The organism is Hyphomonas sp., assembly GCF_046313975.1.
In the GTDB taxonomy this organism is placed as follows: domain Bacteria; phylum Pseudomonadota; class Alphaproteobacteria; order Caulobacterales; family Hyphomonadaceae; genus Hyphomonas.
This window is the reverse complement of the sequence record NZ_JBKBXB010000005.1, coordinates 56,144-107,095: the sequence shown is the minus strand read 5'-3', so window position 1 is coordinate 107,095 and position 50,952 is coordinate 56,144. Positions and strand designations below refer to the sequence as shown.

Genomic DNA, 50,952 nt, shown 5'->3' with positions numbered 1-50,952 from the left:
GGCGCGAGGTGCGCGGCTGGTTCGAAGCGGAGTTTCCGAAGGATATCATTGCGAAATACAAGGCCGGCGAGGCGCTGACGACGGCGGAGGTGCGCCGGTCGGAGATGGCGCTGGGGGCGAAGGGATGGCTGGCGACGGCCTGGCCGGTGGAGCATGGCGGGCCGGGCTGGGGGCTGGAGGAGCAGTATGTCTTCGACGAGGAGCTGGAGCGCGCGGGCGTGCCAACTGTGACGCCGATGGGCGTGATCTATGTCGGGCCGGTGATCTATACGTTCGGAAGCGAGGCGCAGAAGCAGCAATGGCTGCCAGGCATCCGCGACGGGTCGGTCGGCTGGGCGCAGGGCTATTCAGAGCCGGGGGCAGGGTCTGACCTCGCGAGCCTCACCTTTTCGGCGGAGCTGAAGGATGGGCGCTATGTGCTCAACGGGCACAAGATCTGGACCTCGGCGGCGCAGCATGCGGACTGGATTTTCCTGCTCGCCCGCACCAGCCAGCGCGAGAAGAAGCAGGAGGGCATTTCCTTTATCTGCTGTCCGCTCGATGCGCCGGGCGTGACGGTGAAGCCGATCATTTCCATCGACGGGGCGCATGCGCTCAACGAGGTGCTGTTCGAGAATGTCGAAGTGCCGGAAACAAACCGGATCGGCGAGGAGGGCAAGGGCTGGACCTATTCGCAATACCTGCTCGGCTTCGAGCGCACGTCCTATGCCCGCATCGGCGGCAAGCGGGCGATGCTGCGGCATGTGCGGGCGCTCGCGTCGGCGGGATCACCCGCGAGCAATGAGCGGCTGATCGATGATGCCGGGTTTGCGGCGCGGCTGGCGGCGGCGGAGATGGCGGTGGACGGGCTGGAGATGACGGTGTTCCGCATCCTCTCGGCGCAGGTCTCCGGCGGATCGGTGGGGGATGCGGCCTCGACCGTGAAGATCCTCGCGACCGAGACGCATCAGGAGATCACCGAACTGTTCCTCGATGCCGCCGGGCCGTTCGTGGGGCATAAGGCCCCATCCGCAGGGACTGGACCGCGCGATACGGCCAGCTATTTTGCGGGACGTGCGCAGTCGATCTATGGCGGCACGAATGAAATCCAGAAGAACATCATCGCACGCAAGGTGCTGGGGCTGTAAGTCATGAGACTGTTTGGGGTGCCGGCGGTGGCGCTGGGGTTGACGCTGGCCGGCCTGGTGCCGCTGGCGGCGGGGGCGGGCGTGATGTGGGCAGCGCGGGCGGACGCGGTGCTGCAGATGCAGGCGGCGCAGGCGCTGATCGTCTATGGCGCGCTGATCCTGTCTTTCCTCGGCGGGGTGCGCTGGGGCGCGGAAGTGAACGGGCAGGGCGCGGGCATTCCGCGCACGCCGCTGATCAGCCTGTCCGTACTCGGATCACTGGCGGGCTTTGGCATTGTCCTGTGGGCGCTGTGGTCGGTGGAGCTGTGGCCGGTGCTGGCGGCGCTGGCCGGCGCGCACCTTTTGCATGGTGTGTGGGATGCGGGCGGGGCGGGCCTGCCGATCTGGATGCGGCGGCTGCGCGGGTTTGCGGCGGTGGTGGCGGTAATTGCGCTCGGCGCGGCGGCGGCGAGCTATTTCGTCCGGTAGTGACGGAAGGTGATCGCGGCCGCGGCGAAGCTGATGCCGGCGAGAAGGGCGGAGATGACGCCGTTCCAGCCGGCCATAGACAGGCCGGCGATGTAGAACGGCGCATCCGTGCAGAGCGCGATGTTCATCGGCTGGTCGATGTCGCCGAAATTCATCGGGTCGGTGCCGGGTCCGCCGGAGCAGCCGTTCGGCGGCGGGAAAATCTTCCACTCGACGCCGGCATGGTAGAAGGCGACGACCACGCCGGTGAGGAAGGCAAGGCCGATCAGCACGTTGAGCGCGACGAGGAAGCGGCGCTTGGGCACGAGGCGCCAGAGGGCGAGGCCGGTGAGGGTCATCGCGATCAGCGCCCAGTAGACATCGCGCTGGCGCAGGCAGAGGGGGCAGGGATAGAGGCCGCCGATCTGCTCGAAGGCATGCGCGGCCGCCAGCATCGCGGCTGAGGCGAGGAGGGCGAGGACGGGCCAGCGCCAGCCGGTGAGGAGCGTCGTGAGCGCGTTCATGGCGGCGAGTTGAAGGCCATCGCCGGGCTCGCCGCAATGCGGCGGAGCGTCACGAACCGGTGAGGACGCCGGCGAGGAAGCCGAGGCCGGTGAAGGCGCCGAAGATCAGCATGCCGATCCAGGCGACGCCGAGGATGATGCCGGTGATGACCGCGAGCCCGTCTTTCTGCATCAGGCCGAAGGAGGCAATGGCGACGGCAAAGCCCGGCACGGTGTTGGTGCCCGGCAGGGGCACGAGGATGGAACAGCAGAAAAACACGAGAAAGGCGCCGACGACCTGTTCGGAGCGCGGGCCGGTGATGAAACTGAGGCGCGGGCGGATCAGCGCCTCGATCCAGCCGAACCATTTGCGCCCGCCGGTGGCCATCGCGGTGAGGCCGGCCTTGTCGATGCGGCGGCTGGCGAGCCCTGAGGGCAGCCAGGGCTCCTCGCGGCCGAGGAACATCTGCACGGCCAGCGCCATCATCGGCACGGCGACGATCTGCGGCACGATGTAGAGGAAGGGGATGCAGCAGGGCAGGGCGAGCAGGAACAGCGTGGCGCCGAAGGCGCTTTCGTCCAGCTGGTCGAAGATTTCGCTCAAGGTGAAGCCTTCGTCCGGAGCGGCGGCGGCCATCTGCTCGATGATCTGCAGGAGGGTGCGGGTTTCGGCGGTTGGGGTCATGGGGGAGGTCATAGCAGGCAGGCTATATCAGCGGGAGATTGACATATCACTTACCCCTCGGGCAGGAGAGGCCCTCACCCTCCCCAAGCGGCCCCTGTGGTGAAATGGTAGACGCGGCGGATTCAAAATCCGCTTCCGAAAGGAGTGCTGGTTCAAGTCCGGCCAGGGGCACCACCTTTGTTTTGATCCCGTATCGGCGCTTTGCGCCTCACATGGATCGGGCTCAGGGCTGCAAGCGCGAACCCAACGTCTGTTTCATCTCCGGCACCGCCCGTGCCAACAGCAGTCCAGCCGTTGATGGGTTTCCGGGGCTCGCCTAGAAGTTGGGGCAGCGCAAGGGGAGGGCATCTGCATGACGACGGCGCCGTCTCCGGTGATCGGGCGGATCGGGCATGAGCGCGAGCCGATTGTCATCATCGATGAATTCAGTTCGGACCCGGCGGGGCTGGTCGAGGCGGCAGCGGGCAAGCGCTATACGCAGCTTGGCCCGCACTATCCCGGCGTGCGTGCGCCGGCGGATGCCAATTATCTCGGCGAACGCATGCCGATCCTGCAGGATGTGCTGACGAACGTGTTCGGGCTGGCGAAGGGGGCGAGCCTCGTCGAGTGCAACTATTCGCTGGTGACGACGCGGCCCGAGGCGCTGCGGCCGATCCAGCGCCTGCCGCATTTCGACTCGACCGATCCGGGGCGGATCGCGGTGCTGCATTACCTGTGCGCGGGATCGCAGGGCGGCACGGCCTTCTACCGGCACCGGGCGAGCGGGTTCGAGACGGTGAGCCCGTCACGGATGGAGGACTATGCCGGGATGATCGAGGCCGAGGCGGCGCAGCAGGGTCTTCCGGGTGCGGACTATCTGCGCGGCGACACGGCGCAGTTCGAGCAGACCTACCGGGTGGAGGCGGTGTTCAACCGGCTGGTGATCTATCGCGGCTGGACGCTGCATTCCGGCACGATCCCGGAAGGTTTCGGCTTTTCCGATGATCCACGCACCGGGCGGTTGACGATCAATACATTCCTTCAGGCGCGGTGAAGCCGGATAAAGGATAGTCGGCTTCCGCGATGTAGCGCGAGGGACCGGTGCTGCGCGACTGGCTGGAATAGAGATGGAAGTGGCTGGCCTGCCAGGGCGGGCTGCGATGGGCCTGATGGCGCTCTGTCCAGGCGCGGGCCGCGTCCAGCGGCGTGCCATGGCAATAGGCGAGGGTGATGTGCGGCGTGTAGGGGCGCTTCTCCCGCGCGATGCCGAGACGGCGGGCGGCGCGCTCGCACTGGCTTGCGAGGGCGCGCAGCTCGTCGCTCTCGCGCACCCGGGCCCAGACGGCGGTGGGCTCGCGCCGGCCGAACCAGCCCGCGCCTTCCAGGGCGATGTCGAAGGCCGGCCGGTCGATGGCGCCGAGCAGGTCGTCGAGATCGCGGGCCTGTGTGTGGCTGAGCTCGCCATAGAAGCAGAGGGTGATGTGGAAGTTTTCCTCCGGCCGCCAGCTGGCACCGGTGAGGTCCTTCTGGAGCTTCAGGAGCGGCCGGGAGACATCCGGCGGCACCGGCAGGGCAGCGAAGAGGCGGAGCATGGCAGCGGTTTGACCATGAGGGCGGGCAAAAAGAAACCCGGCGCAGGGCCGGGTGAAAGTCGCTCTCTCTTTTATGATCTGGCTGAGGGGGTTCAGCCCGCGAGGGCTTCGAGTTTGCCGAAATGTTCGGCGAGCAGGTAATAGAAGGTCACGCGCGATTTCTGGCCCCCTTCGGCCTTCATCACCTCGCAGATGGCCTGGATGCCTGCGTCGAGTTCTTTCTGATTGTGCGCCAGACCCAGTTTGGTGCGGCACCATTTTTCGCGGATCCGGTCGAGTTCTCCATCATCGCTGCACGCCACGATCGAGGAGTCCTTGTTGCGCAGGGCAATGCCAAGGTGTCCGACGATCTTTTCAGCGGCGGCTTTATTGTAATTTTTTGCATACTTCTTGATATTCTCGGCATACGCCGATGCATCAGCCATGTTTTTCCCCTTTATAGCTGTGGCTTTTACTCAACTACCAAACTGCGAACTACACAGCCTGAATCCGCCTTTATGTTCGCCTAAGGTGCGAGTCAACAGTGATTAGCCGTTCACTGGCGAAGGGCGCGCGCGTATTACAAGTCAGGGTATGGGGACTTCAGCGTTACTTGTATTCGAGGTGCTTTTGCTTGGTGTTTCAAATACTTCCAAATGAATGTTTGCGCGATTTTGAGGTGCCTTTGCGGAAGGGCTGAAACCCCTGACTGAAATGTGAGGGACTGGCAGGTCCGGATTCTGTTGCAGAGCGAGGCGAAGGCCTCCATATATTGCACAAACAGCGCCCGGAGGGCGTCTGCGTTCAAAGAAAGGGTTCAACAACCGATGAATGACTTCAACCGGACTTTTGGGGCTATGGACGCCAGCACGATGGATACGTCCGTCAATGCGGGCCTGCGCACCTTCATGCTCGGGGTCTATCAGAAGCTGGCTCTGGGCATTGCGCTTTCGGGCGCGATTGCTTTCGTGGTCGGCTCCGGCATCGTGCCGGGTCTGACGCAGCTGCTGCTGGGCACTCCGCTCTTCTATGTCTTCCAGTTTGGCCCGCTGGCGCTGATCTTCGGGTCAGCCTTCCTGATGAAGAACCCGTCGCCGCTGGCGACCGGCATTCTCTACTGGACCATCGTCTCCATGCTCGGCGTCTGTCTTTCGATCTGGGTGCTGATGGCGATGTCCGGCTCCAGCGTGACGACGCGCGGCGGCGCCAGCATGACCGTCAACTTCCTGATCATGACCAAGGCTTTCCTGCTGACGGCTTCGGCCTTCGGCGCGCTGAGCCTGTTCGGCTACATGACCAAGATGAACCTGCGCCCGATCGGCATCATTGCCGTGTTCGCACTGTGGGGCGTGATCGGCATCTCGCTGCTGAGCTTCCTGTTCCCGCCTTCGGGCATGATGGAAGTGATCATCCAGGTGGCCGTGCTGGGGATTTCGGGCGTGCTGGTTGCTTTCCAGACGCAGGAGCTTAAGCAGGGCTATTTCGTCAATGAAGGCGACCAGCGCTCGCTGGCCGTGATGACGAACTGGGGCGCCCTCAACTTCTTCATCATGTTCTACAACATGTTCACGATCCTGATGTCGCTGCTCAGCCGCGACTGACCTGATCTGACCCCCCTGAACAGGCACCCCGCGAGACCCCTCGCGGGGTGTTTGCTTTTGGGCCGCATTGCGCGGCGCGGCAGGCTCGGCTAGGGGACCGGCGACACGGTTTCCGCGCCCATATTCCGAGGAGATACACATGGCCCGCAACAAGATTGCCCTGATCGGCTCCGGCATGATCGGCGGTACGCTCGCCCATATCAGCGCCCGCGAAGAGCTGGGCGACGTGATCCTGTTCGACATCGCGGAAGGCCTGCCGCAGGGCAAGGGTCTGGATATCGCCGAGTCGACGCCGGTTTACGGCGCTTCGGTCGACCTGAAGGGCGTCAATGACTATGCCGGCATCGCCGGAGCGGATGTCTGCATCGTAACTGCCGGCGTGCCGCGCAAGCCGGGCATGAGCCGGGATGACCTGCTCGGCATCAACCTCAAGGTCATGAAGGCCGTGGGCGAAGGCATCAAGGCGCATGCGCCGAACGCGTTCGTGATCTGCATCACCAACCCGCTGGACGCGATGGTCTGGGCGCTGCAGCAATTCTCCGGCCTGCCGACCTCGAAGGTGGTGGGCATGGCGGGCGTGCTGGATAGCTCGCGCTTTGCCTATTTCCTGTCCGAGAAGACCGGCGTGTCGGTGGCCGACATTCATGCCTGGACGCTGGGCGGGCACGGCGATGACATGGTGCCGATGGTGCGCCACTCGACCGTGGGCGGCCTGCCGCTGACCGAACTCGTCAAGCAGGGCTGGATGAGCCAGGCGGAACTGGACGCTATCGTCGAGCGCACGCGCAAGGGCGGCGGCGAGATCGTGAACCTGTTGAAGACCGGCTCTGCCTATTACGCGCCGGCCGAGTCCGCGATTGCGATGGCGAAATCCTATCTCGGCGACCAGAAGCGCGTTCTGCCGGTCGCGGCCTGGTGCACCGGCCAGTTCGGCGTGAAGGACATGTATGTCGGCGTGCCGACGCTGATCGGCGCCGGCGGCGCGGAGAAGATCGTCGAGTTCGACCTGAATGCGGACGAGAAGGCGATGTTCGAGAAGTCCGTCGCCTCGGTGAAGGGCCTGGTTGAGGCGTGCAAGGGCATCGACCCCAGCCTCGCCTGATCCCGCATGGCTTCCGGCCCTGTGATCGAAACGCCGCGCCTGATCCTTCGTCCTCCGCGGGCGGAGGATTATGAAGGCTTCTGCGCGCTGATGGCGGATGAGGAGACGGCGCGCTTCATCGGCGGCGTACAGCCGCGCGAGACGGTGTGGCGAACGTTGTGCGTGCTGGCGGGGGCGTGGACAATCCGCGGCTTTTCGATGTTTTCAGTGGTCGAGAAGGAAAGCGGGCAATGGATCGGCCGGCTGGGGCCGTGGCAGCCGGACGGCTGGCCGGGTACGGAAGTGGGTTGGGGGTTCCTCGCCTCCGCGCAGGGCAGGGGCTATGCCCTCGAAGGCGCGGGCGCGGCGATGGACTATGCGGTCGACATTCTCGGCTGGGACGAGATCATCCACTGTATCGATCCGAAGAATGCGCCCTCGATCAAGGTGGCCGAGCGGCTCGGATCACGCAAGCTGCGCGAAGCGGTCGCTCCGCCGCCCATCCCGCACACGGTATGGGACGCGTACGGACAGACGGCGGAGGACTGGCGCGCGCGCCGGGGCGGCTGAGGGATCAGCAGCCGTCATCGTCGTGATCGTCGATCTCGAGCTTGACGATTTCGCCGGTGCTGCGGCGGATGTCGATTTCGATTTCGCGGCCATTGGCCATGCAGCCTTCGATTTCCCACTTGCCGTCATCGCGCTCGATTTCCTTGAGGCGCGTCATGCCTTCGGCGCGGGCGATGTCGAGGGCTTCCTCACGGCTGACGGAGCCGGTGGCAGGAGCGGCGAGGAAATCGTCAGCGCCCTGTGCGAGGACGAGCGGTGCGGGTGCAGAGATGAGCAGTGCGGCGAGCGGGGCAGCAAACATGAGCTTCATGGGAGTTTCCTTTCTTGCGGGACGTATCCGGGACTGCCCCGGCGTTGAGGCGGGTTTACGCGCCGGGCTCTGAGCGCGCCCTGACATGCGCTGTCAGGGAGCTGTCAGTTTGCGGAAGGGGCTTGATCGGCGCGCGGCGGCCTGCAAGGCAATGCGGTCATGGACTATCATCCGAGTGTCAGTTCCGATCCCGCGACGCGCATCCGGCTGGCGCTGGACGGCGCGGTCGAGGCGCTGAAGATGGCGCGGCGGGAAGCGGCGGGCGCGCGTGAGGACCGGGAGCGCCTGCGCTGGGTGGCGGTAGGCCTGGTAAGCGCGCTGCAATGTTCGCTGGTGGCGGCGCTGTCGGGATATGACACGGCGACGCTGGAGGCTGTGCTGGACTCGCCGCAGGATGACCGGGTCGCGCCGGTGTCGCTGCTGCTGCGTCGGGCGCGGTCGCAGGAATATCTTTCGCCGCCAGAGAAGCTGGAGATGACGACGGGGCGGCTGCATGCGATCGAGCGGGTGGTGAGCCTGCGCAATGCAGGCGTGCACGGATTGGACGCCGAGCCGCCGGAGAGTTTCTTTCGGGATGCGGAAGTCCTGCTGGATGTGATCCGGCACCTTGCCGTCAATGCGCCGACATATGATCGCAGTAAATTCCGTGTACAGAATATATTTCTCGCAGAGCTCTGCGCCGGACTTTACCAGGACCTTAACGCGCTGCGCCGCTAGAAGACGGCGTTCGCCGCGCCCGCGATTAACGTCAAAGTGACTCATCTCGGGCAAGGGTGGCCGGATGCGCCGTCCTGCTGCCGTTCTTGCGAGCCTGTTTCTCGTGCCCCTGCTGATGGCGGTGGCGCCCGATACGTTCACGCGCGCCGAGCTGGACGCGCTGGAAGCCGAGCGCACCTCTGCGGTCCGGCAGCTGGCTGCGCTGGAGAAGGAAGGGCAGGCAACGGTTACGGACCTGCGCACGCTGGATAACGATCTCCTCTCGGCCGCGATGGAAGCGCGCCGCCGCGAGGAGCAGGCGACAAAAGCGGAGCGGTCGCTGGTGGACCTGCGGGTGCGGCGCGAGGTGGCGCATGCGGAACTGATCGAGAGCGAGGCGGCGCTGGGCGATCTGCTGGCCGCACTTGCCGCCGCCAATCGCCGGCGGCCGCCGGCGCTGGTGGTGAGCCCTGACAATTCCGGTCTCGCGATCCGCCGCGCCATCCTGATGCAGGCAACGTATCCGAAACTGGAAGACCGGGCGGCGGCGATCTCGGCGGAGATTGCCGGCCTCAATGCGCTGGAGACGAACATCCTTGCCGAGCAGGCGCGGCTGGCGGCGGCGGAGGCGACGCTGGCGCTGAAGAAGGAGGAGATCGAGCGGCTGACGGCGCAGAAACGGTCTGCCTTCGAGGGCATTTCCGGCAATGCCGAAACGCTGCGCCGCCGCGCGGACCAGCTGGGCAAGGATGCCGGCACGCTGCGCGACTTGCTGACGGCTCTGGAGCGCAATGCACCGGATGCGCCGGGGCTGAAGCCGAAGGATCGCCCGCAGCTCGCGGCGGTGCGAACGACCAAGCCGAAGACGACCACGACGCCGAAAGCGGGGGAGGTGGCCTCGCCTGTGACCAAGCCGCTGGGCAAGTCGTCGCTAGGCGGGCTGAGGCAGCCGGTGGCGGGCACCCTGCGCTATGGGTTTGGCGACAAGATGCCGGGCGGGGCGAAGGCCGAATGGCTGGTGTTCACGACACGGGCGGAGGCCCAGGTGGTGGCTCCGGTCAACGGGACGGTGGAGTATGCCCGGGCGTTCAGAAGCTACGGCCAGATGCTGATTTTGCGTACAAGCGACGGATATAATGTTATTCTTTCCGGGATGAGCCGGATTTATGTATCCGAAGGTCAGTCCGTGAATGCCGGGGAGCCGGTGGGCCGCATGCCCAACCGGGATGATCCTGCACCCGAACTGAGTGTGGAATTGAGGCTTGGCGACCGGGTGATGAATCCGGCAGAGTGGATGTCCGGCGGCAAGTGAGGGTCGCTTCGATGATGATGGAGTGGAATATGCGTTCATTGCTGACCGGTACGGCGCTGGGTGGGATTCTCGGTGCGGCGGCCGTTGGCTTTGCAGCGATGGCCTGGCCCCAGCAGGACACATCCAAACCAGAAGACCCGCGGGCGCTGACCTACCAGCAGATCGAACTCTTCGCCGAAGTGTTCGCCCATGCCCAGAAAGACTATGTCGTGCCGATCGACGAGACCGAGGCGATGTCGGCCGCGATCAATGGCATGCTGACCTCGCTGGACCCGCATTCGAGCTATCTCGACCCGGAGGATTACCAGTCGCTGCAGGTGCAGACCTCGGGCGAGTATGGCGGCCTCGGCATCGAAGTGACGATGGAAGACGGCGCGGTGAAGGTGATCTCGCCTATGGACGGCACGCCGGCAGCGCGCGCCGGCATCCAGCCGGGCGACTTCATCACCGCCATCAACGGCAAGCCGATCCTCGGCCAGACGCTGAATGATGCGGTCAAGGAAATGCGCGGGCCGAAAGGCACCGAGATCGAGATCACCGTGCTGCGCGAAGGCACCGAGCCGTTCCCGGTGAAGCTGGTGCGCGAGGTGATCCAGCAGAAATCCGTGACTTGGCGCGTCGAAGGCGGCGATATCGGATATATCCGCGTCTCCACGTTCAATGAGCGCACCGACCTGCTGCTCGAAGAGGCACTCGACGCGCTCGGCCGCGGGCCGAAGGTGAAGGGCATTGTGCTCGACCTGCGCAACAATGGCGGCGGCCTGCTCGACCAGGCGGTGAAGGTTGCTGACCATTTCCTGTCCGGCGGCGAGGTTGTCTCGACGCAGGGGCGCCGGCCGGTGGATGTGGCGCGGTTCAACGCGACGCGCGGCGAAGTTTTCAAGGGTGTGCCGATCGCGGTGCTGATCAATGGCGGCTCGGCCTCGGCTTCGGAAATTGTGGCCGGCGCGCTGCAGGACCGGGAGCGGGCGCTGGTCGTCGGCACGACGAGCTTCGGCAAGGGTTCGGTCCAGTCGGTGATCCTGCTGAAGACGCTGCCGGGTGCGATCCGCCTGACGACGGCGCGCTACTACACGCCTTCGGGCCGCTCGATCCAGGCGCTCGGCATCGAGCCGGACGTGATGGTGACGCAAGTGCGCCTGACCGAGGAAGAACTCGCCAAGATCCAGCGCTGGTCGGAAGCGGACCTGCCGCATGCCCTCGAGAACGAGACCGGGGAAGGGCGCAAGGCGCTACGCATGCCGGACGAGCAACCGCCGGAAGATTATGCGGGCGAGGATTACCAGCTGGAAACCGCGATCCGCCTGCTCCGGGAAGGCCGGGCCCAGCCCTCGCGCCTCGCTATGGCAAATGACTGATTGTTAACCTTCCGGAAGGCCAAAAGTCCCGGATTTGTTAGCAGCTGGTTACAGCGCGAAGACCAATTGTTTTCCTCCTGTTAACCCTGCCGGGTGATCTTCGGGGCTTGTTTCACCGCCCTGTTCAATGAGGTCAGTCCAATGGGTTACCGGCGCGAGTCCGAGCCGTCTCCGCTCCGTACGGGGATCGTGCATGCGGGCATGAGCCTTGCCGTTTTCGGCGGGCTTGCGGCTTCGCTGGGCGCGGGCATCCATGTGGTGGCCGATCCGGAATCGGCGGGTCCGCGCCAGACGCTTGCCCTGTTCGACACGGTCGATGATGTCCTGGAGTCCCAGGCGCAGGCGCGGGTTGCCGATTTTGACGGCTTCGAAGGCGCGGCGGATTTCGACACGGTCGAGACCGCGAGCGCGCTGCAGCTGGCGCTGACGGAGCTTGAAGGCGAAGCATTGCGGATCGAAGTGACGGGCGGGCAGGGCGGCCCGGCGGTAAGCGCGCGCGATGCGATCCGGATCAATGGCCAGATCGTGCGGTCCGGCGAGTCGCTGAGCCAGGTGCGCAGTATCGGTATCCCGTCAGGAACGGCGGTGCGCGTGATGGCGGCGAACTCGGCCCCGGCGCCTGTGAGCGCGAAGAAGCCGGCCAGCAGGGCGCCGGCAGACGTGTATGCGCGCAGCTTCTCCAATGCCGACGGCCGCCCGATGGTGGGCCTTGTTATCGGCGGGCTGGGCATCAACGCGACGCAGACTCAGCTGGCGATCGATGATCTGCCGGCGGAAGTGACGCTATCCTTCGCCCTCGATTCCAAACGCCTTGACTACTGGATCAAGACCGCGCGCGCCGATGGCCATGAAGTGCTGATCGAAGTGCCGATGGAAGCCTATGATTACGGGCGCATGAAGATGCACCCGGACACGCTGCTCGCTGCGGCGGATGCGAAATCGAACCTTGCGCGGCTGGATGCGATTCTGTCGCGCACGTCGGGCTATTTCGGGGTCGTGAATTATCAGGGTGCGAAGTTTGCCGCGAATGCGGATGCGAGCAGCGCTGTCCTGCAGCGTCTCGCGGATCGCGGTATAGCCTTCATCGATGATGGCAGCGTCGAGCGCGGCGGGTTTGCGTCGCCGGCACGGGCGAGCGGCGTTCGGTATGCGCGTGCGGCAGGTCCGATCGATACACGACAGTCGCCGGATGAAATCAATGCCGAGCTGCTCGATCTCGAGACGCTCGCGCGGGACAAAGGGGCGGCGTTCGGCTCTGGTTATGCTTTCCCGGTGACGGTTGAGGCGGCGAAAGTGTGGATCGCGCAGCTGCCGGAAAAAGGACTCGTGCTGGCGCCGGTGTCGGCGATCACCAGGGAGCGCAGCGCAGCTGCCGGCAACCCGGAGGTGCGCACTGGCAGCCTCGGGCTGTCTGGTCTAAATACTGGCGGGTGACCCAGTCCAAGTTCGACTCCAGCCTGTATCGACCCAATGTCGGCCTTGCGATGTTCTCGAAGGCGGGACACGTCTTCGTTGGCCGGCGCGTCAATGGCCGCGGGCCGTTCCAGTGGCAGATGCCGCAGGGCGGAATCGATGAGGGCGAGAGCGCGCTGAAGGGCGCGCTGCGCGAACTCGAGGAGGAAATCGGCGTTCCGGAAAAACTCGTCGATGTGCTCGAAGAGACGCCCGACTGGCTGCACTACGAGTTTCCCCCCGATCTGAAGAAACGCCTGCCGGGCCCGTATCTCGGGCAGAGGCAGAAATGGTTCGCGCTGCGCTTCAAGGGCTCGGACAGCGATGTGCGGCTCGACCGGCATACGCCGGAATTCGATGCCTGGCGCTGGGCGAAGCTGGAAGAGACACCCGACCTGATCGTGCCGTTCAAACGGCCGGTCTATCTGGAAGTGTCGATCCGGTTCCGCCGCTGGACGGAGCCGGTGCTGCCGGGCAAGGTGCCTCAGGGCTGAACGCCGGGAGGGCCGCGTGCCGACATTGCTGATGATCCACGGGATAGGCTGCGACGCGAGCGCCTGGGACCGGATGAAACCGATATTCGAGGCAGGCGGCTGGACCTGCGAGGCGATCACGCTGTTTGCGGACCGGCGCGTGCGGGAGAACCCGCCAGCGAGCCTGCCGGAGCTGGGGCTGGCGGAATATATTGAGGCCGCAGCGGCCGAGGCGCGGCACCTGGCAGCGCGCGACGGGGCGAAACCCGCCGTGATCGGACATTCGATGGGCGGCCTGATTGCGCAGGTGCTGGCGGAGCGCGGCGAGGTGTCGAAGGCCGTATTCCTGACGCCCGCGCAGACCAAGGACTGCTCGGCGGTCGGCCTGCCGGTGGTGTGGACCTTCCTCAACGTGCTGCTGCAACAGGACCGGAAGAAATCCTACAAGGTGTGGAAGTCCGGTTTTCGCTGGGGCGTGCTGAACCGTGTGCCGAAAGAGCTCCATGACGAGATCTATGCCGGGGCGCTCTACGATTCCGGCAAGGTGTACGGCGATATCAGCGATGGCATCACGGTTGAAGAAGCGAAGGTGATGATCCCGACACTGACGATTGCCGCAGGGTATGACCGCGCGACCCTGCCGCAGGGCGTGCGCAAGGTGGCGGCTAAGTATGCGCGCAGCCCGGTGAAGGGCGACTTCATTGAGTATCCTGACCATGGGCACTGGATCATTGATGAGCCGGGTACGGACAGGGTGGCTGCGGATATTCTCGGCTGGCTGGGCCGGTAGCGCCGGAAATGAAAAGGCGCCCGCCGGGGCGAGCGCCTTGCGGGTGCCTGAGAGGCCTTACTCGGTCTTTGCCGTCACGTTGGCCGTGCCGGAGGAGCCCTGCGAGGTGGTGTAGGGGGTGGAGTGGCCCACCTCTTCACCCCAGGCTTCGAAGGTGGCGCAGTTTTCCGCCTCGCCCATCATCGAGCAGATCGTGCGGGTGTCCTGATCCATCGTGTAGGCGACCGCCGGGCCGCCATTGAAGCTGACCGTGCCATCATCGGAGAAGACAGCGACGACCTTGTCCGCACCGCTGGCGGGAACGAATTCGACAGTCGTTGAGGCGGCCATCGCCGGCAGGGCGAAGGCGGAAAGAAGGGCGAGGGCGAGGGGTGTCTTCATGGCGGTCATCTCCCGGTGTGGTTCTGTTTTGGCGAACTCTACTCGGCGGGCTTGTTAGCAGGCCTCTGCGGGGCGCAACAGACCGGAAATGAAAAGCGGCCCCCACATTGCTGTTAGGGCCGCCGGAAGGTCTGGATCAGAGCCGGATCAGACCGGCTGTTCGCACATGCGCAGGAAACGGTTGCGCAGGTCGGCGTCGGATTTGAACACGCCGGTGAACTGGGTCGTGATGGTGGTCACATGCTTGTGGTGCACGCCGCGGGTGGACATGCACTGATGCTCGGCTTCGATGAAGACGGCGGTGCCCATCGGGGCGAGGCTTTCGGTGATGGCATCGCAGATCTGCGCGGTCATCGTTTCCTGCGTCTGCAGCCGCTTGGCGAAAATCTCGACCACGCGGGCGAGCTTCGAGATGCCCACGACGGCGGCCGAGGGCTTGTAGGCAACGAAGGCCTTGCCGATGAAGGGCGCCATGTGGTGTTCGCAATGGCTCTCAACCTCGATGTTGCGGAGCATGACGATGTCGTCATAGCCCTGCACATCCTCAAAGGTGCGGCTCAGGTATTTGACCGGGTCTTCGCCATAGCCCTCGAACCATTCCTTGTAGGCGTTGACGACGCGCTTGGGCGTGTCGATCAGGCCTTCACGGGCCGGGTCATCACCGGCCCAGGCGATGAGGGTGCGGACGGCCTGCTCAGCCTCTTCCTGCGTCGGACGGCGGAGGGTTTCCGCGCGCTGGATTTCATTCTTGGGAGTCACGGCGTCCATAGCCATTGGTTTTCCTTCACTGAGGGACGGGGGTCGAGCCGGGGCCACCAGGGCACGGACTTAACGCCCGCCCGGAGTTGCTACCCTCAGGGCGATAGGTTGAACATAGGGCCGGGGGCTCCCGGTTTCCAGCGCTTTCTACGGGGAAGGTCAGGAGATGGATGTGCGCAATCTTGGCTTTCGCTGCGTCAAGTGATAGGGCAGCGGTCATGAACCGGCCTGCGTTTACCTTTTCGTGCTGCCGCGCCTGTTGTTGCTGACCCGGCAACAGGCCATTAGGGCTGCCTGAAACAAGCCCTGATTGACCCCACGATACGACCGACCGACGCGAGACCAGGATGACCCTCCGACTGCATGATACCGCCGCGCGCGAAAAACGCGTGTTCAGGCCCCAGGACCCGAAGCGGATCACCGTCTATGTCTGCGGCCCGACGGTTTATAACTATGCCCATATCGGCAATGCCCGCCCGCCCATCGTGTTCGATGTGCTGCGCCGCCTGCTGCGGGCAACCTATGGACCCGGCAGTGTGGTGTTTGCCCGCAACATTACCGATATCGAGGACAAGATCATCAAGGCCTCGCTGGACACCGGCGAGCCGATTGCGGCGATCACCAAGCGGTATGCGGACATCTACAATGCCGACATGGCGGCGCTGAATGTCTTGCCGCCGACGGTGGAGCCCTGGGCGACGGATCATGTCGCCGAGATGATTGCCATGATCGAGAAGCTGGTGCGCAAGAAGTATGCCTATGTGGGCAGGGACGGCGTATGGTTCTCGGTGGCGGCAATGTCCGACTACGGAAAATTGTCCGGCCGCAAGCCGGAGGACAATGAGGTGGGTGCGCGCGTCGATCCGAGCGATGACAAGCGCGCGCCGGCGGACTTCGCGCTGTGGAAGTTTGCCAAGCCGGGTGAGCCGGAAGATGCGATCTGGGACTCGCCCTGGGGCCGGGGACGGCCGGGCTGGCATATCGAATGCTCGGCCATGGCGGAGAAACATCTTGGCCGCACGCTGGACATCCATGCCGGCGGGATCGACCTGCAATTTCCGCATCATGAAAACGAGATCGCCCAGTCCGAATGCGCGCATGGGGAAGTGATGGCCAATTACTGGCTTCATAACGGCTTCCTCGACATGGGCGGGGAGAAGATGTCGAAATCGCTCGGCAATGTCGTTCTGGTGCATGACCTCCTGAAAGAGTGGCCGGGCGAGGTGATCCGCTTTGCCATGCTGAGCGGGCATTACCGCGCGCCGCTCGACTGGACGCCGGAGCTTTTGAAACAGGCGAAGACGACGCTCGACCGCATCTATGGCGCGCTGCGCCGGGTGTGGGAGGCGGAGGGCGGCCGGGCGACCTACCGGGTGATCCGCGAGGCGCTGGAGGATGATCTCAACACGCCGGAAGCGCTGGCCGCGCTGTCGGGCATTGCGTCTGCGGCGAACACGGCAGCAGACCAAGGCGACCATGAGATGATGGCGGCAACCCGCGCGGACCTTCTGGCGGCGGGCGAATTGCTCGGCCTGCTGACGATGACGCCGAAACAGTGGGAGCAGGGCGGCGACACGGACGAGGCAGCACGCATTGATGCGATGGTGGCGGCGCGCGTGGCGGCGCGCACGGCCAAGGACTGGGCGGAAGCCGACCGGATTCGCAAGGCGCTGGCCGAAGAGGGCGTCGAAATCATGGACGGCGCAGGAGGCAGCACATGGCGGCGGATCTGAAACGGCGGGGCGTGATCGCACTTTTCGCGGGATTGATGCTGGCGGCGTGTGCGACGGCGCCTGCGCCAGTGCCGGAGGTTTATCCGTCTGCGGAGGATGCGATTATTACGCTCTATCTTGTGCGCCACGGCGAGAAGGAACAGGGCGATGATCCCGATCTCTCGACGGCCGGCAAGGCGCGGGCAGAGACGCTGGCCAAGCGGCTTGAGGGCGCAGAGCTCACGGAAATCTGGTCGACGCGGACGAAGCGCACGCAGCAGACGGCGGCGCCGATGGTGAAGCAGACGGGCCTGCCGGTGCAGCCTTATGACGCGACGACGCTGCCGGCCTTTGCGAGCTGGCTGCTGGATACGCCGGGCGTGAAGCTGGTGGTCGGCCATTCGAACACAACCGATGCGCTGGCGGCGCTGTTTGGCGCTGATCCCGGCCCGCCGATTGATGACAAGACCGAGTTTGACCGGCTTTACATTATCTACATCGACAAGGACGGTCTCGTCAGCTCCCGCATCGAGCGCTACGGCGCGTCATCCGCAGGTGCTGAATGAACCGTGATGGCACGCGCGCGCCCGTGACCAATCTGCGCACACTTCTGCGCTCGCTGGTGCTCAATACCGAGGGCGAGACGGTTACGGTCCGTGAGCTGATGAATGCTGTTGGGCGCCGGGCCTATGGGCCGGTGCTCCTGCTGCTCGGCTTCATTGCCGTCAGCCCGCTGACGATCATACCGGGATCGAACTGGTTTGTGGCGACCATCACGCTGATCTTTGCCCTGCAGATCGTTGTCGGGCGGCGCACACCCTGGCTGCCGAAGGGGGCGCTGGATTTCAGTTTCAGCCGCGAACTTCTGGTGAAAGGAGCGGCAGAGGGCGAGAAATATGCGGTCATGGTTGACGCGCTGGTGAAGCCGCGCCTGACCTTCCTGACTGAATCGCCCTTCGTGCAGATCGTGGCGCTGCTCTGTGTGCTGGCTTCGCTGCTGACCTATCCTCTGGGGCTGGTGCCGTTCGGGCCGCTGCTGCCGGGACTGACAGTGCTGCTGCTGGGCCTCGCGCTGACGGCGCGGGACGGGGTGGTGGTGCTGTTTGCAGCGGTGACGTTTGGCGCGGCGACCTACATTCTCTGGACCATCCTGCCGAAGCTCGCGCACCTCTGGCCGTTCTGAACTGCAGGGGCCAATCTGTCGAAACCGTAAATTGTGCCGGGCGCCGCTGGCGGCCAGAGTGTGCGCATGGCTTCAGGGCCATTTCTACACCCCCACCCTTTGGTCCGGCCGCCTCAGCTCCCGCGCTCAGGCGGCCGCTTTTTGCCGGGCTTGCAGCAGGGCCGCCACCGGGCCATCTAGGGCGGCATGAGCGAGCTTTATCACAACCGCATCCTCGAACTCGCCGCCGGTATTCCGCATGTCGGGCGGCTGGCGGATGCCGAGGGCTCGGTGCTGAAGGTCTCGCGCGTCTGCGGCTCGACGGTGAATGTTGATGTGAAGCTGGATGCGGCGGGCGAGCGGGTGGTTGCCATTGCCGTGGACCCGAAGGCCTGCGCGCTGGGGCAGGCTTCGACCTCGATTCTCGCGGAGCATGCGGTGGGCGCCGCTGTCGAGGAAATCCGCTCGGCGCGCGACAGCCTGCGGGCGATGCTGAAAGACGGTGCGCCGCCGCCGGAGGGCCGGTTCTGGGAACTGCGCCATCTGGAACCGGTCGCCGACTATCCGCCGCGCCATGCCTCTACGCTGCTCGCCTTCGAGGCGGCGGTGGCAGCGATCGAGGAAGCGCTGGCGGCCCGGGCGGCGGCGTGATGGGCCTGCGCCGGCGCATCGCCTATGCCCTGCTCGCGGTCTACAAGCATGGGCCGAGCCAGGTGTTCCAGCTGTTCGGGGCGCGGTGCCAGCATAGCCCGACCTGCAGCGAATACGGGGCGGAATGCGTGGCGCGCCATGGCTGGTGGCCGGGGGGATGGATGGCGCTGGCGCGCTTCATCCGGTGCCGGCCGGGGGGCAGCCACGGCTATGACCCCGCCCCGGACACGAAACCCGCCGTACCGTTCTGGCAGCCCTGGCGCTATGGGGACTGGACATCCGGCCCGAGAGACGGTCCCGGAGGCCTGGTTGAAACCCGGCCCGAGGCGTGACATACGGGCCGCATGAACGCTGGCTTTTTTCTCACCGGGCTCACCCCGCGAACTCGTCAGGGTGCATGACGCACCCCTGAAGGCGCACCTGCGCGCCCCGTTCATGCACCCGTAAAGCCTGACGCCCCGGCGCTGCCTGAAAACTCAGGTAGGATTCCCGGTAAAGCCGCGTTAATCACGGCCCGCCAGAACCCATGCCGGATTCCCAAGATTCTCCCGCCGGGACGGAACGTCCTGCGGCCCGATACAGAAACTGAAGACCCATGATCCAAGTTACGCTCCCCGATGGCTCGAAACGCGAATACCCGGACGGCGCCTCGCCGCTGGACGTGGCCGAGTCGATCTCGAAATCCCTCGCCAAGAAGGCGCTCGCCGCCAAGGTGGATGGCCAGATGTGGGACCTCGTGCGCCCGCTGGAAGGCGACGCCAGTGTCGCCATCATCACGGACAAGGACGCCGAAGGCCTTGAGCTGATCCGCCATGACGCGGCGCATGTTCTCGCGCAGGCGGTGCAGGAACTTTATCCCGATGCGCAGGTGACGATCGGCCCGGTCATCGATGATGGCTTCTATTATGACTTTGCGCGCAAGGAGCCGTTCTCGACGGAAGACTTCGAGCGGATCGAAGCGAAGATGCGCGAGATTGTCGATGCCGACTATCCGATCATCCGCGAGGTCTGGCAGAAGGAAGCGGCCATCGCCGAGTTCAAGCGCATCGGCGAAGACTACAAGGCGCAGATCATCGACGACATCATCCCGCCGGGCGAGCCGATCACGGTGTATCGCCAGGGCGCGTGGTTTGACCTCTGCCGGGGGCCGCATCTTCCGTCTACGGGCAAACTGCCGAAGGCGTTCAAGCTGATGAAGCTGGCGGGCGCCTATTGGCGCGGCGATCATCGCAACGAGATGCTGCAGCGCATGTATGGTACGGCCTGGGCGAACGAAAAGGACCTGAAGGAACATCTCCACCGTCTCGAGGAGGCCGAGAAACGCGACCACCGTAAACTCGGCGCACAGCTCGACCTGTTCCATCTCGATGGCATGGCGGCGGCGGGCTCCGTCTTCTGGCATCCGAACGGTTTCCAGGTGTGGCGTCAGATCGAGGCTTATATGCGTCGGCGCCTCGATGCGTCGGGCTATGAGGAAATCAAGACGCCGCAGCTGATGGATTCGGCGCAGTGGGAAAAATCCGGACACTGGGGCAAGTACCGCGAGAACATGTTCATCGTGCCGGACTTCATTCCGGCCGGCGACGAGGGCGTGGAAATCTCCGTGCCGGAAGATGCCAAGCTGATGGCACTGAAACCGATGAACTGCCCGGCGCATGTCGAGGTGTTCAAGTCCGGCCAGAAATCCTACCGCGACCTGCCGCTACGCCTTGCCGAGTTCGGATGCTGCCATCGCAACGAGCCGCACGGCGCCATTCACGGGATCATGCGCGTGCGCCAGTTCACGCAGGACGACGCGCACATCTTCTGCCGCGAAGACCAGATTGTCGAGGAATCGATCCGCTTCTGCCGATTGCTGGAAAGCGTCTACCGCGATTTCGGCTTCGAGAAGATCGCGGTGAAACTATCGACGCGTCCGCCCGTGCGCGCGGGCGATGATGCGACATGGGACCGGGCCGAGGCGGGCCTGCAGGCGGCGGTCGATGCGGCCGGCCTGCCGTGCGAATTGCTGCCGGGGGAGGGCGCGTTCTACGGGCCGAAGCTCGAATTCCAGCTGACGGATGCCATCGGCCGGGTCTGGCAATGTGGCACGCTGCAGCTCGACTATGTGCTGCCGGAACGTCTGGGTGCGGAATATACGGCCTCCGACGGCTCGAAGCAGCGCCCCGTGATGCTGCACCGCGCGATCCTCGGCTCGATGGAACGCTTCATCGGCATCCTGATCGAGGAGTTTGCCGGGGCCTTCCCGATCTGGCTGGCGCCGGTGCAGGTCGTCGTCGCGGCGATCTCCGATGATGCGGCGGGCGGTTACGCTGAAGACGTTGCCGCTGAGCTGCGCAAGGCAGGCCTGCGGGTCGAGGTCGACCGGCGCAACGAGACGATAAATTACAAGGTCCGCGAGCATTCGCTCAAGAAGGTGCCCGTGATTGCGGTCGTCGGCGCGCGCGAGGCGGAGGAGCGCAAGGTGGCGCTGCGCCGGCTCGGCTCGAATGGTCAGCAGATTCTTTCGCTGGACGAGGCACTGGTTTCGCTGGCGCAGGAAGCGCTGCCGCCGGATCTGAAGCGCGCAGGCTGATACCAATGCGGTGACAAGAGGCGCCGGCCCCGGCTAAATGGAACCCACATGAAGTACGGGCCGGTCCTTGCTGTTGCGTTTGTCCTCTGGCCCGTGATGTCGGCGCTGGGCGGGCAGGGGTTTGCGCCTCTGGTCGGCCTGACCGGCATCGCGGTGCTGTTCGTGGCGCGCCCGCGCTTGCCGCCGGCCCTGTTTGCCGCCATCGGTTTTGCCTTCGTTGTCTGGGCTGCGCTGAGCCAGCTCTGGTCGGGAGCGGAGGGACGGTTCTTTTCGGGAAGCTTTGCGGAAGGCACCTTCGCGGTTGAAGCCCGAAGCCTCTCTTTCCTGTTGCTCGCGCTGACTTCCGCGCTGACGATTGCTGCGACGCTGCGTGCGGCGTCCGCGCCGCGTGCGTCCGGTGTGGTGGCGGCGATGCTGGGCATGCAGGCCGCGCTGCTGATCGCGGCGACGCTGCTGATGGAGCCCGTGCTCGCCTGGGTCTATGGGGATGACGCCTCGCGGCTGCATCAGGGCGCGCAGAATATCGGAAGGGGTGCAAACACGCTGGCACTCGGCCTGCCGCTGCTCCTGCCGATGCTGGTCTTCCGCTGGCGGACGATTGGCACGGTACTCGCGGCAGCGCTCACGGTCGGGGCGTTCGCCTGTTTCGTGATGCTCGGAGCCGATTCCGCCCTGTTCGCGATCGGCGGCATGGCCGCCGCGATCGGGCTCGTGACCATCCTGCCGCGCATGGGGTTTCGCTGGTTGTTCGGATTGATCGGCGGGTATATCGCGGCAGCGCCGGTGTTCTACGCGGTGATCATCCGCCTGGCCGATCCGTTCGTGCACCACCTGCCGGCATCGTTCCGTTCGCGGCTCTGGTCCTGGGAAACGGTGATCGGCAAGATGACGGAGGCGCCGTTCATCGGCCATGGCATCGGGGCCACGCGCGGATGGAAGGAAACCTTTGCCTCACGTCCGGACTGGCTGGCGCAGCTGCCGGACTTCTGGGCGACGTACCGGATCGTGCCGGGCCATCCGCACAACATGGCACTGCAGATCTGGGCCGAAACGGGCATGATCGGCGCTGTCCTGGCCGCGCTTGCGGCCGTGGCTCTGGGCTTCCATCTGCCCCGGCCGGAGGCGCTGCGGCCTGAAATCCGCTATGCGGCGGCCGGGCTCGCCGGCGCGGCGGCGGTGATCTTCAGCTTTGCCTACAGCCTCTGGAATGAAGGCTTCTGGGCCTCGCTCGTGCTGGCGGCGGCGGCGATCATCCTGTGGCACCGGACGTTGCGGGACGACGCCGGATGACGCCGCAGATTTCCGCGCTGGTGGTCAGCTATCGCACCGGCCCGCGCCTTGCCGAATGCCTGTTCGCGCTGCGCGGTGATCCCGTGATTTCCGAGATCGTGATTGCCGACAATGGCAATCCGCCGGACGCGGTGGCCTGGCTTGACCGTTTCGTGGCGGCGACCCCGAAGGCGAAACTGGTGCGCCTGCCCAATCCGGGTTTTGGCGCCGGGGTGAATGCGGCGGCGCGGATCGCGACGGGTGACTTTTTCCTTGTGATCAATCCCGACTGCGTGCTGAAGCGGGGGGCGGGCGGACGGCTCGCGGAGGCGCTTGCGGGCAAGCCTGACGTCTCCATCGCGGGCGGACGTATCTTTGATCTGCAGGGCAGGGAGGAGCGCGGCGCGCGGCGCAACACGCTGACGCTCGCGCGGGCTCTCGGCATTGGCCGCTGGACGCTGGAAAAGAACCCTCTGCCGGACGGGCCGGTCCCGGTCGGGGCCGTGTCCGGCGCTTTCTTCCTTATGCGGAGGGACGGGTATGAGAGGCTGGGCGGGTTCGACGAGGGTTATTTCCTGCATGTCGAGGATGTCGACCTGTGCCGCCGCGCGCTGGAGGCGGGCGGGGAGGTGATCTTTGTTCCGGCAGCCGGCGCGCTGCATTACGGCTCCACCTCGGATGCGCCCTCCGCTTTCGTCACCGGGCACAAGGCGAAAAGCCTGGCCCGCTATTTTCGCAAGTTCGCAAACGGGCCGCTGGAGCGTCTTGTGGTCGAGGCGGGGGTGCCGTTCATTGGCCTCGCGTTGAAACTCAGGGGCTGAAAAGCGAAAAGCCCCGGCCAGCTGGCCAGGGCTTTCCTACGCAACACATCGTGCAGAAGTCGCTGCGCGCCTTACACGAAGCCTTTGAACTTGTCCTTGAAGCGCGAAACGCGGCCGCCGCGATCGAGGCTCTTGCCTTCGCCGCCGGTCCAGGCCGGGTGCACTTTGGGGTCGATGTCGAGCACGAGGCGGTCGCCAGCTTTGCCGTAGGTCGACTTGGTCTGGTACTCGGTGCCATCGGTCATCACCACGGTGATGAAGTGGTAGTCGGGATGCCCTTCTTTTTTCATGGCATTCGCCTCTTTCTCGTCTGTTCCGTAACAAAACCGGGTTGACGCACCCGGGTGCGCTGGCATGTCTCAGCCTGAAATCGAAGTGGGCCGTATAAGGGAAAGGCCTCGGCCCCGCAAGGGGCGCAGACAGGGATTTGGCGGAAGGCCCGGTCCCGTGAGGAAACAGGACCCGAAGATGGCCGATTCCGGCGCCCAGATCACGGACGACAGGCGCTCCAGCCTGCCCGAGGGCGGGGAGGCCATCGCCCGCCCGAAGGGCCGTAACCTGAAGCCGCTGGCCCTGCTGTGGCCCTATGTCCGGCGCCACTGGCTGACTGTCAGCATCGCCATGATCTTCCTGATGGCGGCCGCCGCGGTCAGCCTGGCGATCCCGCTGCTGCTGGGCCGGGCGGCCGATGCCGGGCAGAGGGCCGGGTCTGACCCGGCTGCCCTGCTGGCGCTGATTGATGAGGCCTTCCTCTGGGTATTTGCCGCCGCCGTCGGCGCCGGGGTGCTGGGGGCGATCCGGTTCTACTTTGTCTCGCGCTTCGGGGAGCGAATTGCCGCCGACCTGCGCCGCGACCTCTATGCCCACCTCCTGCGCCTGTCGCCGGCCTACCATTCGAAGATGCGCTCCGGCGAGGCGGTCTCCCGCTTGACTGCCGATGTCACCCTGATCGAGACCTTCCTCGGTTCCTCCGCCTCGCTCGCGACCCGCACCCTGATCACGACCATCGGCGCGCTCGGCCTGATGCTGGCGGTCAACTGGCAGCTCGGGCTGACGCTGCTTGCCATGCTGCCGGTTGCCATCATTCCGGTGATGGGTATCGGGCGGATCATCCGCAACATGTCGAACCGGGCGCAGTCGCGCCTTGCCGATGCCGGGGCGGAAGCCGCCGAAACGCTGGACGCAATCGAACTCGTGCAGGCCTATGGCCGCGAGACGCGCCAGCTCGGCATGTTCGAAACTGCCATCGAGGCGACCTTTGCCGCCGCGATGAAGCGCACGGGCGCGCGGGCGCTGATGATCGTGCTCGTCTCGGTACTGCTGTTCGGCGGGTTCACCGGCGTGCTCTGGCTCGGCGCGCGGTCTGTGGCGAATGGCGAGATGAGCTTCGGCGATCTCGCGACGATGGTGATGTATGCCGCCTATGCCGGCTCCGGCCTCGGTATGCTGGCGGAAGTCTACGGCGAAGTGATGCGCGCGGCGGGCGCGGCAGACCGGGCGGCGGAAGTGCTGCGCGCGGTGCCGGAGATTGCGCCGCCTGCTAAGCCTGTGCCCATGCCCGCAGGCGGGAAGGGCGCACTCAGTTTTGACAGTGTCACGTTCCACTATGCGGACAGTGACGCCTCCGCATTGCAGGATTTCACGCTGGACGTGAAGCCCGGCGAGTTCGTTGCGATTGTCGGGCCCAGCGGGGCGGGCAAGACGACCGTCTTCCGCCTGGCGCTGCGCCTGTTCGATCCGCAATCCGGGACAATCCGGCTGGACGGCGTGGCCTCAGTGAATGCCGCGCCGCAGGACTGGCGCCGGCGCTTTGCCTATGCGCCGCAGGAATCCGCGCTCTTCACCGGCACGGCGGCAGACAATATCCGCTTTGGCCGCGACGACGCCGACGATGTGATCCTCGCCGAAGCCGCGCGCATGGCCGAAGCGATGAGCTTCCTCGATGAGAAAGAGGGGCTCGCCACCCCGCTTGGGCAGAAGGGCAGGAGCCTGTCAGGCGGCCAGCGCCAGCGCATTGCGCTGGCCCGTGCGCTGGTGCGCGATGCACCAGTGCTACTGCTGGACGAGGCGACCTCGGCGCTTGATTCCGAAAGCGAGGCGGCGGTGCGCCGCGCCATCGAGAATGCCGCGACCGGACGCACCACATTGGTCATCGCGCACCGCCTCTCCACCGTGCGCCGCGCCGACCGGATCATCGTGATGGACCGTGGACGGATCGTGGAGGAAGGCACGCATGACAGCCTCGTCGCGCGCGGCGGCCTTTATGCGCGCCTCGCGGAACTTCAGTTCACGGAGCGTTAAGGTTTCAGCGCCGCTTGTCTGCCCGGTTGATCGCGCCGTCGAGCGAGAAGGAGAATGCCAGCGACAGGATCAGCGGCACCCATATCGGCAAAGTGCCGATGCCGGGCGCGCCGGCGGCTGCCGCAATATGATCATCCACACACCACCATAAAAGCCAGAGCCACATGCGAGCCTCCTTTGCGTGAGAAGGGAGTGTAGCGTGCGGCGGCGTTAAATACGATGGTTTCGACCCGACCTGCATCACCCTTGATGCGTGAAGCCGGTCAAAGGGTGCCGATAGAGGGGGGTGGCCCGCCGCCTATTCCGCCGCCTGCATCACCTGCTTGGCCGCGCCTGCTGCTTCCGGCACATGAAACCTCATCACACCGTCTTCGATCGGCAGTTCACGGAGGTTTTTCCGGTCAGTGAAGTAGTTCTGGTGGAGCTTCCACGGCGCTTCAGTGTGCTGGCGCGGGAACTGGTCCATCACGCGCTGGAAATAGCCGGAAGAGAAGTCGACGAAGGGTTCGGTCTCGTTCGGGAAGGCGGCGAGGTAGGGCATCGCGGAGGTTGCGCCTTTCTCGTCCATCAGATTGAGGAGGCGGCAGACATATTCGCTCGTCAGGTCCGCCTTCAGTGTCCACGAAGCGTTTGTGTAGCCGAAGGTGACGGCGAGGTTCGGCACGTTCGAGAGCATCACACCCTTGTAGTTCAGCAGACGGCCCGGATCGACCTTCACGCCGTCCATCGAGACATTGACGCCGTTCATGAAGACGAGGTTCAGGCCGGTGGCGGTGACGATGATGTCGGCCTCAAGCTCCTTGCCGGATTTCAGGAGGATGCCCTTTTCGGTGAAGCGTTCGATATGGTCTGTCTCGACGCTCGCCTTGCCGGATTTCAGCGCGGTAAAAAGATCCGCATCCGGAACAAGGCAAAGGCGCTGCTCCCAGGGATTGTAGGTCGGCGTGAAATGTTTCTCGACATCGTAGTCGGGGCCAAGTTCCTCGCGCACCATGCCGAGAAGACGCTCGCGCGCCTTCTGCGGGTTCTTGCGCGTCTGGCGGAAGAAGAATTGCTGGAACAGGACGTTCCGCCAACGGATCATCGTGTAGGCCCATTGGTCGGGAAGCACTGAGCGCAGGAAGTTTGCAAAGCCGTCAACTGCGGGCCGCGAGACCACATAGGTTGGCGAGCGCTGAAGCATGGTGACATGGGCTGCCTTGTCGGTCATCGCCGGCACCAGCGTCATCGCGGTCGCGCCGGAGCCGATGACGACGACTTTCTTGCCCGAATAGTCGAGGTCTTCCGGCCAGTGCTGCGGGTGGACGATCTTGCCTTGATAGGCCGCTTCGTTCGGGAAGTCGGGGCGGTAGCCCTGATCATAGCGGTAATAGCCGCCGCACATGAACAGGAAGCGGGCCTTGGTGAGGCTCTGCGCGCCGGTCTTCACATCCTCGCTGGTGACGCGCCAGAGCTGGTCTGCGTCTGACCAGTCGGCGGCGACGATCTTCGTGTTGAACCGGATGTTCGGGCGGATGCCGTATTCGTCGGCGGTGTCGTTCACATATTTGCGGATCGAGGGGCCATCCGCGATGGCCTTGGCTTCGGTCCAGGGTTTGAAGTTGAAACCGAGCGTGTGCATGTCCGAGTCCGAGCGGATGCCCGGATAGCGGAACAGGTCCCAGGTGCCGCCGATGGCGTCGCGGGCCTCATAGATCCGGTAGATTTTCCCGGGGCACTGCTTCTTGAGGTGCACGGCCGCGCCAATGCCGGACAAGCCGGCGCCGATGATGAGAACGTCTGTGTCGAGCTGGGTCATGGTGCGCTTCATAGCGCGATTTTTGCGGCTTTGCAAAAATTCCTGACGCTGGTGTCAGGTTTCCGTCGGGGCTCAGACTTTCGCCTGGCGTCCGAAGGCGCCGGCATGGCGCAGCTGTTCGCGCACGGCGGCCACGATGTCTTCATTGCCGGCGAGGATGGAGCCGGTTTTCATGACATTGTCAGCGCCGCTGAGCTCTTCGACCATGCCGCCCGCTTCGCGCACAATCACGATGCCGGCTGCAATGTCCCACGGCTTCAGGCCATGCTCCCAGAAACCGTCAAACCGGCCGGCGGCGACCCATGCAAGGTCGAGCGCGGCAGAGCCGTAGCGGCGGATGCCGGCGCAGGCAGGCGTCATGGCCAGCATTTCGCGGGCAAACTGGGTGTGCGCTTCTTCCGGCTTGCCATGCCAGGGGGTGCCGGTCGCGATGGTGGCTTCGTTGAGTTTCTTGCGGGCGGCAACGCGCAGCTTGCGCTGCTCGAGCCAGGCGCCGCGGCCGGTTTCGGCCCAGAAGATCTCGTTCTTGGCGACGTCGAACACCACGCCGGTAAGCAGCTGTCCGTCGCGCTCGAGGCCGATGGAGACAGCGTAATGCGGCTGGCCGTGCAGGAAGTTCAGGGTGCCGTCGAGCGGGTCGACGATGAAACGGTTGGACTTGTCAGTGCCCTCGACGATGCCGCGCTCTTCCATGACGAAGCCATAGCCGGGGCGGGCCTTCATCAGGCTGGTATAGATGATTTCCTCGGCGCGGTGGTCGGCGTTGGAGACGAAATCAGCCGGGCCTTTGCGGGAGACCTGCAGGTTCTCGACCTCGCCGAAATCGCGCGCGAGGCTGCGGCCGGCGGCGCGGGCGGCGGCGATCATCACGGTGCCAACGGGGGAGGGCTTCGACATGGGGCAGGCGTCCGGGCGCTGTTCTGGCGGGAAGGGAGACGGGAGCCGGGGGCGTAAGCCTTTGGCGCCGCAGGGTCAAGGCGGGGGATGTTAACGCGTCTCCTTATCGGCGAAAGGAGTTGTCGGGCAAAGCGATGCAGTTCAGGTTTCCCTAATGGCAAGCAAGGAAGGGCTGGACCATGGCAAACTATTTCCTGAATTTCGACAAGCTGTTAGGCACCCAGCTGATCGTCATTCTCTACTATCTGGGACTTGCGGGGATCGCGCTGGGCGCGATTGCAAGCCTGTTTGGCGCGCTGGCTATGATGGGCGCAAGCTTCATCGGCGGGCTCGGCATGATCGTGATGACGCTGATCGGCGCGGTGATTGGGGTGCTGGTCTGGCGCTTCATCTGCGAGCTTTACCTGATCCTGTTCCGCATTTCGGATGATGTGCGCGAGATCAAGAATGCCAAGGTGGGCGGCGCGCCCCTCGCCTGATTTCGCCTTTCAGGCGAGTTCATCGAACAGAGTATTGAAGGCCCTGACCGCTGCGGCAGGGCCTTCTTCATATGCCCAGACACCGGCAGAAACCGCAATGAAATCAGCGCCTGCACGCACCAGCGGGGCGGCGTTGGCGGCGGTGATGCCGCCGATGGCGACGCAGGGGATCAGCATTGCGGCCTGCCAGACCTCGAGCAGGTCCAGCTCTGCCGGGACGGTGCCGGCCTTGGTGACGGTAGGGTAGAAGGCACCGAAGGCGACATAGTCGGCGCCGTCTTCGCCCGCTTGCATGGCCTTGTGGTAGGAGTTCTTAGCGGTGGCGCCGATGATGGCGACGGGGCCGAGCAGCTTGCGGGCGGACTTTATGTCCATGTCGTCCCAACCGAGGTGCACACCATCGGCGCCGAGTTCGCGGGCGAGCTGCGGGGAATCGTTGATCAGCACGGCGATGCCGGCTTCCTGGGCGAGGCCCATGACGTCCCGGCTGACAGACCTCGTGGAAGCCTCATCAATCCGCCCATCCGCTCCCTTCAGGCGCAGCTGAAGCGACGCGATATCACCGGCCGCTACAGCCGATTCCAGCTTTTTACTGAATTCTGCAGGATCCGGAATCTGCGGCGGGGTGATCAGGTAAAGCCGCGTGCGGGGGCGGGGTGGTGGGGTCTCGCTCATGCCGCCAGCCTCTGGAACGCGAAAAGGGTGAAGTCAACTTGGCTGGGGGGCTGGAAATCCGCGAAACAAGTTCTAATATAGAACCCGCATTCTGCAAGGATCCCCCCATGACCCGGAAACTCCCTGTGCATGTCTTCCAGCCGGTGTTCGGACTGTTCATGGCCTTGTTCATGAGCTTCCTGATGTCGGGGGCGATCACCGCGATCAATATCGGCTTTCCGCCGGACTATCTCGCCCGCTGGATGCGATCCTGGGGGCTCGCCTTCGTGCTGGCCTATCCGGCGATCCTGATCGTCGGCCCCTTCGCGCGCCGCCTTGCGCTGTACTTCGTCGAATCGCCGTTTGCGCCTGCAGGGAAGGCCTAGGCTTTCTTCACCACACGTTTCGTGCTGGCGGGATGTTTGACCAGGGCGCCGCCCCGGCGCATGGGACGGGGCTCGAGCTCGCCGCGGCAATTGGGGCAGACCCCGTCGAGCGGACCATCTGCGCACTCGTCGCAGAAGGTACACTCGAAGGAGCAGATGAAGGCGCCCGGCTGGTCCGGCGCGAGGTCGCAGTCGCAGCGTTCGCAGTTCGGGCGCATCTCCAGCACGGCGCTTACTCCGCCTTGCCGCCGGACGCGGCGGCGATGAGCTGCTGCTCATAAGCCTCCGGCGACCAGTCGCGGCCGAGGAAGTCGCGGATGAGTTCTGCGGCCGGCTTGGACGAGCCGGGGGCGAGGACAAGATCGCGGTAGCGCGCAGCCGTGGCGGTGTCGCGCAGGCCATTCTTCTCGAACACGGCGAAGAGATCGGTCGAGATCGCCTTGGACCATTGATAGGTGTAGTAGATCGCCGAGTAGCCATCGAGATGGCCGAAGCTCGCATAGGGGTGCGTGTCGGGCAATTGTTCGAACATGCTGAGCTTCGCTCCCCATGCCCGCATGTCTTCGGCGAGATTTACCTCCGCAGGCGGACGATCATAATAGGCTAGGGAGGTGTTGGCGAGCATCAGCTGGCGCAGCGTGTTGACGCCTGATCCGAAGTTACGAGCCGCGTTCATCTTGGCGACAAGTGCCGGCGGAATCGTGTTGCCTTCGGCATCGACGGCAAATTTGGCGAGCGTGTCATAGTCCCACACCCAGTTCTCGAGCATCTGGGACGGGGCTTCGATGAAGTCCCATTCCATCGCCCCCATGGTGAGGTTCGCATAGTCCGGCTGCGCGGCGAACATCATGTGGATGAGGTGGCCGAACTCGTGCAGGAAGGTTTCGACCTGCCCATGCTCCATGAGGCCGGTCGAATGGTCGCCGGCGGGGAAGTTGCACATCAGGGCCGCAACCGGAACACCATCCGTGGTCGGACCAAAACGGATGGGGAAGGCAGCGGCATGCTTGTACTTGCCGTCGCGCGGGTGCATGTCGAGGAAGAAACGTCCGATCAGCACGCCGTCCTGATACATCTCGTGCGCGGTGACGCTTTCCTGCCAGACCGGGGCACCCTCCCATGAGCGGATTTCGACATCGAACAGGTCTTCGACAAGCTGGAAGATGCCGCTGCGGACATCATTATAGGCAAAGTATTTGCGCACTTCCTGCGCGTTGAGATCATAGTCCGACTGGCGGATCTGTTCTGAAAGATAGGCGCGGCTCCAGTCGCCGATCGATGTCGCTGACGGATGGGTTTCCTGCTTCTTGGCGAGCAGGCGGGCATATTCGATGCCGGCGGCCTGACGGGCGGCAGACTCGATATCGCCGAGGAAGGTGCGCACGGTTTCCGGCGAACCGGACATCTTGTCGCCCGTGATATAAGCGGCATAGTTCGGGTAGCCGAGCGTTGTGGCAAGCTCGTAGCGTTTTTCGAGCAGGCCGCGCAGCGGCGCGACATTCTCAGGGTAGGCCCGGTTCTGGTTGACGCGCAGAAGCTCGCGCTTCAGGTCGTCATTCGGCGAATAGGTGAAGACGGGCTGCAGGTCCGGATAATCGGTCGTGATGGTCACCAGGCCGTCTTCGCCGGGCGGGTGGGCGTTGATGTAATCCTGCGGCATCCCGGAGAGCGCTTCGGGCGCGACACGGATCGAGCCCTGGATTTCGCGCAGGTTGCGATTGAATTCCGTGCTGAGGGCGGAGAGTTCGGCATTCAGCGCACGGATCTTGTCGCGGGTCGCTTCGTTCTTGTCGACACCGGCGCGGCGGTAGTCGCGCAGTGTACGGTTCAGCAGGTAAGCCGAGCGCGCATCGAGCGTGGCCGGATCGATGGAGGCGAGCCGGTCGTAGGCCGGGCGCGAAAGGCTGATCTGCGAGAAGACATCGGATGTTTTCTGCTGGCAATCCTCGCCGGCCTTGCGGACGTCCGCATCGGGGTGGGCTTCGGCCAGCACGCCGGCTTCACCATAGCCGATGGCATAGGCGAGACTGCTCATCGTGTCGAAGAATTGCAGGTCGGAGACGCTGGCAGGGCCGGTTCGGCCTGCAAGATCGGCGAGCATGCTTTCGGTGAGGCCGAGGGCGCCGGTGCAACGCGCTGCGAAACTGCCTGCAGATTCCGGCGCGAGTTCCAGCCGGGCGATCATCGCCTTGGCGTCAGCGGCCAGCAGCGGGGCCTGGCCGGGCAGCAGGTTGGTGCCTGTGTCCACTGAGGAAGCGCAACCGCTGATCAAGGCGATTGCTGATGCCGACACGGCGGCGAGAAGGAGCGGTTTCAGCTTCATCCGGAGGGGTCCTCTGACGGTTTCGGGCGAAAAGTGAACCCGCACTATGGCGCGGGATCGCCTTAAGTCCAGCCGTCCGGGATTGACCGGGCGTGGGTCCGGAAAAGGAGCGTCAGAAGTCGAACAGGTCGCTCAGGAAGCTCTCGCGCTTGTAGCGTTTGCGCTTGCCGTATTTCCAGTCGTCATCGTCGTCGTGACGATCCTGGAAGCGGCCCTCGTCGCGGTGATGTTCCGGCGGATGGGCCTGCGGGTTCGGGGCGGGGGCGGGTAGCACCGTGGCGGCGCGGTCGATGATCTTGTCGAGTTCGCCCCGGTCGAGCCAGACGCCCCGGCATTGCGGGCAATAGTCGATCTCGACTCCGTTGCGTTCGGTCATGACAAGGGTTGCGTCATCAACGGGGCATTTCATCGGGGCGTCTCCGGATAATGAAGAAGGCGCAGGAGCGGCTTGCTCCTGCGCCTCTTCAGATGGGGCATCCCGGGCGGGCCGCAAGGGCCCGGCCGCCTCAGCCGGCGGTCGAAGCGTCGCAGATGGCCGTGATGGTTTCGGCCAGGACCTTGTCAAATTCAGCATCGCTCTGCTGGGCGGAGAGGCCTTCGGTGGTGGCGCGCGAGAAGCTGGCAATCATGCCGGTATTGGCGGCGAGCTTCTGGCAGGCCTCGGTGCGCGAATACCCGCCGGACAGGGCGACGACGCGCATCACTTTCGGATGATCGACGAGCGCCTTGTACTGGTTGGCTTTCGTCGGCAGCGAGAGTTTCAGCATCACCTGCTGGCCAGCGGGGAGGGCGTCGAGGTGTTTCAGGATTTCGGCGAGGAGGATGTCCTCGGCCTCGGCCTTGTCAGGAATCGTGATCGTCACTTCCGGCTCGATGATCGGCATCAGACCGTGGGCGAGGATCTGTTTGCCGATCTCGAATTGCTGAGCAACGACAGCCGCGATGCCGGCGGGATTGGCCGCATCGATGACCGAGCGCATCTTGGTGCCGAAGATACCCTTGGCGACGGCGCGATCCAGCAGCGCATCGAGGCCAGTGATCGGCTTCATCATCTGCACGCCGTCTTTTGCGGCTTCAAGGCCCTTGTCGACCTTCAGGAAGGGGACGACCTTGCGCTTCGTCCAGAGATATTCCGCCGTCGGAGTACCGTCGATGGAAGCGTCCATGGTGCGCTCGAACAGGATGGCGCCGATGACTTTTTCGCCGCTGAAGGCGGGCGACTTGATGATGCGGGCGCGCATCTGGTGGATGAGGCCGTACATTTCCTCATCGGTCGACCAGGCGCCTTCCTCGATGCCGTACTGGCGCAGCGCCTTCGGCGTCGAGCCGCCGGACTGGTCCAGCGCGGCGATGAAGCCGGGCTTCGTCGCCATCTGCTTTGCCATCGCCTCGTTCAGCGAAGCCTTAACTGCCATATCGATACCCGCCATTTCAGTTGCCCTTGTCTGTGGTCCGGACGGCGCCGGATGTGTCATGCCGGCTCTCGGGGCGGGGCGGCTGTTGCGCTTCAGGACAGCCGCGAAGCCGTCCGTAGCCGGAGGGGCCGCCTCCCGCTCGGAGAGACCTTTCTGACTGCCCTATATTCAACTGGCATGCCGGAAAAGACAGACAACGTTGCCATGCGGCAAGGGATTGCAGTGAGTGTGGCAAGCGTGCGCCGGGCAGGATGAAAAGTCCCGGAAATGGCGGAAATGTTAGCGCTTCAGCGCCTCGACGCCGGGCAGCGCCTTGCCTTCCATCCATTCGAGGAAGGCGCCGCCCGCCGTGGAGATGAAAGTAAAGTCGGGCGCGGCGCCGGCATGGTTGAGGGCGGCGACCGTGTCGCCTCCGCCGGCGACGGCGACCAGCTTGCCGGCTTTGGCGCGCGCGCCCGCCGCGCGGGCGGCGGCGTTGGTGGCGGTGTCGAAGGGCGCAAGTTCGAACGCGCCGAGGGGCCCGTTCCAGACGATGGTCTTCGCGGTATCCATCGCGGCGGCGAGGGCGGCGACGGAGGCCGGGCCGGCATCGAGGATCATCTCGTCATCCTGCACTTCGGCGAGACCGCAGACGCGGTGCGCCGCAAGGGCCTTGAACTCTTTCGCGGCGACGACATCAGCGGGCAGCAGGATCTCGCAACCGGACGCCTTCGCGTTGGCTTCGATCTCTTTCACCGTATCCACGAGGTCGCGCTCGCAAAGTGATTTGCCTACGGAGTATCCGCGCGCGAAGAGGAACGTGTTCGCCATGCCGCCGCCGATGACCAGCATGTCGACCTTGGAAACGAGGTTCTTCAACAGGTCAATCTTGGAGGAAACCTTGGCGCCGCCAACGATGGCCATGACCGGGCGCTGCGGGTTGCCGAGCGCCTTGTCGAGGGCGTCGAGTTCGGCCTCCATCGTCACGCCGGCATAGGCGGGCAGGAGTTCGGCGAGGACGGCGGTGGTGACGTGGCGGCGGTGGGCGGCAGAGAAGGCATCGTTGACGAAGATGTCGCCAAGCGCGGCGATCTCTTTCGCCAGCTCCATGTCGCCTTTCTCTTCCCCTTTGTAGAAGCGGGTGTTCTCCAGCAGGATGACGCCGGCGGGCGGCAGGTCGGCGATGGCTTTCTTCACATGCTCGCCCTTGCAGTCGGCCACGAAGCTGACAATCGCGCCGAGTACTTTCGAAAAGGCGCCGGCGACCGGGGCGAGGCTCATCTCCGCAACGCGCTCGCCTTTCGGGCGGCCGAAATGCGCGAGCAGGGCAACCTTGGCGCCCGCGGTGCGCAGGGACTGGACCGTGTCGACGGCGGCGCGCAGGCGCGTATCGTCCGTGACCAGACCATTCTCCATCGGCACGTTGAAGTCGACCCGCACGAGCGCGGTCTTGCCGGTAAGGGTTCCTGCGTCGGGGATGCGTTTGAAAGTGGTCATCGGACTGTCCGCTCATCCCCGCGAAGGCGGGGACCTCGTGAGGTTGATTGGAACCGCCTGAGACCCCCGCCTCGCGGGGGCGACCGGCGGGGGGAGGGTAAAATCAGATCAGCTTCGCCATTGCGATGGCCGTGTCGGCCATACGGGTCGAGAAGCCCCACTCGTTGTCGTACCAGGTCATGATCGACACGAAATTGCCGTCCATGACCTTGGTCTGGTCGAGGTGGAAGATCGAGGAGCGCGGGTCGTGGATGAAGTCGACCGAGACGTTCGGCACTTCGGTGACGCCGAGGATGCCTTTCAGCGGGCCGGATTCGGCCGCCGCCCTGACGGCATTGTTCACTTCCTCAACGCTGGTCGCTTTCTTCGCGATGAATTTCAGGTCCACGACCGAGACGTTCGGCGTAGGCACGCGCACGGAGATGCCATCGAGCTTGCCTTTCAGTTCCGGCAGCACGAGGCCGACAGCCTTGGCTGCGCCGGTCGAGGTCGGGATCATCGACAGGGCGGCGGCTCGCGCCCGGTAGAGGTCCTTGTGCATCTGGTCGAGCGAGGGCTGGTCATTCGTGTACGAATGGATCGTCGTCATCATGCCCTTCTCGATGCCGATGGCCTTGTGCAGGACCGAGGCGACCGGGGCGAGGCAGTTGGTGGTGCACGAAGCGTTCGAGACGACTGTGTGGTCCTTCGTCAGCTTGTCATGGTTGACGCCGTAGACGACCGTCAGGTCGGCGCCGTCGGCCGGGGCGGAGACGAGCACGCGTTTGGCGCCGGCGGCGAGGTGAGCGGAAGCCTTGTCCTTACTCGTGAATATGCCGGTGCACTCCATCGCGATGTCGACGTCCAGCTCGCGGTGGGGCAGGTCCTTCGGATCGCGGATGGCGGTGACGAGGATCGGCTTGCCATTGATTATGATCTTGTCACCGTCGACCTTCACATCGGCCGGGAAGCGGCCATGCACCGAGTCGAAGCGCAGGAGGTGGGCATTGGTTTCCACCGGGCCCAGATCGTTGATCGCCACAACTTCGATGTCCTTGCGGCCATGCTCGATAATGGAGCGCAGCACGAGGCGGCCGATCCGGCCAAATCCATTGATAGCAACACGAACAGCCATTCTTCTTCTCCTGATCCGGTGAGAGTCTCACAGGTTTTGCTGCCCTTTATCGGGCGCTGGACCCGGCGTCCACCCGCATTCAATGCGGCACCGCGCCGCGAAATTGACGCTGGGTAAGTTTCCGCCGGAAACCGCTTCCGGCGTGCAAGTCCCGTGCTAGGGAGCAGGGCCTGAAACGCCCTGCCGGAGACACCGATGACTGCGGCCCCCATGACAACGAAGGACACTGGCCGGTCCCTCACGGACTGGGGCCTGTTTGCCCTGCTGACGCTGATCTGGGCCGGGGCCTATCCGATGACGCGGGTGGCGGTCGGCAAGGGCGAGGCGGCCGGCCTGCCGCCGGAATGGGTGCTGCCAGGGCGGCTGGTGATCGGCGCGCTGGTGCTGTGGGCCGTGCTGCTGGCGACCGGCAAGCGCCCGCCGCCCTTGTCGGAGCGGCGCACTTGGCTGTTCATTGCCGGCATGGGGATTGTCGGCTCGGTCATTTCCTTCTTCTTCATCACGACGGCGCAGGAGACGGTGAATTCGAGCCTCGCGGCGCTCTATGCCTCGGCCTCGCCGGTTTTCGTGGCGCTGGGGGCGAACCTCCTGTTCCGGGAGGAGAAGCTGACGCTGGGTACCGCCGCCGGGATGGCGCTCGGCTTTCTCGGCATCATCGTGCTGTTCGGGCCGGAGGCGATGAAGGGTGCGGGCAATGCGACGCTGCTGGCGCAGTGCTTCCTGCTGATCGCGACGATGGGTTATGCGGCTAGCACGCTGATCGCGCGTGGGGCGCCGCCGGTGGAGCCGATCGTGTTTGCGGCGAGCTATGCGACCGTGTCGGCGGCGGTGTCCCTGCCGCTGGTACTGCTGGTTGATCCGTCCACGGTCGATGCGGACTGGACGAACTGGGTCGCGGTGCTGGGGCTCGGGCTCGGCTCGTCGGGGCTGGCGCAGATCCTCTACATGCTGGTGATCGTGCGGGCGGGGGCGACCTTCCTGTCGCTGACGGGATACGCGATCCCGCTGGTCAGCGCCGTGCTCGGCTTTGTGTTCTTCCGCGAGATGCAAAGCTGGAACGCTCTGGCGGCGTTTGCGCTGATCCTTGGCGGCGTGTGGCTGGCGCGCCGGGGCGGCAAGGGGCGGGCGGGCTAGGGCGAGACGTTATCCTGCCCTACCGGTAAGCAGCGACAGACCGCACAACGAGTCCGGAGGGGCCGAAGACGAACGTCTCTGCGACCTGTTCCTCACGGTGGTTCGTGTACAGAATGGTCATCGCGTCTGAGCCCACCAGGATATCGTCCATCTCGAAGAAGAGTTGCGGGGCGAGGGCGAGCGCTTTCGTCCAATAGTCGCGCAGGGCCTTCTTGCCGAACACGCTCAGCACATCCTTGCCAAGCACCTTCGCGATGCGGGGCGAGTGGAAGATGATCTCCTCGCTGTAATGCGAAAGGATACGCCCGACATCGCGGTCATTCCAGGCGGCGAGCCAGTCTCGCGCGAAGGCGTCCGCAGCATTGCGGTCGAGCGGCAGCTGCACGGGTGAGCCTCAGCCCTGGCCGTTGACCGCCAGCACATCCTCCACCGTGCGCAGGCCCGGCTTGGGCGAGGTGACGAGCACGGCCATGTTGCCGGGCAGGTGCTTGTTGTCGAGCATCTTCTCGTGCGCGGCCGGAATGTCCGCCCACGGAAAGACTTCCGACATGCCGGGATCGATGCGGCGGTTGATGACCAGCTGGTTGGCCTCAGACGCCTGCTTGAGGTTTGCAAAGTGCGAGCCCTGCACGCGCTTCTGGCGCATCCACAGGAAGCGGGCATCCATGGTCAGGTTAAAGCCCGACGTGCCGGCGCAGATCACGACCATGCCGCCGCGCTTCACCACGAAGACGGAGACGGGGAAGGTGGCTTCGCCGGGGTGTTCGAAGACGATGTCGACATCCTTCTTGCCGGTGATGTCCCAGATCGCCTTGCCGAACTTGCGGCTCTCTTTCATGTAGTCGGAAAATTCCGGCCCGTTGACCTTCGGCAGCTGGCCCCAGCATTTGAAGTCGTTGCGGTTGATGACGCCCTTGGCGCCGAGGCTCATCACATAGTCGCGCTTGTCTTCCGACGAGACGACGCCGATGGCGTTGGCGCCGGTGACCGCACAGAGCTGAACGGCGAAACACCCCAATCCGCCCGAAGCGCCCCAGACCAGAACGTTATCCGCTGGCGCGAGAACGTGCGGGCGGTGGCCGAACAGCATGCGGTAGGCGGTGGCGAGGGTCAGCGTGTAGCAGGCGGCCTCTTCCCAGGTCAGGTGTTTCGGGCGCGGCATGCACTGGCGGGCCTGCACGCGGCAGAACTGGGCGAAGCTGCCATCCGGCGTTTCGTAGCCCCAGATGCGCTGCGAGGGCGAGAACATCGGGTCGCCGCCGTTGCACTCCTCGTCGTCGCCGTCGTCCTGGTTGCAGTGGATGACCACTTCGTCGCCGGGCTTCACGCGGGTGACGCGCTTGCCGACAGCCCAGACGATGCCGGAGGCATCCGAGCCCGCGATATGATAGGGCTGCTTGTGCCCGTCGAAGGGCGAAATCGGCTCGCCGAGGGCGGCCCAGATGCCGTTATAGTTGACGCCGGCGGCCATCACGAGGACGAGCACTTCATCGGAGTCGATCTCCGGCACCGGCACCTGCTCGATCTGCATGGCGGTCGAGGGCCGGCCGTGACGCTCGCGGCGGATCGCCCAGGCGTGCATCATTTTCGGAACATGGAACTCGGGCGGGATCTCGCCCAGCTCGTAGATATCTTTCTGAACACGTCCGGCTGTCTGCGTTGCCATGACTTCCTCCGCTTGTCTGGTCTGTGGCTGTTCGTCCCTCTTTGCGGGGCCTTCACAGCCGGTTCTGGCGCGGGCACACTGGCAACAGTTCGCTGGCTTCGCAAGAAAAATGTTGCGCTGCACAATCGTGTTTTGTCCTGCTGAGGCTTTCCTGCATGCCCGTTTGCCCCACCGTTTACCTGAACGGATCGTTCCTTCCCCTGGAGGCGGCCCGGATTTCCCCGCTGGACCGGGGATTCCTGTTTGCCCACGCCGCGTATGAGGTGACGGCGGTGTATGGCGGGCGGTTTGTGGACCTTGCCGGCCATGTCGCGCGGCTGAGCCGCACGCTGGAGGGAGTTTCGATTCCGAACCCACTCGATGCGGCCGGCTGGGAAAAGCTGCATGCGGACCTCATCGCCCGCAACGGCATGTCGGAGGGCCTCGTCTATCTGGAGGTCACGGGCGGGGCCTATGACACGCGCGACTTTGCCGGGCCGGACACGTTCACGCCGACGGTGTTCGCCTATGCCGAGGCCAAGCCCCTGATCGGCGAGAAGGCGCGGGACGGGATCAAGGCGGTGTTCCTGAACGACACGCGCTGGAAGCGGCGGGACATGAAGACGACTCAGTTGCTCTCGCAGGCGCTGGCCTACCGCGCGGCCAAGGCGCAGGGGGCGGATACGGCCTTCATGGTGGAGGACGGGTTCGTCACGGAGGCAGCCTCGGCGAATGCCTGGATCGTGACCAAGGCCGGCGAGATCATCACGCGCGACCTCTCGCCGGCGATCCTGCCGGGCATCACGCGCACGGGCGTCATGGCCCTGCGGGGGAAGGGCGGCTTCACCATCACCGAGCGCGCCTTCACACCGGACGAGGCGGCGGGCGCGGCGGAAGTTTTCACGACCTCCGCCGGCGCCATGATCGCGCCGGTCACGCATCTGGATGGCGAGGTAATCGGAAACGGAATGCCCGGCCCGGTGACGCGGAAAATCCAGCGGCTCTACTATGAAGCAATGGGGGCGGACGTCTCCGCCGCGGCGCCCTGGGTGCTGGAACGGGCCTGAAGCACGGCCCGCGCCTTCAAGAACAGTATCAGTGTCGCCAGTGTCAGGGTGATGGCGTTGGCGGCGATGATCGGCGGGGCCTGTTCGATGAGGCCGTAGACCAGCCAGGCGGCGACGCCGATGGTGAAGAGGGAATACATCGCCAGCGAGATGCCTTCGGTCTTGCCGGTGCGCAGCACGAGCCAGGCTTGCGGCACGAAGGAGAGGGTTGTCAGGAAGGCGCCGACAAAGCCGAAAATGTCTGACATGGCTGCCTGTTTCCTGCTGGGGTTCGCTAAGCCCTAGACGGCTTTGCCTGCGGCGTCACCGTGGGTCGCGGTCGATGATTTCGCCTTCGATGACAATGCTGTCCGGATCGGCACCCGGACCTTGCCTCTGCTCTATCCGCACCATCGCGCCACTGAGGGCATTGGTGCCAAGCGCAATGGCGGCGGAGAAGGCGATGACGGCGAGGTCCGGCCAGCCGAGCTGGCGGGAGAGGGCGGTGTCGCGGAAGAGGGCGAGCACGCCGAGGGTAACCACGAACAGGCCCGTCAGCAGGCCGGTGCGCACGGCAAGGCCGGTGAGCATCGCCTGCGGCCCGGTCGTCACCTCGACGCCGAGCGCCTGCCAGACGCGGCGGCGCTCGATCAGGCTGACGCCGAGCATCGCGGCAGCGAGGGCGGCAACCGACAGCCATCCCCGCTCGAGGATCGCCATCAGCACGGCGCCGGCCGGGAAAGCCATGAGCGAGGCTAGGCGCAGGAGGAGGACATCGCGGATGGCGCGGGCGGGGTCGGCGGGAGGAGGGGTCAAGGGAATCGGTCCGTCAGATGCGTCGCTCACATGTCGGGATGCGCGGCGTGCATTCAAGCCGCAGGCGCCAGAAGGGGCAGGGTCTTGCCAGTTTCTATGGCCTCGGCCATGCTGCGCCGCAACATAACGGGGAGGCGATAAAAACATGACCGATGCCGCCGGAAACTATCAGCACGCGCCGGAAGAGCCGTGGATCTTCCGCACCTATGCTGGCCATTCGACCGCGAAAAAGTCGAACGAGCTGTACCGGCTGAACCTGTCCAAGGGGCAGACGGGCCTCTCCATCGCTTTCGACCTGCCCACCCAGACGGCCTATGATGCCGACCATATCCTCGCGAAGGGCGAGGTCGGCAAGGTGGGCGTGCCGGTGAAACACCTCGGCGACATGCGCGAGCTGTTTGCCGAGTTGCCGCTGGAAAAAATGAACACGTCAATGACCATCAACGCGCCGGCGGCCTGGATGCTGGCGCTGTATGTGGCGCTGGCGGACGAGCGCGGCGACAACCGGGCGAAGCTGCGCGGCACGACGCAGAATGACATCGTGAAGGAATACCTCTCGCGCGGCACCTATGTGTTTCCGCCGGAGCCCTCGCTGCGCCTGATCGCGGATATGGTGACCTGGTGCTATACTGAAGTTCCGAAATGGAACCCGATGAATGTCTGCTCCTACCACCTGCAGGAGGCGGGCGCGACGCCGGAGCAGGAGCTGGCCTATGCGCTGGCCACCGCGATTGCCGTTCTGGATACGGTGAAGGCGGGCGGACATGTTCCGGATGCGGACTTTGACACGGTGTTCGGGCGCATTTCCTTCTTCGTGAATGCGGGCGTTCGCTTTGTAACCGAGCTTTGCAAGATGCGGGCGTTCGTCGATCTCTGGGAAGAGATCGGCCGCGAGCGCTATGGCGTCATTGATCCGAAGGCGCTGCTGTTCCGCTACGGGGTGCAGGTGAACTCGCTGGGGCTGACCGAGCCGCAGCCGGAGAACAATGTCTACCGCATCCTGCTGGAAGCGCTTGCCGTGACGCTGTCGAAGCGCGCGCGCTGCCGGGCGCTGCAGCTGCCGGCCTGGAACGAGGCGATGGGCCTTCCACGGCCGTGGGACCAGCAATGGTCGCTGCGCTTGCAGCAGATCCTCGCCTACGAGACGGACCTTCTCGAGTTCGAGGACATCTTCGATGGCAGCCATGTGATCGAAGCGAAGACCAATGAGCTGAAAGTGAAAGCGCGCGCGACGCTGGCGAAGATTGATGCGCTGGGCGGGGCGAAGGAATCGATTGCTTTCATGAAGGAGAGCCTGGTCGATGCGCATGTCGAGCGTATCCGCGCGATTGAATCGGGCGCGCTGAAAGTGATCGGCGTCAATTCCTATACCGAGACCGAAGAGAGCCCGCTCGGCTCGGGTGACGGCGCGATCATGACGGTCGATCCGGCCGAGGAAGCTGCGCAGGTGCGCGACCTGAAGGCCTGGCGTTCGGCGCGCGATGCGAAGGCGGCGGAGGCGGCGCTGGCGGAGCTGCGCGCGGCGGCGAGCGAGGGGCGCAACATCATGGAGCCCTCGATCACCTGCGCGAAAGCGGGCGTGACGACCGGGGAGTGGGGTACGGTGCTGCGCGAAGTGTTCGGCGAGTTCCGTGCGCCGACCGGTGTTGCTGCCGTCATCGCCACGAAGGGCGAGGAGGATGTCGAGGCGCTGAAGGCCGAGGTCGAGCGTGTGTCGAAGGCTTTAGGCCGTACACTGACATATGTGCTCGGGAAGCCCGGTCTCGATGGCCACTCCAACGGTGCCGAGCAGATTGCCGCGCGCGGCCGGGCGGCAGGGATGCAGGTGATCTATGAGGGTATCCGCTTCACGCCCGCCGAGATTGCCGCGCAGGCGAAGGAGGCGAAGGCGCATGTTGTCGGCCTGTCCATCCTCTCCGGCAGCCATCTCGATCTCGTACGCGAGACGGTGGCGGAGCTGCGCAAGCTGGGCCTTGAGAATGTGCAGGTCGTCGTCGGCGGCATCATCCCGCCGGAAGATGCGCGCGCGCTGAAACAGATGGGCATCGCCCGCGTCTACACGCCGAAGGACTTCAAGATCACCGAGATCATGAGCGACGTGACGGCGCTGGTCGAGAAGGCCTGGCTGGTCAAGGGTTAGCGTTTGCGGCCGCTGCTTCGCGGAAGGCTTTCAGGATTTCCAGCGCTTCGATCTGCTCCGGGGGCAGATCATCGACCGGCGGGCAGCGCGGGTCGGTGTTCTGGATCGCCTTGGTCATCACGGCGGTCAGCGGGATCGGGTCGCAGCCATGGGTCTGTTCGCAGATGAGGTCCCATTGCGCTTCGGCCTTGGCATGGCACTCAAGGCAGTTGCCGCCGAACTGGTTCACCGCCTCATGCGTGCCGCGCACCGTGATGACCGCGCCGGCGGGGCTGACATCGAGTTCGAAGAATTCCCAGTCTTTCGTCTCGGCGCTGAAACCGGGCTCGCGCTTGACCATAGCTTCGCCCGGCACGAGCTGGACGACGGAGCCCGGGGGATAGACCCCGCCGGTTTCGGATTCGGCCACAGCGATGGTCGCTTCAAGTTCGCCGAGCAGGTTGTCGACGAAGAAGCCGCGGACGGGGTGCATGTCGCGGATACATTTGAAATCGTCCGCCTGCGGCTCGAATGCGGCGGTTTCAACCACCGGCGCCTCTCCAGCCACTTCGGCCGGCGCGGCGGCTTTCTGGCCGCAGGCGGCAAGGATCAGGCTGCCGAGGATGGCGGCGGCGAGACTGTATCTTACTGGAACCGGCATGGCTGTTTCCCCCAATCCATACGACGTGCGCAGGATAGAGCAGCTGCGCGCCGGGTAAAGGGCTCTCCCGGCGTCACTGTGCGGTGGAAGCTAGCCGCCCTTTGCCCGTTCTGCGGCCACCCAGTCGTCCACGACCGTGTCGAGAATGCCGAGCGGCATGGCTCCGCTGCCGAGCACGGTTTCGTGGAACTGCCTGAGATCGAAGCGGTCGCCGAGAGCGGCTTCGGCACGGGCGCGGGCGGCGAGGATGGCGATCTGCCCGGTCTTGTAGGCGGTCGCCTGACCCGGCCAGACGACATAGCGCTCGATCTCGCGGGTGACTTCCTCTTCGGTCATCCCGGTCTTCTCGATCATGTAGGCAATCGCTTCCTCGCGGCTCCAGCGTTTTGCGTGCATGCCAGTGTCGACAACAAGGCGCACGGCGCGGAACATTTCCGCCTGAAGGCGGCCGAGGTCGCCGCGCGGGTTGTTGGCGTATATGCCCATGTCGGTGGCGACCATGCGTTCGGCATACAGGGCCCAACCTTCGGCATAGGCCGTGAACGGACCAAGTTTGCGGATCATTGGCACATTCCGGATCAGCTGCGCCGCAGAGATCTGGAAATGATGGCCGGGGGCGGCCTCATGATAGAGCAGCGTGGCGAGCGTCCAGCGCGGATTGTCGGCGGTGTTCTTGAGGTTGATGTAGAACCGGCCGGGGCGAGAGCCATCGAGCGCGGGGTGGGTATAATATCCTCCGGGCGAGGAGTCCTGCGCATATTCAGGCACGCGGAGGATTTCCAGAGGCTGCGGCGGCAGGGTGACGAAATAGTCGCCGGCCTTTGCCATGACGTCCTGGTTGAGGCGGACCAGTTCGTCGAGGATGGCCTGACGGCCGGCATCGTCATTGGGATAGACTTCCCCGGGATCGGTCATCAGCGCGTGAATGCGCTCCGCGATGGTGCCTTCCGTGCGGCCATCGGCGACGAGGATGGCGCCCATCTCTGCTTCGATCCGGGCCACCTCGGAGAGACCGATGGCATGGATTTCATCGGCGGTGAGATCTGTGGTCGTGTTGGATTTCAAGGCGGCGGCGTAAATCCTGTCGCCATCCGGAATGTGCCAGATGCCGGCATCGTGGGTCGCCTCGGCGCGAAGGTCCTGCATCGCGGCGATCATCCGTTCATAGGCCGGTATGATCCCGGTGCTGACGGCCTCGGTGGCTTCGGCGATCAGGGCAGCCTTGCGTTCGTCACTCAGGCCTTTCACCGTACCCAGACGGGCGGGCAGGGTGGTGACCAGCGGATTGGCTTCTGCGCCCCCCGCGATGAAGGCCTGCATGACGCCAATGGATTTGTCGATGATGAAATCCGGCGGGATCACGCCTGCTGCGCGGTCTTCCTCGACCCGCACGCGCACTTCGTCCAGTACGCGGACGAATTCCTTAAGGCGGCTGATATAGCGCCGGGCGCTCTTGTCGCTGACGATGACATGCGTGTCCGTCAGGAATTGCGGCGTGCTCACGGTGACGCCGGAGATCTGGTTCACGCGGTAGCCGGAATGCGGGAATTCGGCCTGGCGGATCATGTCATCGAAGAACCAGGCGACAATCTCGTAGCTGAGGCGTTCCTGGCCTTTCAGTCCCTCAGGGCCGTACTTGTCGAGCGCGGCGCGTGCCTCGCGCATGCGGGCCAGCTGTTTCGCCTCACCTTCGGCCGTGTAGTCGCCGAGTTTGCCGGAGTGGAAATCCAGCGGTGTGTTGTCGATGATGCCGAGCTGGGTCATCAGCTCCGGCGTTTCCATCGCGAAGGCGATGGTGGCCTTGTTGATGTAATTGTTGATGCCGACGGGTTTCCACCAGAACCAGGTGTAGAGGCCGAAGCCGGCGAGGATGAGCAGGCCGAAGAGGCCGGCAAGGATTTTCAGGAAGAGGCGCATGGAGTGTCCTGCAGAGGTTCGGAAAAGGGCATAGCGCAGCGCTGCGGCCGCGTCACGGGCTGCCTAGTGGCGGCTGAAGAGGCGGCCTTTTTCGGTGATCAGCACAATCACCAGAGAGACTGCGCCGAGCAGGGCGAAGCCGGCCATCAGGGGCGCAGTGGTGCCGTTGAAGCTCGCCCCGATAGCAAGGCCGAGCAGGCTGGAGAGCAACGTCGAGGCAAACCCATAGGCTGCCGAGGCCGTGCCGGCGATGCGGCCGAGCGGCTCAAGCGCGAGGGCGGAGAAGTTCGCGCCCATCATGCCGAAACAGCCGAAGGCGACGGCGAAGAGGGGCATGAACAGGACGAAGTTCTCGCCGGCGAATGCGGAGAACAGGGCGAGGCCGGCCGAGATGGCGGTGAACACGATCAGGGCCGTATGGCTGATGCGGCGCATGCCGATCTTCTCGACGAGGCGCGAGTTGGTGAAGTTCGCCACCGCCAGCATGCCGGCGATCACGGCGAACCAGAGGGCGAAGCTGTCGCCCTTGTTGAATACCTGGCGGAAGACCTGCTCCGAGGAGGCGATGAAGGCGAACATTGCGCCGAAGATGAAGCCGGACGCGGCCATGTAGCCGAGGCTGACAGGTGTGCGCACGACCGCGAGATAGGCGCGGCTGACGCTTGCGAGATCGATCGGCATGCGCGCCTGCGGCGGCAGGGTTTCAGGCAGGCGGAACCATGTCCAGGCGAACATCAGCGCGCCCCAGATGGCGAGCCAGACGAAGATCGCCTCCCAGGGCGCGAAGGTGAGGATCAGCTGGCCGAGCGCGGGCGCAATGATCGGCACGATCATGAAGATGGTCATCACCAGCGACATGAAGCTCGCCATGGCGCGGCCTGCGAAGATATCGCGCACGACCGCGCTGCCGACGGTGCGGGCGCCGGAGGCGAAGACGCCCTGCAGGAAGCGCGCGGCGAGCAGGCCCCAGAAATCGTGCATGAACACGCAGAGCAGGGACATCGCGATATAGCCGACGAGGCCGATGAAGAGCGGCGCGCGGCGGCCGAATCGGTCGGTCACCGGACCCCAGATCAGCTGCGGTGCGCCGAAGCCGAGGACATAGGCGAAGATGATCAGCTGCTGGCGGTTGTCGCCGCCTTCGGCCGAGAGGCCGGTGGTGGCCGCGATCTCCGAAAGTGCGGGCAGCATGATGTCGATCGCCATCGCGTTCAGCGTCATCAGGCCGGCAACCATGCCGACAAGCTCCGCCCGGCGCAGCCCTGTGGGCGGCGCGTGCAGGCGGGCGGGGGATGGGTCGCTGTCGGGCATCAGGCGGGCTTTATGGGAAACGGTCGAAGGCGGCCTTCTGAACCCATGAGGCAGGCTTGCCTAGTGCGGGAATGTCATAGGTCACATGAAAAACCCCGCGGGTGTTGCCCGCGAGGTTTCCGGACAGGACGCAGGGCGCAGCTATTCTGGGCGCTGGATCGTGCCGGTGAGATTGAAGATCACCTGGCTGGCATCGAAATAGGCGACATCGTCCGGCTTCGGACCTTTGCCCATAACGATCTCCGCAGAGGCGATATAGCGGGTCGACTCGCGATAATCCGGCGGGCCGCCCCAGAAGGGATCGTAATAGCCGAAGCGCGAATAATAGGCCGGACCCGGATAGTAGCGCCGGTAGGGATCGTAGAAATAGGCCGAGCGCGGGCCGAAATAGCGGTAGCTGAGGAAGAAGTGATCGTAGAACGGATCATAGGCGGCCGGCGATCCGATCAGCTTCGTCTGCGCATCCGTGTCGCGGCGCACGACGCGGAAATGGTCGAAGCCGTTTTCCTTCGTCAGTTCGGCGGCGCGGTAGAGGAGATAGGTCTCCACCGTCTTGCGGTCGGTCAGCGAGTTGCCCGAGAACTGGACCATGAACCGGTTGTCTTCGATCCGCTGTTCGGAATAGCCCCGGTCGGCGCCGGCGGCCGCCTGATAGGGCGTTGCGGTGGCGCAGGCGCCGAGAAGAACGAGCCCGGCAAGGGCAGCGGCAAATGTCAGGCGTTGCATGTCAGCAGCCTCCAGAAGTTTCATGCATCCATTATGTGCCGATCTCTAGATGAACGCCAGCCAACAGGCGGCATCACTTTCCCGTGACGGGGCGCGCAGCACGTTGCACCAGTATCCGGCCCGGCTGTCGCCGTCCGGTTCTTCAGAAAGTGCCGTCCCGAAACGGGACCGGGTGCGGCAGACGCCGCGGGGCGTCCGGGAAGGAAAGGTTGTTTGCGGGAGGACACCACACGTCCGCCGCACCGCCCCCGGAGTTTCGGGCAGTTCTCGGGATGACTTCGGCGCTGCCAGGTCTTGACCGCTTACCGCCACTTACGCGGCCATGCCGAAGCATGGCGGGCCAGTCGGGATTCTCTACCGGCTTTTCACCGGCTCGCCTGGATCAACGTCCCTGGAGAGACACGCGGGCCGTTACCTCCGCCGCCTCCCCACGTCCGGGAGCTCCCTGCTGAAAACCGGACGGTACCGGTTCCGGTCCCTTCAGTGGGGATGGGGGGAGACTACACCGGGCGGGGTGAAAGTGTTGCGCTGAGGCGGATTTACGCAACGCCGGTGGCTCCATTTACCCCTCTCCCCCGTCCCGGGGGCGAGGGGGCTTTTGAAGATGCACTGGCGTGATCCTGTCTCTCGCAGTCTCCCCGTGAACGGGGGAGGATGGGGTTGCGCTTGCATTATCCGTATGCGGATAAAAAGAAACGGCAGCCGTGAGGCTGCCGTTCCAGTTTTCCGAAACCGCAGAGTATCAGGCGGCGGCGTAGCCGATGACGGCTTTGACTTCGAGGAATTCCTCGAAGCCGTGTTCGCCCCATTCGCGGCCGTTGCCGGACTGGCCGTAACCGCCGAAGGGGGCAGTGAAGTCCGGACGGGCGCCGTTGACCTGGATCTGGCCGGCGCGGATGCGGTTGGCGATGGCCTGCGCTTCCTTCTCCGGGCCCTGGACGTAGCCGGCTAGGCCGTAGACGGTGTCGTTGGCCATCTCCACGGCTTCATCGACCGTGTTGTAGGGGATCATCACCAGCACAGGGCCGAAGATTTCCTCGCGCGCGATGGTCATGTCGTTGCGCACATTGGCAAAGACGGTGGGGCGGGCGAAGTAGCCCTTGTTGAAGCCTTCCGGACGGCCCGGGCCGCCGGCGACGAGGGTGGCGCCCTCTTCGATGCCTTTCTGGATCAGGTCCTGAACCTTCTGGTACTGGTTGCCGTTCGAGATCGGGCCGATGGCGCCGGGAGGGGCGTCTGCCGGCATCGCGACTTTCACGGCCTCGGCGGTGGCCTTGGCGATGGCGACAGCGGCGTCGTGCTGGTCCTTCTGCACGAACATGCGGGACGGCGCGTTGCAGCTCTGGCCGGAATTCGTCATCATCGACATCACGCCGCTGGAGACGGCCTTTGTCAGGTCTGCGGTTGGCAGCACGATGTTCGGGCTCTTGCCGCCGAGTTCCTGCGCGACGCGCTTGACGGTCGGGGCCGCAGCTTGCGCGACGAGCACGCCGGCGCGGGTGGAGCCGGTGAAGGACACCATGTCGACATCCGGGTGCGCGGAGAGAACTGCGCCGACGCCGGGGCCGTCGCCATTGACGAGGTTGAACACGCCTTTCGGCACGCCGGCCTCATGCAGGATTTCGGCGAAGATCATTGCATCGAGCGGGGCGATTTCCGACGGCTTCAGAACCATCGTGCAGCCGGCGGCGAGGGCCGGGGCGACCTTGCAGGCAATCTGGTTCAGCGGCCAGTTCCACGGCGTGATGAAGCCGCAGACGCCGATCGGCTCCTTGCGCAGCAGGGTCGTGCCTTTCAGCTCTTCCCATTTGTACGAACGCAGGATGGCGGCGGTGGTGGCGAAATGGCCCATGCCGGCGGGCACCTGCGCGGCATTGGCGAGCCACATCGGCGCGCCCATCTCGTCGGAGATGGCCTTGGCCAGTTCCGGCATGCGCTTCTGGATGCCGGCGGCGATCTTGTCGAGCAGGTCGGCGCGGTATTCGACCGAGGTCTGCGAGAAGGACGGGAAGGCGCGCTTGGCGGCCGCGACAGCCTTGTCGACATCGGCAGCGGAGCCGAGCGAGATGACCGCGAAGTTTTCTTCCGTGGCGGGGTTCTCGACTTCCAGCTTGCGCGGGGTGACCGGGTCGACCCAGGCGCCGTCGATATAAAACTTGAGATACTCTTTCATGGGCCGCGTGCCTCCCTTGGCATTCATGTTTTCGGGCGAATGCCTTGACTATAGGAGACGCGGGCGGGTTTCGCCACTGGTTACGCTGGGGGAAGGGACGAGGGCCTACTTCTTGGTCTTCACCCAGCCGCGCCCGGCCATGCAGGTGATGAAGTTGGCTTCGATATTGTAGCTGGTCTGGCTGCAGGCGGCGGCGGCGGTGCGGAAGGGCTGGGCGCCGGGCGAGCCGGTCCAGTCTTTTTCCGCCGGGCCGGTGGCGCAGGCGGTGAGGGCGAGAGTGGCGGCAAGGAGGAGGGTGCGCATGAGGGTTACCGTTTGCGTGTGCCGAAGATGCCGCGCAGGACGTAGCGCACGACTTCGCGGCTGGCGGTCGAGGCGGCATTGTTGACGGCGCGCTCGCTGGCGGTCATGCGGCGTGAGCGGGTCGTGGAGGTCTTGCCTTTGGCCTTGGCCTTGGCGGCGGCCTCTTTTTCCTTTGCCTGTTCCTTCGCGAGTTTCTCGGCCTCCTTGGCGGCGGCTTCCTCGCGTTTCGAGAGGATCTCGTAGGCGGACTCACGGTCGATCATCTTGTCATACTTGCCGAGGACGGGGCTTGCCTTCTGCAATTCGGCGCGTTCCGGATCGGTGGCCGGGCCGAGGCGGGAGGAGGGTGGACGGATCAGCGTGCGCTGGACCATGGCGGGGGCGCCCTTGGCTTCGAGCGTGGAGACGAGGGCTTCGCCGACGCCGAGTTCGGTGATCACCTGTTCGGTCTTGAAGGCGGGGTTGGCGCGGAAGGAGGCGGCGGCGGCTTTCACGCCTTTCTGCTCCATCGGCGTGTAGGCGCGCAGGGCGTGCTGCAGGCGGTTGCCGAGCTGGGCGAGGACGGATTCCGGCAAGTCACGCGGGTTCTGCGTGACGAAATACACGCCGACGCCTTTCGAGCGGATGAGGCGCACGACCTGTTCTATCTTCTGCATCAGCGCGGGGGGCGCGTCGGCGAAGAGCAGGTGGGCTTCGTCGAAGAAGAAGACGAGGCGCGGCTTGTCGGGGTCGCCGATCTCGGGAAGTTCCTCGAAGAGTTCGGACAGGAGCCAGAGCAGGAAGGTGGAGTAGAGCTTCGGCGAATTGATCAGCTTGCGCGCGTCGAGAATGTTGATGTAGCCGCGCCCGTCGCGCGTGGTGCGCATGAAGTCGGCGAGTTCGAGCGCGGGTTCGCCGAAGAAGCGTTCGGCGCCGCCGCGCTCGAGAACGAGGAGTTCGCGCTGCACGGCGGAGAGCGAGGCGGGGGCGACGT

Annotated in this window: 55 protein-coding genes and 1 tRNA gene (1 of these 56 running past the window's edge); 27 read left to right on the top strand and 29 right to left on the bottom strand. The window is 64.8% G+C overall.

The window, feature by feature from the left end; all coding sequences use genetic code 11:
* On the top strand, positions 1–1,127 hold a 1,127-nt coding region (locus tag ACK4TE_RS03520), incomplete at its 5' end, for an acyl-CoA dehydrogenase family protein (protein WP_409910095.1).
* Positions 1,128–1,130: 3 nt separating this feature from the next.
* A complete protein-coding gene (locus tag ACK4TE_RS03515) occupies positions 1,131–1,595 on the top strand; it encodes a DUF3429 domain-containing protein (RefSeq protein WP_409910094.1) in 465 nt (154 codons plus the stop codon).
* On the opposite strand, the gene ACK4TE_RS03510 is transcribed toward ACK4TE_RS03515, so the two are convergent.
* Both ACK4TE_RS03510 and ACK4TE_RS03505 read right to left on the bottom strand, forming a co-directional pair.
* Positions 1,580–2,098 (bottom strand): disulfide bond formation protein B, encoded by a 519-nt coding sequence (locus ACK4TE_RS03510; RefSeq protein WP_409910093.1) that lies wholly within the window; start codon positions 2,096–2,098, stop codon positions 1,580–1,582. The two genes, ACK4TE_RS03515 and ACK4TE_RS03510, sit on opposite strands and share 16 nt — an antisense overlap.
* Positions 2,099–2,147: 49 nt before the next feature.
* Entirely contained in the window at positions 2,148–2,762 is a 615-nt protein-coding gene (locus ACK4TE_RS03505; RefSeq protein WP_409910092.1) for an exopolysaccharide biosynthesis protein, read from the bottom strand.
* 90 nt (positions 2,763–2,852) lie between these two features.
* On the opposite strand from ACK4TE_RS03505, the gene ACK4TE_RS03500 reads away from it, so the two are divergent.
* A tRNA-Leu gene (locus ACK4TE_RS03500) sits at positions 2,853–2,936 on the top strand.
* Between the two features lie 178 nt (positions 2,937–3,114).
* On the top strand, positions 3,115–3,795 hold the full coding sequence (locus ACK4TE_RS03495) for a DUF6445 family protein (protein ID WP_409910091.1): 681 nt from the start codon (positions 3,115–3,117) through the stop codon (positions 3,793–3,795).
* Here the strand turns inward: ACK4TE_RS03495 and thpR are convergent.
* Positions 3,770–4,333 carry an RNA 2',3'-cyclic phosphodiesterase gene (thpR, locus tag ACK4TE_RS03490; protein ID WP_409910090.1) on the bottom strand — a complete coding sequence of 188 codons (564 nt, stop codon included), beginning with the start codon at positions 4,331–4,333 and terminating at the stop codon, positions 3,770–3,772. The two genes, ACK4TE_RS03495 and thpR, sit on opposite strands and share 26 nt — an antisense overlap.
* Positions 4,334–4,425: 92 nt before the next feature.
* A complete protein-coding gene (locus ACK4TE_RS03485) occupies positions 4,426–4,758 on the bottom strand; it encodes a DUF2853 family protein (protein ID WP_409910089.1) in 333 nt (110 codons plus the stop codon).
* A 411-nt stretch (positions 4,759–5,169) separates the two neighbouring features.
* Between ACK4TE_RS03485 and ACK4TE_RS03480 the strand changes: the two genes are divergently transcribed.
* The 3 genes from ACK4TE_RS03480 to ACK4TE_RS03470 all read left to right on the top strand — a co-directional run bounded on the left by ACK4TE_RS03480 (position 5,170) and on the right by ACK4TE_RS03470 (position 7,564).
* Positions 5,170–5,913 carry a Bax inhibitor-1 family protein gene (locus tag ACK4TE_RS03480; protein ID WP_409910088.1) on the top strand — a complete coding sequence of 248 codons (744 nt, stop codon included), beginning with the start codon at positions 5,170–5,172 and terminating at the stop codon, positions 5,911–5,913.
* A 139-nt stretch (positions 5,914–6,052) separates the two neighbouring features.
* Positions 6,053–7,015 (top strand): malate dehydrogenase, encoded by a 963-nt coding sequence (gene mdh, locus ACK4TE_RS03475; RefSeq protein WP_409910087.1) that lies wholly within the window; start codon positions 6,053–6,055, stop codon positions 7,013–7,015.
* Positions 7,016–7,021: 6 nt separating this feature from the next.
* Positions 7,022–7,564: a GNAT family N-acetyltransferase gene (locus tag ACK4TE_RS03470; protein ID WP_409910086.1), complete on the top strand. Its 543-nt coding sequence runs from the start codon at positions 7,022–7,024 to the stop codon at positions 7,562–7,564.
* A gap of 4 nt (positions 7,565–7,568) precedes the next feature.
* On the opposite strand, the gene ACK4TE_RS03465 is transcribed toward ACK4TE_RS03470, so the two are convergent.
* On the bottom strand, positions 7,569–7,874 hold the full coding sequence (locus ACK4TE_RS03465; RefSeq protein WP_409910085.1) for a PepSY domain-containing protein: 306 nt from the start codon (positions 7,872–7,874) through the stop codon (positions 7,569–7,571).
* A 159-nt stretch (positions 7,875–8,033) separates the two neighbouring features.
* Between ACK4TE_RS03465 and ACK4TE_RS03460 the strand changes: the two genes are divergently transcribed.
* The 6 genes from ACK4TE_RS03460 (at position 8,034) to ACK4TE_RS03435 (ending at position 13,955) form a co-directional block, all read left to right on the top strand.
* Positions 8,034–8,591, top strand: a complete 558-nt coding sequence (locus ACK4TE_RS03460) for a hypothetical protein (RefSeq protein ID WP_409910084.1) — start codon at positions 8,034–8,036, stop codon at positions 8,589–8,591.
* A gap of 64 nt (positions 8,592–8,655) precedes the next feature.
* Positions 8,656–9,882: a murein hydrolase activator EnvC family protein gene (locus ACK4TE_RS03455; protein WP_409910083.1), complete on the top strand. Its 1,227-nt coding sequence runs from the start codon at positions 8,656–8,658 to the stop codon at positions 9,880–9,882.
* A 29-nt stretch (positions 9,883–9,911) separates the two neighbouring features.
* Positions 9,912–11,240 (top strand): S41 family peptidase, encoded by a 1,329-nt coding sequence (locus ACK4TE_RS03450; protein ID WP_409910082.1) that lies wholly within the window; start codon positions 9,912–9,914, stop codon positions 11,238–11,240.
* Between the two features lie 141 nt (positions 11,241–11,381).
* A complete protein-coding gene (locus ACK4TE_RS03445; protein WP_409910081.1) occupies positions 11,382–12,674 on the top strand; it encodes a divergent polysaccharide deacetylase family protein in 1,293 nt (430 codons plus the stop codon).
* The gene (locus ACK4TE_RS03440) at positions 12,671–13,186 is read left to right on the top strand and encodes an RNA pyrophosphohydrolase (protein ID WP_409910080.1); all 516 of its coding nucleotides are present in this window, start codon (positions 12,671–12,673) and stop codon (positions 13,184–13,186) included. Before ACK4TE_RS03445 ends, ACK4TE_RS03440 begins: the two co-directional genes overlap by 4 nt.
* A gap of 16 nt (positions 13,187–13,202) precedes the next feature.
* The gene (locus ACK4TE_RS03435) at positions 13,203–13,955 is read left to right on the top strand and encodes an alpha/beta fold hydrolase (protein WP_409910079.1); all 753 of its coding nucleotides are present in this window, start codon (positions 13,203–13,205) and stop codon (positions 13,953–13,955) included.
* Positions 13,956–14,012: 57 nt separating this feature from the next.
* On the opposite strand, the gene ACK4TE_RS03430 is transcribed toward ACK4TE_RS03435, so the two are convergent.
* Both ACK4TE_RS03430 and folE read right to left on the bottom strand, forming a co-directional pair.
* Entirely contained in the window at positions 14,013–14,336 is a 324-nt protein-coding gene (locus ACK4TE_RS03430) for a hypothetical protein (protein WP_409910078.1), read from the bottom strand.
* A 147-nt stretch (positions 14,337–14,483) separates the two neighbouring features.
* Positions 14,484–15,104 (bottom strand): GTP cyclohydrolase I FolE, encoded by a 621-nt coding sequence (gene folE, locus ACK4TE_RS03425; RefSeq protein ID WP_409910097.1) that lies wholly within the window; start codon positions 15,102–15,104, stop codon positions 14,484–14,486.
* 338 nt (positions 15,105–15,442) lie between these two features.
* On the opposite strand from folE, the gene cysS reads away from it, so the two are divergent.
* From cysS to ACK4TE_RS03385, 8 genes are all read left to right on the top strand, one after another.
* Complete coding sequence (gene cysS, locus ACK4TE_RS03420; protein WP_409910077.1) at positions 15,443–16,828, top strand: cysteine--tRNA ligase; 1,386 nt, start codon at positions 15,443–15,445, stop codon at positions 16,826–16,828.
* The gene (locus ACK4TE_RS03415) at positions 16,813–17,373 is read left to right on the top strand and encodes a SixA phosphatase family protein (RefSeq protein WP_409910076.1); all 561 of its coding nucleotides are present in this window, start codon (positions 16,813–16,815) and stop codon (positions 17,371–17,373) included. Before cysS ends, ACK4TE_RS03415 begins: the two co-directional genes overlap by 16 nt.
* The gene (locus ACK4TE_RS03410; RefSeq protein WP_409910075.1) at positions 17,370–17,990 is read left to right on the top strand and encodes an exopolysaccharide biosynthesis protein; all 621 of its coding nucleotides are present in this window, start codon (positions 17,370–17,372) and stop codon (positions 17,988–17,990) included. The genes ACK4TE_RS03415 and ACK4TE_RS03410 overlap by 4 nt, the downstream gene beginning before the upstream one ends.
* Positions 17,991–18,176: 186 nt before the next feature.
* Entirely contained in the window at positions 18,177–18,620 is a 444-nt protein-coding gene (locus ACK4TE_RS03405; RefSeq protein ID WP_409910074.1) for an iron-sulfur cluster assembly scaffold protein, read from the top strand.
* Positions 18,620–18,952 carry a membrane protein insertion efficiency factor YidD gene (gene yidD, locus ACK4TE_RS03400; RefSeq protein WP_409910073.1) on the top strand — a complete coding sequence of 111 codons (333 nt, stop codon included), beginning with the start codon at positions 18,620–18,622 and terminating at the stop codon, positions 18,950–18,952. Before ACK4TE_RS03405 ends, yidD begins: the two co-directional genes overlap by 1 nt.
* Before the next feature lie 263 nt (positions 18,953–19,215).
* Entirely contained in the window at positions 19,216–21,195 is a 1,980-nt protein-coding gene (thrS, locus tag ACK4TE_RS03395; RefSeq protein ID WP_409910072.1) for a threonine--tRNA ligase, read from the top strand.
* 48 nt (positions 21,196–21,243) lie between these two features.
* Positions 21,244–22,485 carry an O-antigen ligase family protein gene (locus ACK4TE_RS03390; protein ID WP_409910071.1) on the top strand — a complete coding sequence of 414 codons (1,242 nt, stop codon included), beginning with the start codon at positions 21,244–21,246 and terminating at the stop codon, positions 22,483–22,485.
* Complete coding sequence (locus ACK4TE_RS03385; protein WP_409910070.1) at positions 22,482–23,285, top strand: glycosyltransferase family 2 protein; 804 nt, start codon at positions 22,482–22,484, stop codon at positions 23,283–23,285. The genes ACK4TE_RS03390 and ACK4TE_RS03385 overlap by 4 nt, the downstream gene beginning before the upstream one ends.
* A gap of 71 nt (positions 23,286–23,356) precedes the next feature.
* Here ACK4TE_RS03385 and rpmE read toward each other — a convergent pair whose 3' ends face one another.
* Entirely contained in the window at positions 23,357–23,575 is a 219-nt protein-coding gene (gene rpmE / locus ACK4TE_RS03380; RefSeq protein WP_291060822.1) for a 50S ribosomal protein L31, read from the bottom strand.
* A gap of 178 nt (positions 23,576–23,753) precedes the next feature.
* Here rpmE and ACK4TE_RS03375 point away from each other — a divergent pair, with 178 nt between their 5' ends.
* Positions 23,754–25,586, top strand: a complete 1,833-nt coding sequence (locus tag ACK4TE_RS03375) for an ABC transporter transmembrane domain-containing protein (protein ID WP_409910069.1) — start codon at positions 23,754–23,756, stop codon at positions 25,584–25,586.
* A gap of 4 nt (positions 25,587–25,590) precedes the next feature.
* Here ACK4TE_RS03375 and ACK4TE_RS03370 read toward each other — a convergent pair whose 3' ends face one another.
* From ACK4TE_RS03370 to ACK4TE_RS03360, 3 genes are all read right to left on the bottom strand, one after another.
* Positions 25,591–25,752 (bottom strand): hypothetical protein, encoded by a 162-nt coding sequence (locus ACK4TE_RS03370; RefSeq protein WP_409910068.1) that lies wholly within the window; start codon positions 25,750–25,752, stop codon positions 25,591–25,593.
* Between the two features lie 132 nt (positions 25,753–25,884).
* Positions 25,885–27,384: a flavin-containing monooxygenase gene (locus ACK4TE_RS03365; RefSeq protein ID WP_409910067.1), complete on the bottom strand. Its 1,500-nt coding sequence runs from the start codon at positions 27,382–27,384 to the stop codon at positions 25,885–25,887.
* A 72-nt stretch (positions 27,385–27,456) separates the two neighbouring features.
* A complete protein-coding gene (locus tag ACK4TE_RS03360; protein ID WP_409910066.1) occupies positions 27,457–28,281 on the bottom strand; it encodes an inositol monophosphatase family protein in 825 nt (274 codons plus the stop codon).
* A 179-nt stretch (positions 28,282–28,460) separates the two neighbouring features.
* Between ACK4TE_RS03360 and ACK4TE_RS03355 the strand changes: the two genes are divergently transcribed.
* The gene (locus ACK4TE_RS03355; protein WP_409910065.1) at positions 28,461–28,760 is read left to right on the top strand and encodes a DUF4282 domain-containing protein; all 300 of its coding nucleotides are present in this window, start codon (positions 28,461–28,463) and stop codon (positions 28,758–28,760) included.
* 9 nt (positions 28,761–28,769) lie between these two features.
* Here the strand turns inward: ACK4TE_RS03355 and thiE are convergent, their stop codons facing one another.
* Positions 28,770–29,435 (bottom strand): thiamine phosphate synthase, encoded by a 666-nt coding sequence (gene thiE / locus ACK4TE_RS03350; RefSeq protein WP_409910064.1) that lies wholly within the window; start codon positions 29,433–29,435, stop codon positions 28,770–28,772.
* 107 nt (positions 29,436–29,542) lie between these two features.
* Here thiE and ACK4TE_RS03345 point away from each other — a divergent pair, with 107 nt between their 5' ends.
* Positions 29,543–29,800 (top strand): DUF2798 domain-containing protein, encoded by a 258-nt coding sequence (locus ACK4TE_RS03345; protein WP_409910063.1) that lies wholly within the window; start codon positions 29,543–29,545, stop codon positions 29,798–29,800.
* On the opposite strand, the gene ACK4TE_RS03340 is transcribed toward ACK4TE_RS03345, so the two are convergent.
* The 6 genes from ACK4TE_RS03340 to gap all read right to left on the bottom strand — a co-directional run bounded on the left by ACK4TE_RS03340 (position 29,797) and on the right by gap (position 36,128).
* Positions 29,797–30,027, bottom strand: coding sequence for a DUF1272 domain-containing protein (locus tag ACK4TE_RS03340; protein WP_409910062.1), 231 nt, complete (start codon positions 30,025–30,027; stop codon positions 29,797–29,799). The two genes, ACK4TE_RS03345 and ACK4TE_RS03340, sit on opposite strands and share 4 nt — an antisense overlap.
* 5 nt (positions 30,028–30,032) lie before the next feature.
* A complete protein-coding gene (locus ACK4TE_RS03335) occupies positions 30,033–32,123 on the bottom strand; it encodes a M3 family metallopeptidase (RefSeq protein ID WP_409910061.1) in 2,091 nt (696 codons plus the stop codon).
* A 112-nt stretch (positions 32,124–32,235) separates the two neighbouring features.
* Positions 32,236–32,532 (bottom strand): zf-TFIIB domain-containing protein, encoded by a 297-nt coding sequence (locus ACK4TE_RS03330; protein ID WP_409910060.1) that lies wholly within the window; start codon positions 32,530–32,532, stop codon positions 32,236–32,238.
* A 97-nt stretch (positions 32,533–32,629) separates the two neighbouring features.
* Positions 32,630–33,538, bottom strand: a complete 909-nt coding sequence (locus tag ACK4TE_RS03325) for a fructose bisphosphate aldolase (protein ID WP_409910096.1) — start codon at positions 33,536–33,538, stop codon at positions 32,630–32,632.
* 279 nt (positions 33,539–33,817) lie between these two features.
* The gene (locus tag ACK4TE_RS03320; protein WP_409910059.1) at positions 33,818–35,014 is read right to left on the bottom strand and encodes a phosphoglycerate kinase; all 1,197 of its coding nucleotides are present in this window, start codon (positions 35,012–35,014) and stop codon (positions 33,818–33,820) included.
* A 103-nt stretch (positions 35,015–35,117) separates the two neighbouring features.
* Complete coding sequence (gene gap, locus ACK4TE_RS03315; protein WP_409910058.1) at positions 35,118–36,128, bottom strand: type I glyceraldehyde-3-phosphate dehydrogenase; 1,011 nt, start codon at positions 36,126–36,128, stop codon at positions 35,118–35,120.
* A 195-nt stretch (positions 36,129–36,323) separates the two neighbouring features.
* On the opposite strand from gap, the gene ACK4TE_RS03310 reads away from it, so the two are divergent.
* Complete coding sequence (locus tag ACK4TE_RS03310; protein ID WP_409910057.1) at positions 36,324–37,262, top strand: DMT family transporter; 939 nt, start codon at positions 36,324–36,326, stop codon at positions 37,260–37,262.
* A 19-nt stretch (positions 37,263–37,281) separates the two neighbouring features.
* Here the strand turns inward: ACK4TE_RS03310 and ACK4TE_RS03305 are convergent, their stop codons facing one another.
* Both ACK4TE_RS03305 and ccrA read right to left on the bottom strand, forming a co-directional pair.
* A complete protein-coding gene (locus tag ACK4TE_RS03305) occupies positions 37,282–37,647 on the bottom strand; it encodes a nuclear transport factor 2 family protein (RefSeq protein WP_409910056.1) in 366 nt (121 codons plus the stop codon).
* 9 nt (positions 37,648–37,656) lie between these two features.
* On the bottom strand, positions 37,657–38,928 hold the full coding sequence (ccrA, locus tag ACK4TE_RS03300; protein ID WP_409910055.1) for a crotonyl-CoA carboxylase/reductase: 1,272 nt from the start codon (positions 38,926–38,928) through the stop codon (positions 37,657–37,659).
* 155 nt (positions 38,929–39,083) lie between these two features.
* On the opposite strand from ccrA, the gene ACK4TE_RS03295 reads away from it, so the two are divergent.
* Entirely contained in the window at positions 39,084–39,974 is an 891-nt protein-coding gene (locus ACK4TE_RS03295; RefSeq protein ID WP_409910054.1) for an aminotransferase class IV, read from the top strand.
* On the opposite strand, the gene ACK4TE_RS03290 is transcribed toward ACK4TE_RS03295, so the two are convergent.
* Entirely contained in the window at positions 39,914–40,222 is a 309-nt protein-coding gene (locus tag ACK4TE_RS03290) for a SemiSWEET transporter (RefSeq protein ID WP_409910053.1), read from the bottom strand. The genes ACK4TE_RS03295 and ACK4TE_RS03290 overlap by 61 nt on opposite strands.
* Before the next feature lie 55 nt (positions 40,223–40,277).
* Positions 40,278–40,769, bottom strand: coding sequence for a hypothetical protein (locus ACK4TE_RS03285; protein ID WP_409910052.1), 492 nt, complete (start codon positions 40,767–40,769; stop codon positions 40,278–40,280).
* Positions 40,770–40,914: 145 nt separating this feature from the next.
* Between ACK4TE_RS03285 and ACK4TE_RS03280 the strand changes: the two genes are divergently transcribed.
* Positions 40,915–42,909, top strand: a complete 1,995-nt coding sequence (locus ACK4TE_RS03280) for a methylmalonyl-CoA mutase family protein (protein ID WP_409910051.1) — start codon at positions 40,915–40,917, stop codon at positions 42,907–42,909.
* Here ACK4TE_RS03280 and ACK4TE_RS03275 read toward each other — a convergent pair.
* From ACK4TE_RS03275 to ACK4TE_RS03245, 7 genes are all read right to left on the bottom strand, one after another.
* On the bottom strand, positions 42,899–43,549 hold the full coding sequence (locus tag ACK4TE_RS03275; RefSeq protein WP_409910050.1) for a hypothetical protein: 651 nt from the start codon (positions 43,547–43,549) through the stop codon (positions 42,899–42,901). The genes ACK4TE_RS03280 and ACK4TE_RS03275 overlap by 11 nt on opposite strands.
* A gap of 90 nt (positions 43,550–43,639) precedes the next feature.
* Positions 43,640–45,466, bottom strand: coding sequence for a DUF885 domain-containing protein (locus tag ACK4TE_RS03270; protein ID WP_409910049.1), 1,827 nt, complete (start codon positions 45,464–45,466; stop codon positions 43,640–43,642).
* Positions 45,467–45,529: 63 nt separating this feature from the next.
* A complete protein-coding gene (locus ACK4TE_RS03265; RefSeq protein ID WP_409910048.1) occupies positions 45,530–46,777 on the bottom strand; it encodes a multidrug effflux MFS transporter in 1,248 nt (415 codons plus the stop codon).
* Between the two features lie 141 nt (positions 46,778–46,918).
* On the bottom strand, positions 46,919–47,503 hold the full coding sequence (locus tag ACK4TE_RS03260) for a CC0125/CC1285 family lipoprotein (RefSeq protein WP_409910047.1): 585 nt from the start codon (positions 47,501–47,503) through the stop codon (positions 46,919–46,921).
* A gap of 742 nt (positions 47,504–48,245) precedes the next feature.
* The gene (locus tag ACK4TE_RS03255) at positions 48,246–49,676 is read right to left on the bottom strand and encodes an aldehyde dehydrogenase family protein (protein ID WP_409910046.1); all 1,431 of its coding nucleotides are present in this window, start codon (positions 49,674–49,676) and stop codon (positions 48,246–48,248) included.
* A 105-nt stretch (positions 49,677–49,781) separates the two neighbouring features.
* Positions 49,782–49,979: a hypothetical protein gene (locus ACK4TE_RS03250; RefSeq protein ID WP_409910045.1), complete on the bottom strand. Its 198-nt coding sequence runs from the start codon at positions 49,977–49,979 to the stop codon at positions 49,782–49,784.
* 5 nt (positions 49,980–49,984) lie between these two features.
* Positions 49,985–50,952, bottom strand: the 3' portion of a protein-coding gene (locus tag ACK4TE_RS03245; protein WP_409910044.1) for a helicase HerA-like domain-containing protein. Its footprint extends 559 nt past the window's final position; 968 of the gene's 1,527 nt are visible here — the last part of the coding sequence; its start codon lies beyond the right edge, outside the window; it ends in the stop codon at positions 49,985–49,987.

What these genes read in the sequence shown, in the direction of transcription:
- ACK4TE_RS03360 (WP_409910066.1), bottom strand. Translation starts at nt 28,281, where the DNA reads ATGTCGAAGCCCTCCCCCGTTGGCACCGTGATGATCGCCGCCGCCCGC.
- ACK4TE_RS03480 (WP_409910088.1), top strand. Translation starts at nt 5,170, where the DNA reads ATGGACGCCAGCACGATGGATACGTCCGTCAATGCGGGCCTGCGCACC.
- ACK4TE_RS03465 (WP_409910085.1), bottom strand. Translation starts at nt 7,874, where the DNA reads ATGAAGCTCATGTTTGCTGCCCCGCTCGCCGCACTGCTCATCTCTGCA.
- ACK4TE_RS03385 (WP_409910070.1), top strand. Translation starts at nt 22,482, where the DNA reads ATGACGCCGCAGATTTCCGCGCTGGTGGTCAGCTATCGCACCGGCCCG.
- ACK4TE_RS03345 (WP_409910063.1), top strand. Translation starts at nt 29,543, where the DNA reads ATGACCCGGAAACTCCCTGTGCATGTCTTCCAGCCGGTGTTCGGACTG.
- ACK4TE_RS03515 (WP_409910094.1), top strand. Translation starts at nt 1,131, where the DNA reads ATGAGACTGTTTGGGGTGCCGGCGGTGGCGCTGGGGTTGACGCTGGCC.
- ACK4TE_RS03375 (WP_409910069.1), top strand. Translation starts at nt 23,754, where the DNA reads ATGGCCGATTCCGGCGCCCAGATCACGGACGACAGGCGCTCCAGCCTG.
- ACK4TE_RS03390 (WP_409910071.1), top strand. Translation starts at nt 21,244, where the DNA reads ATGAAGTACGGGCCGGTCCTTGCTGTTGCGTTTGTCCTCTGGCCCGTG.
- ACK4TE_RS03450 (WP_409910082.1), top strand. Translation starts at nt 9,912, where the DNA reads ATGCGTTCATTGCTGACCGGTACGGCGCTGGGTGGGATTCTCGGTGCG.
- ACK4TE_RS03355 (WP_409910065.1), top strand. Translation starts at nt 28,461, where the DNA reads ATGGCAAACTATTTCCTGAATTTCGACAAGCTGTTAGGCACCCAGCTG.
- thiE (WP_409910064.1), bottom strand. Translation starts at nt 29,435, where the DNA reads ATGAGCGAGACCCCACCACCCCGCCCCCGCACGCGGCTTTACCTGATC.
- ACK4TE_RS03335 (WP_409910061.1), bottom strand. Translation starts at nt 32,123, where the DNA reads ATGAAGCTGAAACCGCTCCTTCTCGCCGCCGTGTCGGCATCAGCAATC.
- thpR (WP_409910090.1), bottom strand. Translation starts at nt 4,333, where the DNA reads ATGCTCCGCCTCTTCGCTGCCCTGCCGGTGCCGCCGGATGTCTCCCGG.
- ACK4TE_RS03330 (WP_409910060.1), bottom strand. Translation starts at nt 32,532, where the DNA reads ATGAAATGCCCCGTTGATGACGCAACCCTTGTCATGACCGAACGCAAC.
- ACK4TE_RS03255 (WP_409910046.1), bottom strand. Translation starts at nt 49,676, where the DNA reads ATGAAAGAGTATCTCAAGTTTTATATCGACGGCGCCTGGGTCGACCCG.
- ACK4TE_RS03320 (WP_409910059.1), bottom strand. Translation starts at nt 35,014, where the DNA reads ATGACCACTTTCAAACGCATCCCCGACGCAGGAACCCTTACCGGCAAG.
- ACK4TE_RS03250 (WP_409910045.1), bottom strand. Translation starts at nt 49,979, where the DNA reads ATGCGCACCCTCCTCCTTGCCGCCACTCTCGCCCTCACCGCCTGCGCC.
- ACK4TE_RS03445 (WP_409910081.1), top strand. Translation starts at nt 11,382, where the DNA reads ATGGGTTACCGGCGCGAGTCCGAGCCGTCTCCGCTCCGTACGGGGATC.
- ACK4TE_RS03505 (WP_409910092.1), bottom strand. Translation starts at nt 2,762, where the DNA reads ATGACCCCAACCGCCGAAACCCGCACCCTCCTGCAGATCATCGAGCAG.
- ACK4TE_RS03270 (WP_409910049.1), bottom strand. Translation starts at nt 45,466, where the DNA reads ATGCGCCTCTTCCTGAAAATCCTTGCCGGCCTCTTCGGCCTGCTCATC.
- ACK4TE_RS03510 (WP_409910093.1), bottom strand. Translation starts at nt 2,098, where the DNA reads ATGAACGCGCTCACGACGCTCCTCACCGGCTGGCGCTGGCCCGTCCTC.
- ACK4TE_RS03290 (WP_409910053.1), bottom strand. Translation starts at nt 40,222, where the DNA reads ATGTCAGACATTTTCGGCTTTGTCGGCGCCTTCCTGACAACCCTCTCC.
- folE (WP_409910097.1), bottom strand. Translation starts at nt 15,104, where the DNA reads ATGGACGCCGTGACTCCCAAGAATGAAATCCAGCGCGCGGAAACCCTC.
- ACK4TE_RS03470 (WP_409910086.1), top strand. Translation starts at nt 7,022, where the DNA reads ATGGCTTCCGGCCCTGTGATCGAAACGCCGCGCCTGATCCTTCGTCCT.
- thrS (WP_409910072.1), top strand. Translation starts at nt 19,216, where the DNA reads ATGATCCAAGTTACGCTCCCCGATGGCTCGAAACGCGAATACCCGGAC.
- ACK4TE_RS03370 (WP_409910068.1), bottom strand. Translation starts at nt 25,752, where the DNA reads ATGTGGCTCTGGCTTTTATGGTGGTGTGTGGATGATCATATTGCGGCA.
- ACK4TE_RS03485 (WP_409910089.1), bottom strand. Translation starts at nt 4,758, where the DNA reads ATGGCTGATGCATCGGCGTATGCCGAGAATATCAAGAAGTATGCAAAA.
- ACK4TE_RS03460 (WP_409910084.1), top strand. Translation starts at nt 8,034, where the DNA reads ATGGACTATCATCCGAGTGTCAGTTCCGATCCCGCGACGCGCATCCGG.
- mdh (WP_409910087.1), top strand. Translation starts at nt 6,053, where the DNA reads ATGGCCCGCAACAAGATTGCCCTGATCGGCTCCGGCATGATCGGCGGT.
- ACK4TE_RS03455 (WP_409910083.1), top strand. Translation starts at nt 8,656, where the DNA reads ATGCGCCGTCCTGCTGCCGTTCTTGCGAGCCTGTTTCTCGTGCCCCTG.
- yidD (WP_409910073.1), top strand. Translation starts at nt 18,620, where the DNA reads ATGGGCCTGCGCCGGCGCATCGCCTATGCCCTGCTCGCGGTCTACAAG.
- ACK4TE_RS03295 (WP_409910054.1), top strand. Translation starts at nt 39,084, where the DNA reads ATGCCCGTTTGCCCCACCGTTTACCTGAACGGATCGTTCCTTCCCCTG.
- ACK4TE_RS03280 (WP_409910051.1), top strand. Translation starts at nt 40,915, where the DNA reads ATGACCGATGCCGCCGGAAACTATCAGCACGCGCCGGAAGAGCCGTGG.
- ccrA (WP_409910055.1), bottom strand. Translation starts at nt 38,928, where the DNA reads ATGGCAACGCAGACAGCCGGACGTGTTCAGAAAGATATCTACGAGCTG.
- ACK4TE_RS03310 (WP_409910057.1), top strand. Translation starts at nt 36,324, where the DNA reads ATGACTGCGGCCCCCATGACAACGAAGGACACTGGCCGGTCCCTCACG.
- ACK4TE_RS03265 (WP_409910048.1), bottom strand. Translation starts at nt 46,777, where the DNA reads ATGCCCGACAGCGACCCATCCCCCGCCCGCCTGCACGCGCCGCCCACA.
- ACK4TE_RS03275 (WP_409910050.1), bottom strand. Translation starts at nt 43,549, where the DNA reads ATGCCGGTTCCAGTAAGATACAGTCTCGCCGCCGCCATCCTCGGCAGC.
- ACK4TE_RS03325 (WP_409910096.1), bottom strand. Translation starts at nt 33,538, where the DNA reads ATGGCAGTTAAGGCTTCGCTGAACGAGGCGATGGCAAAGCAGATGGCG.
- rpmE (WP_291060822.1), bottom strand. Translation starts at nt 23,575, where the DNA reads ATGAAAAAAGAAGGGCATCCCGACTACCACTTCATCACCGTGGTGATG.
- cysS (WP_409910077.1), top strand. Translation starts at nt 15,443, where the DNA reads ATGACCCTCCGACTGCATGATACCGCCGCGCGCGAAAAACGCGTGTTC.
- ACK4TE_RS03365 (WP_409910067.1), bottom strand. Translation starts at nt 27,384, where the DNA reads ATGACCCAGCTCGACACAGACGTTCTCATCATCGGCGCCGGCTTGTCC.
- ACK4TE_RS03260 (WP_409910047.1), bottom strand. Translation starts at nt 47,503, where the DNA reads ATGCAACGCCTGACATTTGCCGCTGCCCTTGCCGGGCTCGTTCTTCTC.
- gap (WP_409910058.1), bottom strand. Translation starts at nt 36,128, where the DNA reads ATGGCTGTTCGTGTTGCTATCAATGGATTTGGCCGGATCGGCCGCCTC.
- ACK4TE_RS03415 (WP_409910076.1), top strand. Translation starts at nt 16,813, where the DNA reads ATGGCGGCGGATCTGAAACGGCGGGGCGTGATCGCACTTTTCGCGGGA.
- ACK4TE_RS03410 (WP_409910075.1), top strand. Translation starts at nt 17,370, where the DNA reads ATGAACCGTGATGGCACGCGCGCGCCCGTGACCAATCTGCGCACACTT.
- ACK4TE_RS03405 (WP_409910074.1), top strand. Translation starts at nt 18,177, where the DNA reads ATGAGCGAGCTTTATCACAACCGCATCCTCGAACTCGCCGCCGGTATT.
- ACK4TE_RS03430 (WP_409910078.1), bottom strand. Translation starts at nt 14,336, where the DNA reads ATGAAGACACCCCTCGCCCTCGCCCTTCTTTCCGCCTTCGCCCTGCCG.
- ACK4TE_RS03495 (WP_409910091.1), top strand. Translation starts at nt 3,115, where the DNA reads ATGACGACGGCGCCGTCTCCGGTGATCGGGCGGATCGGGCATGAGCGC.